The following is a 57,671-nucleotide window of genomic DNA, read 5'->3' as shown; positions in this document are numbered from 1 at the left end:
CCTAATGCTCTTGCTTTATTTTATTCTATGTTAACGCTTACACATCTGCTATATATAGTTTATGAGTTTTTAAATCTTGGTGTGAAAAAAGCTGGCAATCTGATTTCTCGTATCATTTGGACTGCCAGAAAAAGAACTACTTAATAATTAATACGGCACATTTAACTCGTTTGGCGACTTTATGGCTGACACTGCCGAGAACTAATTCTTGAAGACGGTTGCGCCCTCTGCTCCCGATGATAACAATATCAAAGTCATGGTCGTTTGCATGACAGACGATTGACGGACCGGGTTCTCCCCTGAGAAATTCAATTTTGTAATGAATCTTAGCTGCTTTTATTTTTTCTTCCGTTGGCCTGATTTTTTCTTGACGTTTGTCTTGAGCACTAGCTGTATTCCAGTTGCTTAAGACATCAGACTTTGAACTGTCAACAACATTTACTATATGGATAACGGACTCCTTGTTGCAGTTGGCGACTTCGATTGCCTTTTCGCAAGCTCTGAGGGCATGCTCTGAACCATCTGTTGCTAGTAAAATTTTTTTGAACATAGCATAAACCTTCCTTTAATTACTGCTTAATTTATGACGCATTTTCTCGACTAAAAGAGTACTTGCTTCATTTGTGGTTAGGAAAAAATGATCAAATAATCTATAAAAATTACTTGATCAAGTAGTACGGTCACTTTAAACTAAAAAGGATACTTATAAAGATACAATACTATGTGGAAAAGAGGAGTTTGTTTATGGCTTTTGAAAAGGAAGAGAAAATAAATGAAAATGCAGCCGTGCTAAATGAAAAAATCATTTATGATGGCTTGGAAATGAAAGTAATTGCTGTGTATAACAATAGTGTTGCGGCAGAGTTTTTGGAGTTCCCTGTAAAAGGAAGAGAAGCAGATTTTCCTTATTCAAGAACGGCGGTCAACCATAAGAACTATAAAAGAACTCACGAAATCTTAGAAGAAAAGAAATAATAGCTAGAGGAACCTCAAAATTATAACGCTAATTTTGGAGGTTCCTCTTTTTTAACAAATCGACAAAAACAAACGTTCGTATTATTTGCTTTGTAACTGGTAGTCTATGGTATAATATTTCTACTTATGAACAGTTCGTTGGGAGGTAGTCGGTTTGAGTGAAACGTTTGAGTTGGTATCAGCGTATCAACCGGAAGGGGACCAGCCTGAAGCGATTAAAAAGATTGTGGAAGGCCTGAAAAAAGGAGAGAAGCATCAAACATTGCTAGGGGCAACAGGAACGGGGAAGACGTTCACGATGTCGAACGTGATTAAAGAGGTGAACAAGCCTACGTTAATTATGGCTCATAACAAAACTCTTGCCGGTCAGCTCTATAGTGAGTTCAAGGAATTTTTTCCGGGCAATGCCGTTGAATACTTTGTCAGTTATTATGATTACTACCAGCCAGAAGCGTATGTGCCAAGTTCTGATACATTTATTGAAAAGGATGCAAGCATTAATGATGAAATCGATAAGCTTCGTCACTCTGCAACGAGTGCTTTATTTGAACGTAACGATGTCATTATTATTGCCAGTGTCTCTTGTATTTATGGCTTAGGGTCACCAGAAGAATATCGGGAACTCGTTGTTTCACTAAGAGTCGGGATGGAGATGGATCGAAATGAATTGCTTCGTAAGCTAGTTGACATTCAGTATGATCGCAATGATATCAATTTTACGCGAGGAACATTCCGTGTGCGAGGCGATGTCGTTGAGATTTTCCCAGCTTCACGTGATGAGCAGTGTATTCGTGTCGAGTTTTTTGGTGATGAAATTGATCGAATGACAGAAGTTGATGCCCTTACTGGAGAAATAAAAGGGGAGAGAAATCATATTGCGATCTTCCCAGCTTCCCACTTCGTTACACGCGAAGAAAAACTGAAAAAAGCAATTGCGAACATTGAAGTCGAGCTTGAGGAACGGTTGAAAGAACTGCACGAAGAAGGGAAGTTGCTAGAGGCTCAGCGTCTGGAACAACGGACGCGCTATGATATAGAGATGATGGCTGAGATGGGTTTTTGCTCAGGCATTGAGAACTATTCACGTCATTTAACATTACGTGAAGCTGGTGCAACACCATATACGCTCATTGATTTCTTCCCGGAGGATTTCTTGCTTATCATGGATGAGTCACACGTGACGGTTCCACAAGTAAGAGGAATGTACAACGGGGACCGTGCGCGAAAAGAGGTCCTTGTTAATCACGGCTTCCGCTTACCGTCTGCGCTTGATAACCGTCCTCTTCGGTTTGAAGAGTTTGAGAAAAAGGTACATCAAGCTGTGTACGTATCAGCGACACCTGGAGCTTATGAGCTTGAACACACACCTAAAATGGTCGAGCAAATTATTCGTCCTACCGGCTTGCTTGATCCGACGATTGATGTTCGTCCAATTGAAGGACAGATTGATGATTTAATCGGAGAAATTCACGCTCGTGTCGAACGCAATGAACGAGTGCTTGTCACTACATTAACGAAAAAAATGTCCGAGGATTTAACCGATTATCTAAAAGAAATTGGCATTCGTGTGCGCTATTTGCATTCAGAAATTAAAACGTTAGAGAGAATTGAGATTATTCGCCAGCTCCGGATGGGAACATTTGATGTACTCGTTGGGATTAACTTACTGCGAGAAGGTCTCGACATTCCCGAAGTTTCGCTTGTCACCATTTTGGACGCTGATAAAGAAGGCTTCTTGCGTTCTGATCGTTCTCTTATTCAAACGATTGGACGTGCTGCACGTAATGCAAATGGGCACGTCATTATGTATGCTGACAAAATAACAAAGTCAATGAACATAGCGATCGAAGAAACGAAACGTCGTCGTTCCATTCAAGAAGAGCATAATGAAAAGCATGGCATTACACCAAAGACGATTCAAAAGAAAATCCCAGATGTGATTCAAGCAACATTGGTTGCGGAAGACGCTGATAAAGATAGCTACACAGCTGCACCAGCACAGAAGCTGAACAAAAAAGAAAGACAAGCGATGATCGAACGAATGGAAAAGGAAATGAAGGAGGCAGCGCGCGAATTGAACTTCGAGCGTGCAGCTGAACTTCGTGACCTCGTTCTCGAATTAAAAGCGGAAGGGTGAGGAAACGGTGGCATTAGAGAATATTGTAGTAAAAGGAGCGCGCTCCCATAATTTAAAAAACATAGACATAACGATTCCACGCGACAAGCTCGTTGTGTTGACGGGCTTATCGGGTTCTGGGAAATCGTCGCTTGCGTTTGATACGATTTATGCGGAAGGACAGAGACGCTATGTCGAGTCACTTTCTGCTTATGCTCGCCAGTTTCTAGGCCAAATGGATAAACCGGATGTTGATGCCATTGAAGGCTTATCGCCTGCCATTTCTATTGACCAAAAAACGACAAGCCGCAACCCTCGTTCAACGGTTGGTACCGTAACGGAAATTTTTGATTACTTGCGTTTGTTGTATGCTCGAATTGGAAAGCCAGTTTGTCCGAAGCACGGAATCGAAATTAAGTCTCAAACGATTCAGCAAATGGTTGATCGTCTCGTTGATTACCCTGAGCGGACGAAAATGCAAATTCTTGCCCCGCTTGTGTCAGGTCGTAAAGGGACGCATGTAAAAGTGCTAGAAGACATGAAAAAGCAAGGCTATGTTCGCGTTCGTGTTGACGGGGAAATGCGCGAAGTCGCGGAAGAAATTGAGCTTGATAAAAACAAAAAACATAGCATTGAAGTCGTCATTGACCGAATTGTCATTAAAGAAGGAATCGAGACGCGCTTGGCGGACTCTCTTGAGTCTGCACTTGCGTTAGCGGATGGACGTGTGCTCGTTGATGTCATTGGCGAAGAGGAGCTGCTTTTTAGTCAGCACCATGCTTGTCCGGAGTGTGGCTTTTCGATTCCGGAGCTCGAGCCACGAATGTTTTCATTTAACAGTCCGTTTGGAGCTTGTCCCTCATGTGATGGCTTAGGATCAAAGCTTGAAGTTGATATTGACCTACTCGTGCCAGATCGTACGAAGTCACTAAAGGAGCATGCGATTGCAGTATGGGAGCCAACTAGCTCACAGTACTATCCGCAGCTTTTAGAAGCGGTGTGCGAACATTATCAAATTGATATGGATATACCTGTTGAACAAATTTCGGAAGCTCTTTTTGATAAAATTTTATACGGGAGTGGGAAAGAGCGAATCTATTTCCGCTATGAAAATGAGTTCGGCCAAATTCGTGAGAACCTCGTTCTATTTGAAGGTGTCGTCAACAATGTCGCGCGCCGGTACAAAGAAACGAGCTCAGATTATATTCGTGAGCAAATGGAAGCATATATGATGCATAAGCATTGTCCGACTTGTAAAGGGTACCGCCTGAAAAAAGAAGCACTTGCTGTCTTTATCGGCGGTCAGCATTTAGGGCAAATCGCTTCCCTTTCTGTTAAAGATGCGAAAGTGTATTTTGAACAACTTGAGCTGTCAGAAAAGGATATGGCTATCGCTCGATTAATTTTAAAAGAAATCAATGATCGTTTAGGATTTTTAATAAATGTAGGATTGGATTATTTATCATTAAGCCGCTCAGCAGGTACATTATCCGGCGGGGAAGCTCAGCGAATTCGTCTTGCCACGCAAATCGGGTCTTCGTTAATGGGGGTTCTCTACATTTTAGATGAGCCATCGATTGGATTGCATCAGCGCGATAATGACCGCTTAATTGAAACACTTGAACATATGCGTAATATAGGGAATACATTAATTGTCGTCGAGCACGATGAAGATACCATGCTTGCAGCCGACTATATTATTGATATCGGGCCAGGTGCAGGCGTTCATGGCGGACAAATTACCGCACAGGGCACACCAGCAGAAATTATGAATGATAACAATTCATTAACTGGTCATTACTTATCCGGAAAAAAATTCATCCCAGTTCCAAATGAGCGAAGACAGTCAGATGGCCGTTCATTTAGCGTAAAAAAAGCGAACGAAAACAATTTAAAAAATGTTACTGTAACCTTCCCGCTTGGCGTTTTTATGGCGGTAACGGGGGTATCAGGCTCTGGGAAAAGTACACTCATAAATGAAATTGTCTACAAATCGCTAGCTCAAAAGCTTCATCGTGCGAAGGATAAGCCTGGAAAACATAAGGAAATTGTCGGACTGGATCAAATTGATAAAGTGATCGAAATCGATCAATCTCCAATTGGACGGACGCCGCGTTCGAATCCAGCTACATACACAGGGTTATTTGATGATATTCGTGATGTATTTGCCCTTACGAATGAAGCAAAAGTGAGAGGCTACAAAAAAGGACGCTTTAGCTTCAATGTAAAAGGCGGACGCTGTGAGGCATGCCGCGGCGACGGAATTATTAAAATTGAAATGCATTTCTTACCTGATGTGTATGTTCCATGCGAAGTCTGTGAGGGCAAACGCTATAACCGCGAAACGCTTGATATCACGTATAAAGGCAAAACGATCGCTGATGTTTTGGCAATGACGGTCGAAGAAGGCTTAGAGTTTTTCGCAAACATTCCAAAGATCAATAGAAAGATCCAAACTCTCGTTGATGTAGGGCTAGGCTATATCCGCCTCGGCCAACCAGCTACGACGCTATCCGGCGGGGAAGCGCAACGCGTGAAACTAGCTTCTCAACTACATAAACGTGCCACAGGTCGGACGATCTATATTTTAGATGAGCCGACAACCGGCCTTCATGTCGATGACATTGACCGTTTGTTAAAAGTATTACAGCGCCTCGTAGATAATGGCGATACCGTTCTTGTCATTGAGCACAATTTAGATGTGATCAAAACGGTCGACCACATTATAGATCTCGGACCTGAAGGTGGCGACAAAGGCGGACAGCTCGTCGCACAAGGTACACCAGAAGAAGTCGCAGCAGTCGAAGGCTCGTACACAGGAAAATATTTAAAACCGATCTTGGAGCGGGATAAGGAACGGATGGATCAGCTAGTTAGGGAGAAAGAGCTGACAACTTGATTGATTAGGCGTGAGCGAGTGAGGTGCTCACGCCTCTTTGGTTGGTATTTTTGTGGGGAGTGGGTGAAGCTAATGAAGGGAGATAAGGGGCAAGGCTAAAGTCCCAACGTCGGCTCCGCGCATTGCTCAAAACAAAAGAAAAAAAGAAAAGCACTTTTTTATTCGGGGAAGAAAAGGCAATGGCTCCGCACGCCGTACGCCTTTTGAGAAGAGCGCACAAAAGGCTAAAACCCTAACGTCGGCTCCGCGCATTGCTCAAAACAAAAGAAAAAAAGAAAAGCACTTTTTTATTCGGGGAAGAAAAGGCAATGGCTCCGCACGCCGTACGCCTTTTGAGAAGAGCACTCAAAAGGCTAAAACCAAAACGTCGGCTCCGCGCATTGCTCAAAACCACAGAAAAAAGAAAATCACTTTTTTCTGTGGTTTTGAAACATCTTTTCTGTTTGTTGCGTAATACAATAGTGTAGGTATCGTGTTGTTGGAATTATGGCTCATAATATAGATGAGGAGTGAGTTAGTTGGAAGAACGTAAGATGGTTTTGAAGATGATTGAAGATGGAAAGATTACAGCTGAAGAAGGGGTTAAATTGCTAGAGGCAATGGAAAAAAGCGATTCGGGCACGGGCACAAAAAGAGAAGAATCATCAGGAGAGGTTTCGACAAAGGTTGATTGGGATGAGGGGGAGCAATATCGCCAGCGTGCAAGGCAGGCGGCACATTCAACGGCGAACTTGTTTACCTCTTTTATTGAAAGCACAATCCAAAAAATTAAAGATGTCGACTTAGATTTTAATTTTGGGGCATCAGTAGAAGTCGATCATATTTTTCAGCATCGTGATATCGCACCAAAGTCACTAGATGTTTCGCTTGAAAATGGCTCGATTACATTTAAGCCTTGGGATGAATCAGATGTAAGAGTTGAGTGTAAAGCGAAGGTATATCGGGTAAAGGATAGTGATGAGGCACGTCGCATCTTTTTACAAGAGTCATCGTTTCGGGTAGATGAGCGTAAGTTGCTTTTCCATACGAAAACGAAATCCATTAAAGTCCAAACAACGGTGTATGTACCAAAAGAGTCGTTTGATCATATTAAGCTGTATACATTTAATGGACAGATCGAGGGTGCGTCATTTAAAACAGATACACTTGACGTCAATGCGATCAATGGTCCCCTTGCGTTTTCTTCTGTTAAAGCGAAAAAAGCGATGGCTGAAACAGTCAACGGACCGATTGAATACAATCAAGTCGAAATCGATGTTTTCGATGCAAAAACGATTCATGGTGGCATTAGTTTACTAGGGAAAGTGCAGGACTTTGACGCCGAAACGGTCAATGGCTCGATCACGTATCAGCTTGATCAGTTAACGGAATCAGGCTATGCGGATTTGAAGGCGACGACCGGCAGCATTCATTTGTTTATCCCAAAAGCAAACCGTGTTGAAGGGAAGTTGAAAACAAACGTAGGTGGCTTTACGATTGACATGGGTGATTACGAAACGCTAGAAGAGAGGAAAGAGTTTGCTCAAAAATCATTGAGCTTTATTGGGAATCAACACTCGTCACCACGTGTGAAGGTAAATGCATTAACGAATACAGGATCTGTTCTTGTAAAAGATCAAAAGTAAGAACGAAATAAGGAAGACGGAATATGATGTTTTGTCTTCCTTTCTATTTTAAAAGAAGGCTGTTTTCGTAAAGATTGTTGCTATAAAGGTAGTTTTCCTCGAAGTGAAATGGAGCGGAAGTCACTCGACTCCTGCGGGATGTAGAGGTAGGGGCGAGACCCCACAGGCGCAGCCGAGGAGGCTCGACACCTCCCCGCGGAAAGCGAGTGACTGGAGCGTAATGCAACGAACATATGGAGGACGCGTAACTCATAAAAACAACAAAGTATGCGAAAACAGCCTAAAAGAAAGAGGTGAGAATCGATGAAACATTTGTTTCGGACACAATATGATCGTAAAATCGCAGGGATATGTGGTGGACTAGCACAGTATTTTTCAGTTGATCCGACAATTATCCGTTTGCTAGCTGTGATTTTGTTTTTCGTTTCAGGTTTTTTTCCGTTCATCATTGGCTACATCATTGCCATTTTCATTATTCCGAATGAAGAGGATGTGAGGGACTGATGAGGTGGATCATTGGGTTAATCATTAATGCTTTGATTTTGATGGGGATTGCGTATTTATTTGATGGCTTTTATATATCAGGCTTTGTAGCTGCCTTCATCGCCAGTTTGCTCTTATCGATCGTTAACGCTATTGTCCGTCCGATCCTTGTTGTGCTAACATTACCGATCACTATCCTAACACTTGGGCTTTTCTTATTTATTATCAGTGCGATCACACTCATGTTAACGGCTGTTTTAATGGGAAGTGCTTTTGTGATTGATGGTTTCGGAATGGCTATAATAGCAGCTATTTTGATCGCGATCATCCAAACATTTGTCGTAAAGCCAATGCGGAAAAAATAAGGTGTGAGACTTTTCGATTGTAATTGCAAATCAACAAAAGCAGAAAAGCACGGAGAAAACGTCCTTCATGATCCAGATGAAGGACGTTTTGTATGAAAAATGCGTGAGAAAAGTCCGTCATACCTTTGATGAAGGCCGTTTTTCATGAAATGCATCTAAGAAAAAGCCTACATAAAAAGAGGAGGGCACTGAAAAAGTCCTTTCTAGCGGATTCGAGGAAGCAGCAATGGCTCCACACGTTGCGCGCCTGCTATGAGAAACCCACTCATAGCAGGCTTTAAGACAAAGCAACGGTTCCTCATTGCTTAAAGGCCATTGAAAAAGGTCAAAACCGTACCTTTTTCAGTGGCCTCTAAAAAGAGTTGTATCCTTTTATTTTCAAACGAGTATTGCAATGTGAGTACTTCGGAGACTCTACGAATAGTGTGCTGCGATTTCATATGTAATGGTTTCACCGTGATTGTATGTCTATAAAAAAATTGTAGAAGTATGAAATGCTATCCCGTAAAACATGCTAAAATGGAAAAGGTATTCACTCCATTTAGTTAGCATAGAGATGTGAAGGTGGGATTAGCGCAGTGGCAAAAGTTACAGCAAATACTTTATTAGAGCGTTTTAACTTAGAATTAATCGCTGGAGAAGAAGGAATTTATCGCCCGATTACGACAAGTGATCTTTCTAGACCAGGGATTGAAATGGCAGGATATTTTACATATTATCCAGCAAAACGTTTGCAACTTTTAGGTCGAACGGAGCTTTCATTCTTCGAGCATTTAAAGCAACATGAAAGAGAAGAAAGAATGTTAAAGCTATGTACATATGATACACCTGGAATTATCATTTCACGTGATTTGGAAGTACCTCCTGAGTTGATTGATGCGGCAGAAAAGGTCGGGGTGCCATTGTTGAGATCAAGCATGCCAACAACGCGTTTAAGTAGTAGCATTACAACCTTCTTAGATAGTGAACTTGCACCTATGACAGCTGTACATGGAGTGCTTGTCGATATTTACGGGATTGGTGTGTTGATTACAGGAAATAGCGGTGTCGGAAAAAGTGAAACAGCGCTCGATTTAGTTCGCCGTGGACACCGACTTGTAGCGGATGATTCCGTTGAGATTCGTCAAGAGAATGAAGGGACTCTCGTTGGACGTTCCCCTGACTTGATTCAACATTTACTTGAAATCCGTGGATTAGGTATCATTAATGTGATGACATTATTTGGTGCTGGTGCCGTTCGTCCACACAAACGGATTGTTCTATGTATTAATTTAGAGCTTTGGGATCAGAAGAAGGCATATGATCGTCTAGGCTTAGAAGAAGAGAAAATGAAAATAATTGATTCAGAGATCACAAAATTAACTGTGCCTGTAAGACCTGGCCGAAACTTGGCTGTTATTATTGAAGTCGCAGCGATGAATTTCCGATTAAAACGTCTTGGCTTTGATGCGGCTCAAGAGTTCTCTGAACGATTAACAGATGTCATTGAAGAGGGCGATCACGACGAATTTCGTTAAGAGTGTGGTATAATGGCGGCGTGTTCGATTATGAACGCGCCTTGTTTTGATATGTTGAAAGGGAGAGTGGAAACGTGGAAGAAACGATACAACCATATAGCAGAATTTTTCTAGAAATCGGCCCACTAACGATCTATTGGTATGGTGCGTTAATTGGATTAGGTGTGTTTATCGGGTACCTGATCGCAACGAGAGAAGCGGTAAAACGTGGCTATCCAAAAGAAACGTATGCTGATTTGCTTTTATTTGCTTTACCAATTGCCATCTTATCAGCAAGACTTTATTATGTCATATTCCGCTGGGAGCAATTTGCGGATAACCCGATTCGTATGTTCTATATTTGGGAAGGTGGCCTGTCGATTCACGGAGGGGTCATTGGGGGGATGCTGACAGCATATTTCTTCTGTAAAAAACGTGGCTATTCATTCTGGCAAATTGCCGATATTACTGCACCGAGTTTATTATTAGCTCAAGCAATCGGACGCTGGGGTAACTTCATGAACCAAGAAGTTTATGGTGGTCCGGTAACAAGAGAATTTTTAGAAGGCTTAATGCTGCCAGATTTCATTATCAATCAAATGTACATAAACGGTACATATTATCATCCAACCTTTTTATATGAGTCGATCTGGAACTTACTAGGCTTTTTCTTACTGATCTATTTAAGAAGGTTCAACCTAAAACAAGGTGAAATCTTCATGACGTATTTAGTATACTATTCATTTGCACGATTCTTCCTTGAGATGATTCGACTTGATTACTTACTAATTGGCGGCGTCCTTAAAACAGCACAAGTGGCATCGATCATTCTTATTGCCTTTGCTGTCATCTTTACAATCTACCGCCGAAAACAACCAAATACACCAAACTACCATGACCTAGCAAAAACAGCCCAAACGAAACAAACAACAACAAGCAAAATAAAAAAGAAAAAGAAATAGTACAAAAAGGTGCTTTTCCTTTTTGTACTATTTCGAAGCAACGAGCGAAGCCGCCGTAATGTTTGAAGCTTTAAGGAGCGATCTTCTCCTTAAAGCGCACGGCGAGTGAAGCCGTTGCACCGATGTTCGCAGATACAAGAGGAAAAGGTGCTTTGCCTTTTTGTACTATTTCGAAGAAGCTTTCATAAAAAATGGCTGTTTTCGTAAAGATTGTTGCTGTGAAGGAACGTTTTTTCTCGTAGTAAAGTGGAGCGCAATGGAACGAACATGTGGAGAACACATACCCCATAAAAACAGCAAAGTATGCGAGAACAGCCTGAAAAAGAAAAAAACTTACCCACATAAAAATAGAACGGGAGTAAGTGGAGGGAGAGACCATTGGGGATGCTTAAACGCGGGCTTCTTGTCGGCTTACAGACGACATGGACGCTTGGGAAAATCATTTTCCCAATCACTTTAATCGTAACGATTTTAGGCTATACACCTGTTCTTGGCTGGCTGGCGGGTTTATTAGCTCCGGTCATGGGGTGGATAGGATTACCAGGAGAGGCGGCAATTCCGCTTGTTCTTGGGAATGTTTTAAACTTATATGCCGCCATCGGTGCTATATTAACGTTGGAACTAACGGTGAAAGAGGTATTCATTTTAGCAGTGATGCTCTCTTTCTCACATAATTTATTTATTGAATCAGCGGTTGCTACAAAAGTTGGAATTCGAATGTCTGTTGTTCTAGTTGTTCGGATTGGGCTGGCACTTTTCTCGGCCTTCTTAATCAATCTATTTTGGACTGGCGGACAGGAGACAGCTCAGTATGGCTTTGTTTCTAGCACGACTCAGCCAGAAGTATATGGGTGGCCTGCGATTGCTTGGCAAGGAGTCACAAGTGCAACGCTTGGAATTCTCCAGCTTGCGATGATCGTCATCCCGCTCATGATTGTCGTTCAGATTATGAAAGAACGAAACTGGTTAAAACTAGTATCAAAAGCGATGGCTCCATTTACAAAAATGCTAGGAATCAAGGAAAATACGTCGACTACTCTAGCTTCTGGTCTGTTATTTGGTCTCGCATTTGGTGCTGGGGTTATGATTCAAGCTGCAAAAGAAGACGGAGTAGCAAAAAAAGATTTATACTTAGTTTTTATTTTCCTCGTGGCCTGTCACGCAGTCATCGAGGATACACTCATATTTATTCCGCTTGGGATTCCAGTTTGGCCGCTATTAATTATACGACTCGTCACAGCGATTTTGTTGACAATGGCCATTGCTTATATTTGGAATCGAATGGAGAAAAAACAAGAGTTAGAGCGAAAGGAAGCGACTTATGAACATTGATACACTATTGTTTGACTTAGATGGAACCTTAATCAATACAAATGAACTAATTATTGCATCATTTCTTCATACGCTAGAGCAATATAAACCGGGTGAATACACGCGTGAGCATGCAATTGAGTTTATCGGTCCACCGCTTCGAGATAGCTTTGAATCGGTTGATGCAACGCGAGTAGACGAAATGATTCAAACATACCGTACGTTTAACCACGAAAAACATGATGAACTCGTAACCGAATATGAGGGCGTTTATGAAACGGTTGAACGCCTGCATAAAGAAGGCTACAAGCTAGCGATTGTAACGACCAAAATTAGAAAAACAGCCTTAATGGGTTTAAAGCTTACAGGACTTGATCAATTTTTCGATGTTGTTATTGGACTCGATGATGTCGAAAAAGCAAAACCAGACCCAGAGCCTCTTGAAAAGGCCCTGGCAGCACTAGGTTCTTCTAAAGAATCAGCAATGATGATTGGAGACAGCTTATTCGACGTGGAAGCAGGTAAGAATCTAGGTGTTCCAACAGCTGTTGTAGGTTGGTCGATTAAAGGACCAAAAAGAATTAAGACGTTCGAAGCAGATTATACCCTCTCGAATATGCGCGACTTGTTAGCCATTGTCGGAGTGGAAAAGCAATGAACAGAAAAACAGAGCGATACCCAGTAGAAGAGGCCAATTCGCTCTGGCAGATTTACAAGACCGTTCCTTTTTGGAAGGTTGTCAAAAATTTTATTGTCATTCAGATTGCTCGCTACACACCGTGGATTAGCGTAAAAAACTGGTTATACCGGACGTTTCTCGGGATGAAAGTCGGCGATGAGACAGCGGTAGCTTTAATGGTCATGATGGATATCATGTTTCCAGAACGGATTACAATTGGGCGTAACTCGATCATAGGCTACAACACAACGATTTTGGCACACGAGTATTTAATAAAAGAATACCGTCTTGGTGATGTCGTAATTGGGGATGAAGTGATGATCGGTGCAAACACGACGATTTTACCGGGAGTCACCATTGGTGATGGAGCGGTCGTCTCAGCCGGAACGCTTGTATACCGCGATGTGCCAGCCGGAGCCTTTGTCGGTGGCAATCCAATGCAGGTAATTCGGGGGAAGATGGATAACTAAAGGAGAAAGCTGTAGAGTACTAATGTGCTTTGCAGCTTTTTTTAAAGTATTTCCTTCCGTTAGCAAGAGAGCTTTCTAATTATAAAAGTGTTGATAAGTGTCTAAACTTACCTACATATTCTGTAAATATTCCTTTATAGAGTTGTAAATAAACCGTCCGGATGGTATAGTTAGAGCTGAAAATTATTTATAAAGGAGAGTCAGATGAGCAGAACTTCTAGAAAAGTAGAGATTCTACACGCGGCATCTAAAATTGTCAGTGAAAAGGGAATATTTAATTTAACGTTAGAGGCTGTGGCGTTAGAAGCAGGGATTAGTAAAGGTGGTCTGCTCTATCATTTCCCCTCAAAAGAAGAACTTGTTAAAGGAATGGTTGAGCATTTAGCTAATAATTATCGAGAAAAAATTGCTGGAAACGCGGACATGGACCCAATTGAGAAGGGGAAGTGGATTCGTGCCTATGTTGATGTGACCTTTAATCAAGCCTATGCCAATAAGGATATGCATTCTGGCTTGTTAGCAGCAAAAGCGGTCAATTCAGACTTGCTAGATCCGATACGTGAGCTTTATACCGAGTGGCAAGAGTCGATTGAAGATGATGGGATAGATCCTGTTAAGGCAACGATTATTCGTTTAGCTACGGATGGGATCTGGTTAGCTGAGCTTTTTGATATTTACCATATTGGTGACGAAAAGAAAGAGAATGTGTATAAGGCGTTAAAAGAATGGATAAATGAATAATGTGAGGAGGAAAAGTCCTTCATGAACGAGATGAAGGACTAAACCCCCTAAAAAAAGGAGGGCACTGAAAAAGGGAAAACCAGAGGCCATTGAAAAAGGTCAAAACCATACCTTTTTCAGTGGCCTCGAAAACCACCCTTTTTCAGTGCCCTCTAAAAAAAGTAAGGAAAAGTCCATCATGAACCAAATGAAGGATGATCAAACCCATGTAGAGTTAAGTAAAGCCCTTCATAAGACCGAAAAATGCCTAATCCCCCTTAAAAAGAGTTTCAACAAAGAAACTTTTTTACAAGAACTTAAATAATTTCCTACTACTGGCACAAACTATTTTCCAAGAAGTATACGTTTATATCAAATTACTTAGGATGAAAAAACATATGCATGTTCTTACTGCCATAATTAGCATCATAGTCGCTTTTATTTGGGGGGACTGGAGAAATTGGAAAAAGTATCATACTACATTACTATTTTTTGCTCTTGGGAATTTAGTTTATAACTTCTTAACAGCAAATTACTTTTTGTGGCGTATGGATGCAGATTTCATTTCAAATCATACGCTTACTGAAATGCTTTATACATTTATCGTTTTTCCAGCTACAGGTTTGCTTTTCTTAGGGAATTATCCTAAAGGTGTCATGAAACAAATCTTACATACATTACAATGGATTTTGATCTATGGCATTTGGGAATACGTTTTTACTGTGACAGGAAATATTAAGTACCAATATGGATGGACATTGGGATGGTCAATCTTTGCCCTCTTCCTTATGTTCCCGCTATTACGATTGCATTATAAACATCCGTTAGTTGCGTATGTGGTGTTTGGACTTGTTTGTGTATGGTTTCTTTGGTTGTTTGATGTTCCAGTTCATTTGCCTGTTGAAGAGAGGCCAAATTATGGTCAATAGAGTAACAATTTCAAGGATTATGAAGTGTCTATCGGCTAACTAATAGGTGAAAGCAATATATTCAAGATATGAAACAAAGGCTCAGAGGTAATATCGCTCTGAGCCCATTTTAGATTTCAAAAAAATTTATGAACAAAGAAAACCTAATATGGCAGGAGGTAGAGTCGACAAGACAACTCCTATTCCGACACGTGAAAACCCTTACTTTTTAAAAGCACCCTTGCGCACATTACCGTCCGGATGGTATAGTTTTAATTGCGAGTAAATGAACCGTCTGGATGGTTAAGTAATAATATAAATAAATACAATTTATGCAAGGGAAATAAAGAGGAGGAGACATGATGCAAAAGAAAATTTTATTAACAGCTGCAGTGACAGGTGCGGGAGATACAACGAAAAAAAGTCCACATGTCCCTGTAACACCGAAAGAAATAGCTGAAGCTGCGATTGCATCGGCAAAAGCAGGAGCAACCGTTGCTCATGTTCATGCGAGAGATCCTGAAACAGGGGGAGTTAGTCACACCGTTGATCATTACCGTGAGATTGTTGACCGCATTCGCGAGTCGGAAACAGATGTGATTATCAACATTACATCAGGTGGAGGCGGCGATTTCATCCCTAGTTTAGCTACACCAGCTGCTGGAGGAAATGGAACGGATATGCAAACTCCAGAAGAACGTCATAAGCCTGTTGGTGAATTGCTTCCTGAAATGTGTACGCTTGATTGTGGAAGTGTGAACTTTGGTGACATGATTTATTTGAGTCCAACGGATTGGCTTCGCCAACAAGCAAAATTGGTTCAGGAAAGCGGTGTGAAGCCAGAGTTAGAATGCTTTGACACAGGACATATTCGTTTTGCTAAACAACTAATTGATGAAGGCTTAGTAGACGGTGACCCGATGTTCCAATTTTGTCTTGGGATTCCTTGGGGAGCAGATGCAGATGTGGAGACGCTGCTGTATATGAAGAGTCGCCTTCCTGAAAATGCTAACTGGTCCGCTTTTGGAATTGGTCGTATGCAAATGCCGATTATGCTTCAAACAGCGATTTTAGGTGGAAATGTCCGAGTTGGCTTAGAGGATAACTTGTACCTTGATAAAGGTGTATTTGCCAGAAACGATCAATTGGTTGAAAAAGCAGTGAACCTCATTACTAGCAATGGAATTGGCATCATGACACCACAAGAGGCACGTGAACAGTACGGATTAAGAAACCCATACGGAGGCGATAACAAATGACCAACATTCAATATGAGTTCAAAAAACTAGCTGTCATCGGAACAGGAGTCATCGGAAATGGCTGGATTACACGCTTTCTCGCACAAGGATACGATGTCGTTGCCTTTGATCCTGCTGAAGGAGCAGAGGAGAAAACGCGTAAGGCCGTTTCACATGCTTGGCCTTCTTTAGAAAAATTAGGATTGGCACCTGGTGCGTCTAAGGAGCGCTTAGCGTTTGTTCCTACGTTAGAAGAAGCAGTATGTGATGCTGATTTAATTCAAGAAAATGTTCCCGAACGTGAAGAGCTAAAGAAAAACGTATTAGCTAGCATTGATCAATTCGCGAGGCCTGAGGCGATTATCGGGTCAAGTACATCAGGAATTATGCCTTCTGTGTTGCAGGAAGGATTAACGCATCCAGAGCGATTCCTCGTTGCTCATCCATTTAATCCTGTATACATTTTACCGCTTGTTGAGTTAGTCGGTGGTGAGGCAACAACACAAGCCGTTATAAATCAAGCAGCTGAGTTCTATGAATCCATTCAAATGAAGCCACTGATCATTAATAAAGAAATCGAAGGTCACTTAGCGGACAGGCTCATGGAAGCACTTTGGCGTGAAGCGTTGCACCTTGTCAATGATGGTGTCGCGACAACAGAAGAAGTCGATGCGGCAATTATTTATGGTGCAGGACTTCGCTGGGCACAAATGGGGCCGTTCTTAACGTTCCACTTAGCTGGAGGAGAAAAAGGGATGCGTCACATGCTAGAACAATTTGGCCCTGCTCTTAAACTTCCATGGACAAAATTAGAAGCACCTGAATTAACAGATGAGCTGAAAGAAAAAGTCATTCAAGGCTGTGAGAGCCATGCCGGGGATGTGTCGATCTCTGAACTAGAACAGAAGCGAAATGAATTTTTAGTAGAATTGCTAGATCTTGTTGAAAAATATTGGCCAGAATCTAACAATCTCGTAAAAAAATAAGAGGCAGGGAGGGAAATGGATGTTACCGTCATTTAGCTACAAAGATCATGTCCGCAAAGAGTGGGTTGACTATAATGGCCACATGAATGATGCGGAGTATGCAAGAGTATTTAGCTTATCCGTTGATTCATTTATGGATTATATCGGCTTAAATGAAGCAGCTCGCCAATCACTAAACTACACGATTTTCACATTGGAAACACATCTTTGCTATTTAAAAGAAGCACACGAAGGTGAAGAACTAACAGTTGAAATCCAGTTATTAGATGATGATGCGAAACGTCTGCACGTATTTTTTGTTATGAAAAATAGTGAGGGTGCAGAGATTGCTACAAGTGAGCAGATGTTAATGGGGATGGATACAACGGAGGGGAGACCAGCTCCTTTCCCTTCTGAAGTCTTACCAATCATTGAAAAAATACGAAGCGCACATGAACATTTACAATCCCCAAAACAAGTCGGTAGACAGATCGGAATTAAGAAGCGATAGGCTATAACAGAGGAGAATGTTTATGAATAAGATTGAAGTAAATAATTTGACCAAGATCTTTGGTTCCCACCCGAAGCAAGGATTAAAAAGCTTAAAAAACGGAGAACAGAAGGCAGATATCCTTAAAAAAATGGGGATGACCGTTGGGGTTAATCAAGCCTCTTTCTCTGTTAAAGCGGGGGAAATATTCGTCATTATGGGTCTTTCAGGAAGTGGAAAGTCAACATTAATTCGTTTAGTAAATCGTCTCATTGAACCAACGGATGGGGAGATTCTCATCGATGGTGAAGACATCACCAAGATGGATAAAAATGCTCTCATAGAAACGAGACGTCAAAAATTAGCGATGGTATTTCAGCAATTTGGATTGTTACCCCATCGGACAGTATTAACGAATGTTGCCTATGGGTTAGAAATTCAAGGGGTAGACAAAGCCGAACGAGAAGAGAAGGCTTTAAAGTCGATTGAGGATGTTGGACTAAAAGGGTATGAAGAAAGCTTTCCAAGTCAATTAAGTGGTGGAATGCAGCAACGTGTAGGACTTGCTCGCGCATTAGCAAATGATTCAGATATTTTGCTTATGGACGAAGCATTTAGTGCTCTTGACCCTTTAATTCGTAAGGAAATGCAAGATGAGCTCCTTCATCTACAAAATAAACTAGGTAAAACAATCCTCTTTATTACCCATGATCTAGACGAAGCGTTAAAGCTTGGAGATCGAATTGCCATTATGAAAGACGGACAGATTGTTCAAGTGGGGACGGCAGAGGAGATTTTAGAAAATCCAGCTAATGAATATGTCTCCAATTTCGTTAAAGACGTCGATCGCTCCAAAGTATTGGAAGCATCTCATGTCATGAAAAAACCAGAAGTGTTAACAACGTATAAAGACGGTCCAAGAGTTGCTGTAAGGAAAATGGAAGAAGCCGGTGCCTCGAGTATTTTTGTTGTGGATAAAGAGAAAAACTTCCAAGGATTATTGACGATTGATGATGCGATCAAAGCATACAAAGAGAATATCCCAATGGAGGATGTTTTAATTGATTCGGCGGTACATTCTGCGGATCCTACGACACCTTTAAATGACCTGATTGGAATTGCGGTAGAAACGAAATATCCAATCGTAGTCGTTGAAGATGGAAAACTACTAGGAATCATTTCGCGTGTATCGATTCTCTCAGGCTTAGTTCTTGGGAAAGAAAAAGATGAGGTGGTATCAGCATGAATTACTTCTACTTCCCGTTAGAGGAATGGACCAATCGTTTTGTCGATGGTTGGCTGCTTCCTGTTATGAGTGGGTTCTTTAATAGCATAAGTACGGTGCTTCGTGCATTTGTCGATGCCGTAACAAATCTATTAATTACAGTCCCGCCAGAGCTTATTATGATTGTTTTAATTTTGTTGTCTTGGAAAATAGCTGGAAAAGGAATTGCGTTATTCGCATTAATTGGCTGTTTGTATCTTGGTTCCGTTGATTTGTGGGAAGCTGCGATGCAAACGGTATCGATTGTACTCGTATCAACGATTTTATCTGTGTTGGTAGGAGTACCACTCGGAATTTTAAGTGCAACAAATAAGGTAATGGAACAAATCACAAGACCTATTTTAGACTTTATGCAAACATTGCCTAGCTTTGTTTATTTAATCCCTGCGATTCTTTTATTCGGACTAGGTGGGGTGCCGGCAGTCATTGCAACATTTGTCTTTGCTACGCCTCCTGCTGTCCGAATGACGAATTTAGGAATTAGACAAGTACCAAGTGATGTCGTAGAGGCTTCAAAAGCCTTCGGTACGACGTCTCGTCAGTTACTATTTAAAGTACAACTGCCACTAGCCCTGCCAACCATTATGGCTGGGGTGAATCAAACAATGATGCTCGCACTATCCATGGCTGTAATCGCCTCAATGATTGGAGCTCCAGGACTTGGTTCAACCGTATTATCAGGGATCTCAACAGTTAATGTTGGTCTAGGTTTAACAGGTGGCTTAGGAATTGTTGTGTTAGCGATTATTTTAGACCGTATTACACAAGGATTAGCGAAAAAAGCATAAGAAAAAGGAGAGAAAATCTATGAAAAAGCTTTTACTAGGTTCAATGATGGCCGTATTTCTAGCAACAGCTGTTGGCTGTGCATCAGGTGAAACGAGCGGAGAAACAACAGAAGAAAATAGCAATGGGGAAACGATAACGTTTGGGGTAACACCTTGGACAAGTACAGTTCCTCCAACTCAAATTGCTAGTTTAATTATACAAGATATGGGCTATGAAGTTGTAGAGACAAATGCCGATGTAGGAAATGTATTTATGGGGTTGTCTCGTGGTGACCTTGATGTCTTTATGGATGCATGGTTCCCAATGCACCAAGTTCATATGGAGAGATTCGAGGACACGGTTGTTGATACGGCTGTAAGTTATCCAGAAGCAGAAACAGGTTGGGTGGTACCAAACTACATGGAAGATATTAACTCCGTAGAAGACATTGTTGGCAACGAAGATTTATTTAATAACGAAATGTATGGAATTGAAGAAGGAACAAGTGTGCAAGAAGAAACAAACGAAATGATTGAAGCGTTAGGATTAGATATTACACAAGTAAATTCATCTGAAGGTGGAATGTTAGCACAAGCTCAACGTCTGATGCAGCAGGAAGAGCCAGTGATTTTCTTTGGATGGAGACCACACACGATGTTTAACAAATATGACATCAAAGTTATCGGTAACGATGCCGGCTTCTTTGAAACATCATCTGTTCATGTTGTGACAAATCATGAGCTGCAAGAAAAAGCCCCTGATGCTTTTGAATTTTTAAGCAACTGGAACATTTCGATTGATGATGTTGAAGAAATGATCGTACAAATTGAAGATGAAGGTCAAGATCCAGAAGAAGCAGCGAGAGAGTGGATTGACAACAACCAAGATAAAGTTAATGAAATGCTAGGTAACTAGTAAGGGGAGGCCTGAGTCTGTGAGACTCGGGTCTTTTTTAAAGGCGAAACAGTCTATTGAAAAATCAAAGTATTCTCCCCCTTTCCCGTTAATTGTGAGATAATTCTATCAAAATGGTTGACGTTGTTCGGACCTCCATGTAAACTAACAATATACTTTATCTTATTAGCACATTAGCGAACTAAAGTGAAACGAACAATTTCAAGAAATAATAACAGGTATTTTGACAAAAAACGCGAATGATAGGAAAGATAGAAAAAAGATGTCGGAGAGCTGCAAAAAAAAGCAGACAACGGAGAAGAACGAGGAGTGAAATCAATGTCTAAGCCACTTATGTTTGAGAAGCCACTTGGAATGCGCGATACATTGCCAGAAATGTATGAAATGAAAAAGCAGGTACGTCAGCAATTAGAAACGGAAATGTCTGGATGGGGATATCAAATGATTGAAACCCCGACGTTAGAATATTATGAAACGGTTGGTCTTGCGTCAGCGATTTTGGATCAACAGTTGTTTAAATTATTAGATCAACAAGGAAATACATTGGTGCTTCGTCCTGATATGACAGCACCGATTGCAAGACTCGTTGCTTCTAGTATGAAGGGAGAAGCGTATCCGCTTAGACTTTCCTATCAATCAACCGTTTTTAGAGCTCAGCAGCATGAGGCTGGTAAACCGGCAGAATTTGAGCAGCTTGGTGTGGAGTTAATCGGCGATGGGACGGTTAGCGCCGATGGGGAAGTCATTTCTCTTATGGTGTCAGCATTAAAACGTACAGGCTTGGCTCACTTTAAAATTGCGATCGGCCATGTTGGCTATGTGAACGCGCTCTTAGAAGATATTGTCGGAGAGCGTGCGGATGAGCTGCGTCGTTTTTTATATGAAAAAAATTATGTTGGATTCCGTGAGCACGTGAAAAACTTGCCGATTTCCTCCATTGATAAAGGGAGACTTCTTGGTCTCTTAAAGCTACGCGGCGGCAAAGGAACAGTGGAAGAAGCAGCGAAGCTTGTGTCTAACGAAGAAGGCTCAAAAGCGCTAACTGAATTAGCAGAGCTATGGCAAGTATTAGAAAGCTACGGCATTGAACAATACGTAAAATTAGATTTGAATTTAGTCCTTCATATGAGTTATTACACAGGAGCGGTGTTTGAAGGCTATGGAAGCAATTTAGGTGTACCGCTTTGCAGTGGCGGGCGTTATGATGAGCTGCTTGGCAAATTTGAGCGTCCTGGTCAGGCAACCGGATTTGGCGTTCGTTTAGATTTACTTGTTGAAGCGCTCGGCGAAATGAACACAAAGCAGAAAAAAACATGCATCGTCTTTAGTAAAGAAAGACGTGCAGAAGCATTCCAAGAAGCAGCAAGCCTAAGAGGAAAAGGTGAGTCCGTCGTTGTTCAAGACATTGCCGGAGTCGAGGATGTCGACGGAATGTCAGAGCAATTTAGTGACGTGCACTATTTCATTGGTGCGAAGAAAGGAGACGCGTAAGATGGCAGAATGGTTAACGGTTGCGATGCCGAAGGGGAGAATTTTTGAAGAAGCATTAGTATTGCTGCGAAAAGCAGGCTATAATTTACCGGCAGAGTTTGATGATTCTCGTAGGTTAATTATTGATGTGCCAGAGGAAAACATGCGTTTTATCCTTGCGAAACCAATGGATGTACCGACATATGTCGAGCACGGTGTTGCCGATGTCGGAGTGGCTGGAAAAGATACGATGATCGAAGAAGAGCGTGTTGTCTACGAAGTGCTCGACCTACAAATTAGTGAGTGCTACTTGGCGGTTGCCGGTCTTCCGAATTATGAAAAGAAAGACATCAATCCAAAAGTCGCTTCGAAATATCCGAACCTAGCAACACAATATTTTAAAGAGCAAGGCGAGCAAGTGGAGATCATTAAATTAAATGGTTCGATAGAGTTGGCGCCATTAATTGGGCTAGCAGATCGCATCGTTGATATCGTATCAACTGGGAGAACATTAAAGGAAAATGGCTTAGTAGAGCTTGAAACAATCGTGCCTATTACATCCCGTTTGATTGTCAATCCAGTTAGTTACCGTATGAAAGACGAGCGTATTGACGAAATGGTCGAACGTCTTTCTCGAGTGATCGAGGAGGAGGAAGCATGAAAATCGTCAAAGTTGGGGCAGAGGTAAGCATTAAGCGTGATATTGATACAGGTACAGAGAAGCAAAGAGAAGCGGTAGAAGCGATCATTGCTCAAGTAAAAGAACAAGGCGATCAAGCTCTATTTGAATTAACGAAAAAATTTGATGGAGCAGAGCTTACAAGTCTTCGAGTAACGGAGGAAGAACTCAAAGGGGCTTATGCAGAGATTGATGACGAATTGATTTCAGCGTTGCGTGAGGCGATCGTGAACATTAAAGATTTCCACGAGCGTCAGAAGCGTCAATCGTGGATGACGACAAAAGAAGATGGAACGATTCTTGGTCAAAAAGTAACTCCACTTGATTCCGTTGGTGTTTATGTGCCAGGAGGCAAAGCAGCCTACCCATCATCGATTATGATGAATGTCATTCCAGCTCAAGTGGCTGGAGTAAAGCGTATTGTCATGGTTTCACCAGCAGGGGCAGATGGGTTGCTTCCTGCTAGTGTCCTTGTGACAGCGAAGGAGCTAGGGGTGAAGGAGATTTATAAAGTTGGCGGAGCTCAAGCGGTTGCTGCTCTTGCATATGGAACGGAGTCGATTCAAGCCGTTGATAAAATTACCGGTCCTGGCAATATCTATGTGGCGTTAGCCAAGCGCGCTGTATTTGGAACGGTTGATATTGATATGATCGCGGGGCCAAGTGAAATTGTTGTTCTTGCTGATGAAAAGGCGAACCCTCGTTACATCGCAGCTGATCTTTTGTCCCAAGCGGAGCATGATGAGCAAGCGTCAGCTGTGTTAGTGACGGCTTCCCAAGAGCTTGCAGAAGAGGTGGCAAAAGAAGTAGAAGAGCAACTTACGACATTGCCAAAACGTGATATTGCTGGAGCTTCCATTAGGGATTACGGTGTGATTTACGTTGCTTGCGATTTAGTTGAAGCGGTTGATGTTGTCAATCAACTTGCACCCGAGCATTTAGAAATCCTAACAGAAGAACCAATGAATCTAATCGGAAAAATCCGTCATGCTGGAGCGATTTTTGTTGGTCCTTATAGCTCGGAGCCGGTTGGTGACTATTTTGCAGGACCGAACCACGTCCTGCCGACAAATGGAACCGCTCGTTTTTCTAGTCCGCTCAATGTCGATGATTTCACAAAAAAATCAAGCATTATTTCATATAGCAAACAAGCCATGGAAGAAAATGGCCGCAAAATTTCAGCTCTTGCCCGTTTAGAAGGATTGGAAGCACACGCACGAGCAATTGATATTAGGTTGGAGGAAAAGTAGATGACAGAACGTCGCGCACAGATCGAACGAAATACAGGTGAAACACAAATTAAGTTGGACTTTACTGTGGATGGAGAAGGAAGATCAGAATTAGAAACAGGCGTACCTTTTTTAACGCACATGCTTGATCTGTTCACAAAGCACGGTCATTTCAATTTAACCGTTGATGCAAATGGAGATACGGAAGTTGATGATCATCATACGACGGAGGATATCGGCATTTGCTTAGGTCATGTGTTAAAAGAAGCACTTGGAGATAAAAAAGGAATCCGCCGCTATGGAAACGCATTTGTACCAATGGATGAGACGTTAGCTCAAGTCGTTGTTGATTTAAGCAACCGTCCGCATCTTGAGTTCCGCGCTGAGTTCCCAAGTCAGAAAGTGGGGACATTTGATGTTGAGCTCGTTCACGAATTTATGTGGAAACTGGCTCTTGAAGCAAGAATGAACTTGCACATTATCGTCCACTACGGCCACAATACACACCACATGATTGAAGCGGTATTTAAAGCATTAGCACGTGCCTTGGATGAAGCAACGAGTATCGATGAGCGGGTAAAAGGCGTCCCGTCAACGAAGGGAATGTTATAAGATGATCGGCATTGTTGATTATGGGATGGGGAATTTGCACAGTGTGAGTAAAGCACTGGAGCGCCTAGAGCTAGACTATGTAGTAACAGATGATATTGAACAATTGAAAAAAGCTGATGGACTTCTTCTTCCTGGTGTTGGTGCATTTCCAGATGCGATGAAGACGTTGAATGAGATGGGCTTAACGGAATTTTTACGTGAATGGGCGCAATCAGGAAAGCCGCTTTTAGGGATTTGCCTTGGCATGCAGCTTTTATTTGAAGAAAGCGCGGAGCATGGGGAGACAGAAGGGTTAAAACTTTTACCTGGTCGCGTGGAGCGCTTTGTTGGTCATACGGCAAACGGCGAAACATACAAAGTACCTCATATGGGCTGGAACAATCTAACGTTCCATAAGCCTGAACACAAACTTTTACAAGAAGTTGATGAGGGTCACGTGTATTTTGTTCACTCATATGTGGTCAAGCATAAGGACGAGGACGTGTTAATTGCTTCGAGTGAGTATGACGTAACAGTTCCAGCTGTAGTTGGCAGAGACAACGTAATGGGGACGCAATTCCATCCAGAAAAAAGCAGCCACGTAGGCATGGCGATCCTTCGCAATTTTGGAGAGCTCATCACGCAAGGAGGAGAAAGTCGTGAGTAATTTTGTTATTTATCCAGCGATTGATATGAGAGACGGAAAATGTGTACGTCTTGTACAAGGAGATTATGATCAAGAAACCGTGTATGGGGACTCGCCTTTTGACATGGCAAAGTTATTTGCTGATGCCGGGGCACAGTGGATTCATATGGTTGACTTAGATGGGGCGAAAGCGAAAAAACGTGTGAACCATGAGCACGTGCTTCGTGTTGCTAAAGAGCTTGATGCGAAAGTTCAAATTGGCGGTGGTATTCGTACGGCTGAAGATGTCGCCTTTTATCTTGAGCAAGGGGTAGACCGTGTCATATTAGGAAGTGTCGCTGTCAATAATCCTGAGTTCACAAAAGAGATGTTAGCTACATATGGCGGTGAGCGAATTGCAATTGGGTTAGATGCACGTGATGGCTATGTTGCAACAGAGGGCTGGCTTGAGACGTCATCTGTGAAGGCTGAAACGTTGGCGCAGGAGCTTGCTCGTCACGGGGCTGAAGTGTTTATTTTTACCGATATTTCACGTGATGGCATGCTATCTGGTCCAAATACAGAAGCGATTACGAACCTAGCAGAAGCAACAGGCAAGCAAGTCATTGCCTCTGGTGGCGTGAGTTCGTTAGCTGATTTGACGGAACTTCGTGAGCGTAAAAACCGTGGAGTGAGTGGTGCCATTGTAGGTAAGGCACTATACACGAATCAATTCACATTAGAAGAAGCATTGCAAGGGGGCGAATAGGTTGTTAACAAAACGTATCGTTCCTTGTTTGGATGTGAAAGATGGGCGTGTCGTAAAAGGCGTCCAATTCGTTGATTTACGTGATGCTGGTGATCCAGTTGAACTTGCTGCCTTTTATGATGAGCAAGGCGCAGATGAACTCGTATTCTTAGATATATCCGCTTCGCATGAGGGGCGTGAAACGATGGTAGAAGTCGTGGAGCAAGTCGCAGGTACACTTGCGATCCCTTTTACCGTAGGGGGAGGAATTAATTCTCTTGAAGATATGAAACGCGTGCTGCGAGCTGGAGCAGACAAGGTATCGTTGAATACAGCAGCGGTGAAGCGTCCGGAGCTGATTAAAGAAGGAGCAGACTTCTTTGGGTCGCAGTGCATCGTTGTTGCAATCGATGCGAAGCACGATGAAGAGCTTGGTTCATGGCGGATTTATACACATGGTGGACGTGAAGCAACGGAATGGGAAGTGACGGACTGGGCGAGAGAAGCCGTACGTCTTGGCGCTGGCGAGATTTTATTAACAAGCATGGATCAAGACGGGGCGAAGACTGGATTTGACCTCGCGTTGACAAAAGCGGTGAATGCTGCCGTTACGGTACCAGTTATTGCATCAGGTGGTGCAGGAAAGAAGGAAGACTTTGCTGATGTATTTCGGGATGCCAAAGCAGATGCAGCACTAGCGGCATCGATTTTTCATTACAAGGAAACGTCGGTCGCAGAAGTGAAAACATATTTAAACGAAAAGGGTGTGGCCGTACGATGAGCATCGAGAAGATTCAATTTGATCAAAACGGACTTGTGCCAGCGATTGTGCAAGATGCTGCGAGCAAAGAAGTTTTGACACTAGCCTATATGAATAAAGAATCGTTACAGAAGTCGCTTGAAACGAGAGAAACATGGTTTTATTCTCGTTCCCGCCAAGAGCTATGGCACAAAGGAGCAACTTCAGGGAACACGCAGCAAATTGTCGACATGCGCTATGACTGTGATAGTGATGCGATTGTGGTTCTTGTTGTACCTGCTGGGCCGGCGTGTCACAAAGGGGTCTATACGTGCTTTTCTAATACATTGTTTGAAGATCAAGTTGTTCGTACGAACCCTACTCGTTTTGCGATCCTTGACGAGTTAGAACGGGTCATTGCAGAGCGAGAAGCGGAGATGCCAGAAGGGGCTTACACGACGTATTTGTTTGAAAAAGGTGTCGATAAAATCTTGAAAAAGGTTGGCGAAGAAGCAGGAGAAGTGATCATTGCTGCGAAAAATCGTGACCCGGAAGAATTGAAGTGGGAAGTATCTGATTTGTTGTATCATCTTCTCGTACTCCTACGTGAACAAAAGCTGCCGTTAGATGACGTATTAGCTGTTTTAGAGGAAAGACACAAAAAGTAAAGGAGATCATACGGTAAAAATCAACCAGTGATCTTGAATAAGTAGCAATGGCTAAGTACGTTGCAAGTCGTCTATGAGGAACCCACTCATAGACGGTTTTTAATTATAGCAGAGGGCACTGAAAGGAAATCCACCCTTTCAGTGCCCTCTAAAAAAAGGGCTGACCCCTACCCGTGCTGGTGCAGAAAGTGGCAAAGGATATGCCTTTTTCTGTACCTCTTTTTTCGTTCCCACTCTTTATAAAATGATGTTATACTATGTCTTATGATTGAGAAGCTGGAGGTAACAAAACTTCATGGGATTAAAACCAAAAGACGAACAGGAAAAAGGCAAAGTTGTTCCTTTGTTTCAAAGTGGGGATTATTTCTTTCATAGGGGAATTGAAGCGTACAGAAAGAACCACTTACAACGTGCGATTAAGCTGTTAGAGAGAGCGGTTAAGCTAACGAACACTGAGCCTGTCTTTCATGTTCAATTGGCAGCAGTGCTTTCTGAAATTGGAGAATATGAACGGTCAAATGAAATATTAGAAAATGTGTTAGCGGAAAAAGAAGATGTAGCAGAATGCTATTTCTTCATGGCAAATAATTATGCATACCTTGGACTTTTTGAAAAAGCCGAACGAATGACGTTGCGTTATTTAGAGTTAAGTCCAGATGAACGCTTTACAGAAGACGCAAAAGATCTTTTAGAATTGCTTCGTTTTGAACGAGAAGAAGATGAGGAATGGGATGACCTAGAAGAAGACGAAGATGAATTGATCGCTCAGTTTGAACGTGCACGTTATTTAGTAAGACAGGGGAATACTCATGCGGCTATACCCGTTTTGCAAACCATTATCGATGAGCACCCAACATATTGGACAGCACATAACCAATTAGCGGAAGCTCTTTTCCGTCAAGGGGATGAGTCTGCTTTTGAAATATGTCAAACCATCCTTGAAAAAGATCCAGGAAATCTTTTTACACTGTGTAATTTAGCTTTGTTTTACACGAAAAGTGGGGATGCTAAACGTGCAGAGGCCTACATTCGTTCTTTACGTCGCGTCTACCCGATTGATGGGGACCATTATGTCAAAGTAGCTGAAACATTATGTTCTGTTGGAGAGTTTCAAGTTGCTTATGACCGACTTAAGGAATTAAGCAGGTGGGAACTGGAACAACGGTCTGAATTGCTGTTTGGCTATGCAGTAGCAATGTATCATTGTAATGATCGACATAAGGCGATCCAATTATTTAAACGAGCAGAAGAACTTGGTTCAAAGCAAGCCAAATCAGCACTTGTAATTGCGAAAAAGGAGCCAGTTAATCACGATCAGATCCAGTTTGATATGTGGGTTGAATAACTGAGCAGATATATAGACATTCACAAGTCAATTCGCTACGATATTAGTGAAAAGACGTAGATTTAGACAAGTGAAAAAGAGTGTTCTAAAGGAGTGGACCAATAATGAGTGAGGAAAAAATTTATGATGTTGTCATAGCTGGGGCAGGTCCTGCAGGTATGACGGCGGCTGTTTACACATCTCGTGCAGGTCTTTCAACGATCATGGTTGAACGCGGAATTCCAGGTGGACAAATGGCGAATACAGAAGACGTGGAAAACTATCCTGGGTTTGATCATATTCTTGGACCTGAACTTTCAACAAAAATGTTCGAGCATGCAAAGAAGTTTGGTGCTGAATATGGATATGGTGATGTGAAAGAGATTGCCTGCGAAGGTGACCTTAAAATTGTCAAAGCCGGTAGCAAGGAATTTAAGGCTCGTGCGGTTATTGTGGCAACAGGGGCAGAATACAAGAAGATTGGTGTTCCTGGTGAAAAAGAATTAAGTGGACGCGGAGTTTCTTATTGTGCTGTATGTGATGGTGCCTTTTTCAAAGGAAAAGAGCTAGTTGTTGTCGGTGGCGGAGACTCCGCTGTTGAAGAAGCGGTGTATTTAACGCGCTTTGCAACAAAAGTAACCGTTGTACACCGCCGTGATGAGTTACGTGCCCAAAAAATCTTGCAACAGCGTGCATTTGATAATGACAAGATCGATTTCATCTGGAACCATACGGTAAAAGAAATCAATGATGAAAATGGTAAAGTCGGAAGTGTCACACTCGTTAGTACCGAAAATGGCGAGGAAAAAGAATTTAAAACAGATGGCGTGTTTATTTATATTGGCATGTTGCCTTTAAATGAAAGTGTGAAAAACTTAGGAATCACCAATGCAGAGGGCTATGTTGAAACAAACGAAGAAATGGAGACGAAAGTTCCTGGAATATTTGCAGCTGGTGATATTCGTGAAAAGTCACTTCGTCAAATTGTAACAGCAACAGGTGACGGAAGCTTGGCTGCTCAAAATGTACAGCATTATTTAGAGACGCTTGGAGAGAAGTCGAAAGCGTAAAGTAACTGATCAAGTGTAAAGCCAAATTGGATTTGCGCTTGATTTTTTATTGCACTGATTCCTGAGAGGTAAAGGAAAAGGAAAAATAATCCTTTTTGATATCAAACGTTAATCCTGTTGTAACACGAGTGAAATATAAAAGGGGTATTATATAAATAAGTAATTGACCCCCTTTTTTTATATACATTTGCACGGACGATTAGGTCCGTGCCCTTTTTTTTATCCTCAAAAGACCTCCGTTCAAAAAAGTTCCCTGATTCTAGCAATTGTTAGACCCTTCAATTAATTGTATAATAAAGTAATAGAACGTGAGGTGAAGCTGTTGCAACGGATTACTAACTGCGTATTAACGAATGGAGAGCATGCATTATTATTACAAAAACCAAGCCGAGGCTGGTGGGTTGCACCTGGTGGCAAAATGGAACTTGGTGAAACGATAAAAGAGTCAGCTGAGCGTGAGTTTCGGGAAGAAACAGGTCTTCAGGTAGAAGGCGCGAAGCTACGTGCTGTTTTTACCATCGTAATACTAGAAAATGATCAGCCGGTGAATGAATGGATGATGTTCACGTTCCATGCAACGAGTTTTAAAGGTGACATGTTTGAACAATCTCCAGAAGGCAAGCTTGAATGGAAAAGCATAAAGGATGTACAGGGACTGCCAATGGCAGCCGGTGATAAGTATATGTTTGAACATGTGTTACATGATCAAGGAGTCCTGCACGGAACGTTTTATTACACAAAAGATTTTGATCTAGTGTCATACCGGTTAATTTCAGAATAGATATAAAGGGGTGATGAGGGTGAGTATCGAGCACGAAGAAATACAGATTGTGATAATTACAGGAATGTCTGGGGCAGGGAAGACAGTGGCCGTTCAAAGTTTTGAGGATCTTGGCTATTTTTGCGTCGATAATTTACCCCCAGCTCTCATTCCAAAATTTATTGAGCTGATTGAAGGTTCAAATGGAAAAATGAATAAAGTAGCGCTTGTCATCGATTTACGTGGACGGAAGTTTTTTGATCACCTATTTGAAGCAATCGATACGATAAGTCACGCTCCACATTTGCAATTTAAGCTGCAGATTATCTTCTTAGATGCAAAAGATGCAAAGCTTGTGCAGCGCTACAAAGAGACGAGACGTGCTCATCCATTAGCACCAAATGGTCTGCCGCTTGAAGGTATTCAACTAGAACGCGAGATGCTTGAGGATATGAAGGGCAGAGCGCAGCAAATTATTGATACAACGGATATGAAGCCGATCCAGTTGCGTGAAAAAATTATCCAAAGATTTTCTGGAACAGAAAAGCATCCTTTTACGGTTAACATGATGTCGTTTGGCTTTAAGTATGGCATGCCAATCGATGCGGATCTCGTCTTTGATGTGCGTTTTCTTCCAAATCCTCATTATATTGACCACATGAGACCGAAAACAGGGCTAGATGATGAAGTTTCATCATATGTATTGAAATGGACAGAAACTCAACAATTCATTGAGAAATTAACTGACTTGTTGAAATTTATGTTGCCTCAATATAAGCGTGAAGGAAAGAGTCAAGTCGTCATTGGTATTGGTTGCACAGGTGGAAAGCATCGCTCTGTGACGCTTGCTGAACACTTTGGAGAAGCTTTTGCTGATGAATATGTATTGCATGTTAGCCATCGAGACATTGATAAAGATAAAGGAAAAGGTACTCATAAGTGAAAAAGAAAAATGTTGTTGTGATTGGAGGAGGAACCGGCTTATCAGTGTTGCTTCGAGGATTAAAAACGTTCCCAGTTGAGATTTCTGCTATTGTAACAGTTGCTGATGATGGCGGCAGTTCCGGTCGACTCCGAAAAGAACTAGACATCCCTCCTCCGGGAGACGTGAGAAACGTTTTAATTGCTTTATCTGAGGTCGAACCTTTGGTGGAAGAGCTCTTTCAGCACCGTTTTTCAAACGGCAATGGCTTGTCGGGGCACTCGTTAGGAAATTTACTGCTTGCGGGAATGACTTCCATTACAGGCGATTTTTCAAGAGGCATTACTGAATTAAGCAAAGTGTTAAATGTTCGTGGAAACGTTTATCCAGCGGCTAATTGCAGCATTGTGCTGCATGCAGAAATGGAGGATGGAACGATTGTGACAGGGGAATCCCTCATTCCACTAGAACAAAAAAAGATAAAGCGTGTTTTTTTAACCCCTGAAGATATCTCACCATTGCAGTCGGCTATTCGAGCGATTGAGGAAGCCGATATCATTGTGTTAGGACCAGGAAGCCTTTACACTAGTGTTATACCAAACCTTCTTGTTCCGGGAGTGGCTCGAGCAATCGAACAGTCTGAAGCAAGGAAAGTATATATTTGCAATGTGATGACACAAAGTGGAGAAACGGAAGGCTATACAGCAGGAGACCATATTCAAGCCATTTTTGATCACTGTGGCAGTACATTGGTCGATGAAATTGTTGTTCATGGAGCGCCGGTATCTGCTGAAGTTCGAGCGCGTTATGCAAGTGAAGGGGCTGTGCCTGTTGTTGTTGATGTAAATCGGATAAACTCAATGGGAGTATCCGTTGTACTTGATCACTTTGTAATCGAACGAGAAAATATGTTGCGTCATGATGCTTTAAAAGTGTCAAAGGCTATTTTACACATGAAAGAATGACTACTGTTCGTGTAGGGAAAGGGTATTAGAGAGCTACACGGCTGAAAGGAGTGAGGACTTTGTCCTTTGCAGCCAAAACGAAAAAAGAATTAACCCAATTTGAACAAGAAGACTGCTGTGCTACAGCAGAGCTTGCTGCACTTATCCGGATGAACGGATCCCTTTCGTTTAGTCAAATGAAGCTTGGTTTAGATGTAACGACAGAGAATGCGGCGATTGCAAGGAGAATTTATACACTTATTAAGCGAGTCTATCCTTCCATGTTTGTGGAGTTGCTTGTTCGAAAAAAAATGAGACTGAAAAAGAACAATGTCTACCTCGTTCGTATGCAGCACGAGGCAAAAGAATTGTTAGAGCTGCTTGGTATCTTAGGAGAAGGTTTTGTTTTTCTTCGAACAATCTCAAAACAATTAACAAAATCTAATTGTTGTAAGCGTGCCTACTTACGAGGAGCTTTCTTGGCGGGGGGGTCTATTAACCACCCCGAGACCTCGTCTTATCATTTAGAGATTTTCTCAATCTATGAGGAACATAATGATTCTTTATGTGAATTAATGAACGAATATGAATTAAATGCAAAAACATTGGAACGTAAAAAGGGTTTCATCACGTATATGAAAGAGAGCGAGAAAATCACTGAGTTTCTTAATATCATTGGCGCACATCAGGCATTGCTGTACTTTGAAGATGTTCGAATTATGAAGGACATGCGCAACTCGGTTAATCGTCTTGTTAATTGTGAAACAGCTAATTTAAACAAGACCGTTGGGGCAGCATTAAGACAAGTAGAAAATATTCGCCTTGTTGATCGAATAATTGGTTTAAATCAGCTTCCAACGAAATTGCGTGAAATTGCCGAGTTACGTGTATTGCATCAGGACGTTACTCTAAAGGAACTTGGTGAGATGGTTGATGGGGGGACCGTTAGTAAATCTGGTGTGAACCATCGCTTACGAAAAATTGATCAGATTGCAGATAAATTACGAAATGGTCAAGAGATTCAAACAGAAAAATTATAAACGATTGAGGAGGAGAAAAAAATGTTAAAAAAAGAAGTAACAGTTCAAAGAAAAACTGGATTACAAGCAAGACCTGCAGCATTATTTGTTCAAGAGGCGAGCCGTTTCTCGGCAGAGGTGTTTATTGAAAAAGGTGATAAAAAGGTAAATGCAAAAAGCATCATGGGTCTTATGAGCTTAGCCATGGGTCAGGGAACAACATTTACGCTCATTACGGATGGAAATGACGAAGCTGAAGCACTAGAAACATTAAGTAATTTTATCGAATCTGAATAAAAGAGAAGACACCGATCTGCCACAAGCAAGCGGTGTCTTTTTTTGGGTGTTAAAAAAGGGGTGTCTCAAAAGGTCTGTTTTTGACCTTTGAGACACCCCCATAATCATATTAAACTTTCGTCGCAGGAATAACCTTGTCAATTAAGCCATACTCTTGTGCTTTTGCAGCAATCATGAAGTTATCACGATCCGTATCACGCTCAATCACTTCTAAAGGTTGCCCAGTGCGTTCTGCTAAAATTTTGTTTAAGCTTTCACGCATTTCAATGATACGTTTCGCATGAATTTGAATATCAGAAGCTTGACCTTGTGTACCGCCAAGTGGTTGGTGAATCATTACTTCACTGTTTGGAAGGGCAAAGCGCTTGCCTTTTTCACCAGCTGCTAGTAAGAAAGCACCCATGGAAGCAGCCATACCAATACAAATTGTAGATACTTTTGGCTTTATGTAATTCATCGTATCATAAATTGCCATACCAGCTGTAATGGATCCACCAGGACTATTAATGTAGATGGAGATATCTTTTTCAGGGTCTTCTGCTTGTAAGAATAAAAGCTGTGCCACAATTGAGTTAGCTACGTTGTCATCGATCGCACTTCCTAACATAATAATACGATCTTTTAATAAACGAGAATAGATGTCATATGCACGCTCGCCTCGGTTTGTTTGCTCAATAACTGTAGGGATTAAATTCATCGAAAAATTCCTCCTCTTAGGTATTAGTGAACCTTGTTGTTCTACTATGTTATGTACATCATACCCAAATGGTCAAAAAAGGTCAAATGAAAACACTTCTTCAACGAGTTGGGCTAAAGCTGGTGTTCAGGTATTGTTGCAGTAACAATACCTTTTAACCTCTTACTACATACTATTCAATATCAAACTTATTAAACCCTCTTTTCATAATATCCGTTTTTAAATAATCTAAACGAGATTACCTGTCATTAACATAGTTTTGATTTTATAATTCCTATATAATTAAAGATAGGAATGAATTAAACTATAATAGGCATAAGAATTAGAAAGCGCTTACGAGTCTAACGGACTCTTGATTAGATGTGTAGAGTAGCAAAATTTTGATTGTTCTTAGCTAAGTGAAAGGAGGGGTAGTAACGTGCAATTTGGATTGTTTCAACAACAGACTCAGAGTTTGGTCATGACGCAGGAACTACGTCAAGCCATTCATCTCTTACAGTATTCAGCAACTGAACTGTCAACCTTTATTCAGGACCAAGCACTTGAAAACCCGTTAATGGAAGTGAAGGAATCACAAAAGCTAGAGGAGACATCATTTTCATCCTTTAGAAACGTTTCTGAAGACCAAACCTCTCCGATTGATTATGCGCAAATTGATCGAACAAGTTTGAGTGACTTTTTACTCAATCAATTACAGGACCTTCAAGTTTCAAAAAAAGATAGAAAAAATTTAACGTATTTCATTTATAGTTTGAGAGAGGATGGGTACTTATCTAGACCGTTTGAAGAGATTTGTGACGAACTGCAAATCTCCCGAGAAGAGGGAGAAAATCTACTTGAAACACTGCAGCATTTTGATCCGGCTGGAGTAGGTGCTAGGAATTTGCAGGAGTGCTTGTTGTTACAATTGCAGCGCATGGATGACCCACATTATATTGCTGAACAGATCGTTATGTATCATATGGAGGCATTCGCCACACGCAAGTGGAAGGAGATATCTCAGCAATTAAACATTACATTAGCAGAAGTGCAGGAAGTAAATGATTTAATAAAAAAGCTAGATCCACGGCCAGGAACGCAATATATGTCTGAGCCAGTTCAATTTGTCCGACCTGAAATTAGAATTGTACCGTATGAAGGAGATTTGCTTGTTCATATAGAAGATGATTTAATTCCAAGTGTTGGACTCAATCATCATTATGAGGAGTTACTTCGCAACGCAGAAGATGATGAAGCAAGTCAATACGCCAAACAAAAAATTCAGCAAGTTCAATGGCTAATGAGAAGTATTCAGCAGAGAAAACAAACAATTGTGAAAGTAGGAGAAGCTATTGCAAGACACCAAAAGGATTATTTCTTAAAGAAAAATGGTGTGTTAAAGCCTCTTACATTAAAAGAGATTGCTGATGAGATAGAGGTTCATGAATCAACCGTAAGCCGTGCTACAACAAATAAGTATGCGGATACACCAAGAGGCATCATTGAACTGAAATCTCTGTTTTCATCAGCTGTTCAAAATGGCTTAGGAGAATCAACATCAAGTCGTTCGATTAAAGAATGGATGAAAGAGCTCATTGCAGCAGAAAATAAACAAAAGCCTCTTTCAGATGCAAAAATTGTCAGTTGGTTACAATCAGAAAAAGGAACGACTGTATCAAGAAGAGCAATTGCAAAATACCGAGATGAGTTAGGAATTCCATCCTCGTCAAAAAGGAAAAGATACTGATACTGACCCAAAAGGGCGGTTTTCCCTTTTGGGTCAGTATCGAAGCAAGGAGCGGAGCCGCTGCAATGTTTTAAAGCCTTAAGGAGTGGTCTTCTCCTTAAGGCGCGCAGCGAGAGAAGCCCTTGCACATCAATGAATAAGCCAGAGATAATCACAAAAAGAGCGATTTTCCCTTTTTGATCAGTATCGAAGCAAGGAGCGAAGCCGCTGCGTCGGTGTGAGGGGGGTGTCTCACACCTGCAGCGAGAGAAGCCCTTGCACGCCTTCATTGAAAAATTTTTCATACATACCTGAATAAAAGTGAGTGATAAACAAATGATAGAAGTAACTGTTATGTCAAAAATTGATTGCCCGCTTTGTGACAAGGCGATCGACCTGATCCAACCATTATCTGAAGAAATACCGTTCGTAATGACAATTACAGATATTTACAAAGATGATACATTGCTTGAAAAATATCAGATTATGATTCCGGTTATTTTGATTAATGGAGAAGAGGTTGATTTTGGTCAAATTTCAAAAGATAAGGTAAGAAAGCGTTTACTTGAAATAAATAGGCAAATATAACTTGTGAAAGGACTCTATCCTTGGTAATATGTACTTGTGGATGAGGATTTTGGTCTTTTTTTTGGAAATAACGGGACTGAAAATGTCTATGCGGGACATAACGAGTCCAGTTCTGACTTGAAGGAGTTTGGCTCGATGAATTCATTATTAGACATACAGAAAAAATTATTACCTGATTTACTTGACGTTATGGTCAAGCGGTACCGAATCCTTCACTACATTAAATTAATGCAACCGATTGGTCGAAGGAATTTATCAGCAAACTTACAGCTTTCAGAACGAGTGTTACGAGGAGAGGTTACTTTTTTAAAGGAGCAAGGCCTTGTACATTTCGCTACTTCAGGTATGAGTATCACTGAAGAAGGCGAAAAATTGTTTGAAAAGTTAGAAGAAATGATGAAGGAGCTTCTTGGACTCCGGGAATTAGAAGCAAAGCTAGAAAAGGAACTCGGTGTAGGGCAAGTCATAGTCGTTGCTGGAAATAGCGACACGGATGAATGGGTCAAAAGAGAAATGGGTCGAGCTTGTATTAGTGAGCTTAAGGCAATCATTAAACCGAAAGATGTGGTTGCTGTCATGGGTGGTACAACCCTTGCTGCTGTTGCAGAAATGATGAAGCCAGATGCGAAAACTAGGGAAGTTGTTTTTGTTCCGGCACGTGGCGGGCTTGGCGAGCAGGTGGAGAACCAAGCGAATACGATTAGTGCAGAACTTGCGAGTCGAGCAGGAGCACAATATCGCTTGTTACATGTCCCAGACCAAATAAGTGAAGAAGCTTACTCATCTCTTGTATTAGAACCATCTGTTAAGGACATCCTAAGGCTGATTAAATCAGCTTGTACGGTTATTCATGGAATTGGAGATGCAAGAACAATGGCACTCCGTCGTGATTCGGTGAATTCGTTTATTGACAAGCTTAATCGGGAAGAGGCTGTAGCAGAGGCTTTTGGATATTATTTCAATCGTCGCGGCGAACCAATCCACAAGCAAAGAACGATTGGATTACAGCTTGATGACCTCGAGGAACATAAGTATGTAATTTCTGTTGCTGGAGGAGCTTCAAAGGGAGAAGCGATAGCTGCCTATATGAAGTATCAGCCAAGTGATGTGTTAATTACAGATGAAGCTGCCGCAGAAGCTTTATTACAATTACGTAGATAAAAGGGCATTGCTCTTTTTGATAAATTCTTTTTAAATTACTAGGAGGAGATTGAACATGGCAACAAAGATTGGTATTAACGGTTTTGGACGTATTGGACGTAACGTATTTCGTGCAGCATTAAACAACCCAGCAGTAGAGGTAGTAGCAATCAACGATTTAACTGATGCTAACATGCTTGCACACTTACTTAAATATGACACAGTACACGGCAACCTAGATGCTGAAATTTCAGTAAATGGTAACTCGCTTGTAGTTAACGGACAAGAAATCAACATCTCTGCTGAGCGTGATCCATCTAAGCTTGAGTGGGATAACCGTGGCGTAGAAGTAGTAGTTGAATCAACTGGTTTCTTCACTAAGCGTGAAGATGCAGCTAAACATATCGAAGCTGGTGCGAAGAAAGTAATCATCTCTGCTCCTGCATCAGATGAAGATATTACAATCGTAATGGGTGTTAACGAAGACAAGTACGATGCTGGTAGCCACCACGTTATTTCAAACGCATCTTGTACGACAAACTGCCTTGCACCATTTGCAAAAGTACTTAACGACAAATTCGGAATCAAGCGCGGTATGATGACAACTGTTCACTCATACACAAATGACCAACAAATCCTTGATCTTCCACACAAGGACTACCGTCGTGCGCGTGCAGCTGCTGAAAACATTATCCCAACATCTACAGGTGCTGCAAAAGCGGTTGCTCTTGTTCTTCCTGAACTTAAAGGTAAATTAAATGGTGGAGCAATGCGTGTACCAACTCCTAACGTTTCTTTAGTTGACTTAGTAGCTGAGTTAAACCAAGACGTTACAGCTGAAGATGTAAACAATGCACTTCGCGATGCTGCTGAAGGTCCATTAAAAGGAATCCTTAACTACAGCGAAGAGCCACTAGTATCTAGTGATTACAATGGTAACCCACATTCTTCATCAATCGATGCTCTTTCAACAATGGTAATGGAAGGCAGCATGGTTAAAGTAATTTCTTGGTATGATAACGAGTCTGGTTACTCTCACCGTGTTGTAGATCTTGTTGATTACATCGCTAAACAAGGACTATAATAGGAAAGAGTTGGTGGAGGAGGAAGATGGTAGCAGTCTCCTCCTCTTTCCTCTGTTTTTGACTAAGGCATTTAATAAACAATCAGGAGGTCTAACCAAATGAACAAACAAACGATTCGTGATATCGACCTTAAAGGGAAAAAGGTATTTTGTCGTGTTGATTTCAACGTGCCAATGAAGGATGGACAAGTAACGGATGAAACTCGTATCCGTGCAGCGATCCCAACAATCCAAGCATTAGTAGAACAAGGTGCAAAAGTTATTCTTGCCTCTCACCTTGGTCGTCCAAAAGGTGAAGTAGTAGAAGAATTACGTCTTACTCCAGTTGCAGCTCGTTTAAGTGAGTTACTTGGTAAAGATGTGAAGAAGGTTGATGAAGCATATGGGCCACAAGCAGAAGAAGCTGCAAATGCTCTTTCTGAAGGGGATGTACTGTTACTTGAAAACGTTCGCTTCTACCCTGGTGAAGAGAAGAATGATCCTGAACTTGCAAAAGCGTTCGCTGCTTTAGCAGATGTTTATGTAAACGATGCTTTTGGTGCGGCTCACCGTGCTCATGCGTCAACTGAAGGAATTGCACACCACTTGCCAGCCGTTGCAGGTCTATTAATGGAAAAAGAGCTAGATGTTCTTGGAAAAGCATTATCTAACCCTGAGCGTCCTTTTACAGCAATTATCGGTGGGGCGAAAGTAAAAGATAAAATTGGTGTAATCGAAAATCTTTTAGAAAAAGTAGACAACTTAATTATTGGTGGAGGACTTGCTTACACATTTGTTAAAGCACAAGGCCATGAAATTGGGAAGTCATTACTTGAAGAAGATAAGATTGATCTTGCTAAGTCGTTCATGGAAAAAGCAAAAACGAACAACGTAAATCTCTTATTACCGGTAGATGCTACAGTGGCTGATGATTTTTCCAATGATGCCAATACTAAAGTGGTCGATATTGAATCCATTCCTTCTGATTGGGAAGCACTTGATATTGGACCAAAAACGATTGATACATATCGTAAAGTGATTAGTGAATCAAAGCTTGTTATTTGGAATGGACCGATGGGTGTATTTGAATTAGAAGCATTCTCTAAAGGTACAAGAGGCGTAGGTGAAGCTCTTGCTGATAGCGCCGATACTTACTCTGTAATCGGTGGAGGAGACTCTGCTGCTGCGGTTGAGAAGTTTGGCATTGCTGATAAAATGAGCCATATTTCAACAGGTGGCGGTGCATCACTTGAATTCATGGAAGGCAAAGAACTTCCAGGACTAGTTGCGTTAAACGAAAAATAAGGGGTCAGACCCCGCTTTAATCTAATAAAGAGGTGAAGTACTATGCGTAAGCCAATTATTGCAGGTAACTGGAAAATGAATAAAACGCTTGGTGAAGCGAAGCAATTCGTTGAAGCGGTAAAAACGAGTGTTCCAGCTAACAGTGAAGTGGATGCAGTTGTTTGTTCACCAGCGTTATTTTTAGAAAGCTTAGTGAGTCAAACAGAAGGAACAGACCTTAAAGTTGGTGCACAAAACGTTCACTTTGAAGAAAATGGTGCGTTTACAGGTGAAATCAGCCCTGTTGCTCTAGCTGACTTGAAAGTTGAGTATGTCATCATTGGTCACTCTGAGCGTCGTGAAATGTTTGCTGAGACAGATGAAACAGTAAACAAAAAAGTTCACGCGGCGTTTAAGCACAACTTAGTACCAATCATGTGCTGCGGTGAAACAGATGAAGAGCGTGAAGCTGGCAAAACAAATGATGTTGTAAAAGTACAAGTTGAAGCTGGACTAGCTGGCTTGTCAAATGATCAAGTGAAAAACACTGTTATTGCTTATGAGCCAATCTGGGCTATCGGAACAGGGAAATCTTCTTCTGCAACAGATGCAAATGAAGTTTGCTCATACATCCGTAAAGTGGTAGCTGAAGCCTTTTCACCAGATGCTGCTGAGGCTGTTCGTATTCAATACGGTGGCAGCGTAAAGCCTGCTAACATTAAAGAATACATGGCCGAGTCTGATATTGACGGAGCACTTGTTGGTGGAGCGAGTTTAGAAGCTGATTCATTCCTTGCACTTTTGGAGGAAGGTAAATGAGTAAGAAACCGGTAGCTCTCATCATCCTTGATGGATTTGCGATGAGAGATGAAGTAAAAGGTAATGCGGTAGCGCAAGCAAAGAAGCCAAACTTTGATCGTTACTGGAACCAATACCCGCATGCAACTCTTGAAGCACAAGGGGAAGCGGTTGGTTTACCAGAAGGCCAAATGGGGAATTCGGAAGTAGGACATTTGAACATTGGTGCTGGACGTATTGTCTATCAAAGCTTAACACGCGTGAATTTATCGATTCGCGAAGGTGAATTTTTTGAAAATGAAACGTTCCATGCCGCGATGAACCATGTGAAAGAAAAGAACAGTGCCTTACATGTCTATGGTCTTCTATCAGATGGAGGTATTCATAGCCATATTGAGCATTTGTTTGCACTACTTGAACTGGCTAAGCGTGAAAATGTGGAAAAGGTTTATGTTCACGGATTCCTTGATGGACGTGACGTAGGCCCGACTTCAGCTGAAGTGTACATTCGTGCCTTACAAAGTAAGCTTGAAGATTTAGGTGTAGGGGAAATTGCATCAATTCACGGACGTTACTATGCGATGGATCGCGACCGTCGCTGGGAGCGTGTTGAGAAGTCATACCGTGCGATGGTATATGGCGAAGGCCCTGCTTACACAAATCCGATTGATGTCGTTACAGATAGCTATAAGAATGAAATCCATGATGAATTTGTCATTCCTTCTGTTATTACAAAGGAAGACGGAACTCCAGTAGGGACTGTTGGAGACGATGATGCAGTTATCTTCTTTAACTTCCGTCCGGACCGAGCAATTCAAATGTCTCAAGTGTTCACGAACGAAGACTTCCGTGGATTTGAACGTGGCGACATGCATCCAAGAAATCTTCATTATGTGTGCTTAACGAAATTTAGTGAGACGGTTGATGGATTTGTCGCGTTCAAACCGACAAACCTAGATAACACACTCGGTGAAGTGTTATCACAACAAAATTTCAAACAACTTCGCATTGCGGAAACGGAAAAGTATCCACACGTGACGTTCTTCTTTAGCGGTGGACGTGAGGAGCCATTCCCAGGTGAAGAGCGAATCCTAATCGATTCACCAAAAGTAGCAACATATGACTTACAGCCTGAAATGAGTGCATATGAAGTAACGGACGCGTTACTTGCAGACATTGAAGCTGATAAGCATGATGCGATTATTTTAAACTTTGCTAACCCTGATATGGTTGGACACTCGGGTATGCTTGAGCCGACGATTAAAGCAGTAGAAGTGGTTGATGAGTGTTTAGGAAAAGTTGTTGATGCGATTGTCGCTAAGGGTGGCGCTGCTGTCATTACCGCTGATCACGGAAATGCAGATGAAGTGCTAACACATGAAGATAAGCCAATGACAGCTCATACAACAAATCGTGTGCCGGTCATTGTTACCCAAAACGGAATTGAATTGCAACAGGACGGGAAGCTCGCTGATTTAGCTCCGACTGTTTTAGCATTATTAGATGGAAAACAGCCAGAAGAAATGACAGGTGTTTCATTAATTAAGAAATAATTTATTTCTAGCAGGAATTTTCTTTTTTTAGTTGAACCATAATATGGTTGGCTGAATGAAAAAACCATTTTTGACCGAAAATAATTTGATAAATTCTAAGGAGTGACTTTACAATGACAATGATTACAGATGTTTATGCTCGCGAAGTATTAGATTCTCGTGGTAATCCAACAGTTGAAGTAGAAGTATACCTTGAATCAGGTGCAATGGGACGCGCGTTAGTACCAAGTGGTGCTTCTACTGGTGAATACGAAGCAGTTGAATTACGTGACGGTGGAGAGCGTTATATGGGTAAAGGAGTACTTCAAGCGGTTGATAACGTTAACGAAGTAATTGCTCCTGAGCTTATCGGTTTCGACGCTTTAGACCAATTAGGTATCGACCAATTAATGATCGATCTTGACGGAACAGACAACAAAGGCAAATTAGGTGCAAACGCAATTCTTGGTGTTTCTATGGCTGTTGCTCACGCTGCTGCTGACGCTCTTGGTGTACCTTTATACGTATACCTTGGTGGATTCAACGCGAAGCAGCTTCCAGTACCAATGATGAACATCATCAACGGTGGAGAGCACGCGGATAACAACGTAGACATTCAAGAATTCATGGTTATGCCTGTTGGAGCTGAAAACTTCCACGAAGCACTTCGCATGGGTGCGGAAATTTTCCATAACTTAAAGTCAGTTCTTAAAGCAAAAGGCTACAACACAGCTGTAGGTGATGAAGGTGGATTTGCTCCAAACCTTTCTTCAAACGAAGAAGCTCTATCTACAATCATCGAAGCAATCGAAAAAGCTGGTTTCAAACCAGGCGAAGAAGTTCAACTTGCAATGGACGTTGCTGCTTCTGAAATTTACAACAAAGAAGATGGCAAGTACCACTTAGCTGGTGAAGGCAAGAGCCTTACATCTGAAGAAATGGTTACTTTCTACGAAGATCTTTGTTCGAAATACCCAATCATCTCAATTGAAGATGGCTTAGACGAAAACGATTGGGAAGGTTTCAAACTTTTAACTGATAAACTTGGTGGCAAGGTTCAACTTGTTGGTGATGACTTGTTCGTTACAAATACAACAAAGCTTGCTGAGGGTATCGAAAGAGGAATTGGTAACTCAATCCTTATCAAAGTTAACCAAATCGGTACATTAACTGAAACGTTTGAAGCAATCGAAATGGCGAAGCGTGCTGGTTACACTGCAGTTATCTCTCACCGTTCTGGTGAAACTGAAGATGCAACAATCGCTGATATCGCTGTTGCAACAAACGCTGGTCAAATCAAAACAGGTGCTCCATCTCGTACTGACCGTGTGGCGAAGTATAACCAACTTCTTCGCATCGAAGACGAGCTTGCTAACGTGGCTACTTACGGTGGTTTATCTGCATTCTATAACTTAAAGAAATAATTTTTACTGGTAAAAGACGTGCCTTCATTAGAGGGCGCGTCTTTTTGTGCGCGTGGAAATCGATTCGGACAGAAAGTGGCGCGGTTTTCACGTCCAGTGTTGAAATGAGCGCAAACCTTACAAACATCAACCGAAAGTTTGTAAGATTTAATTACTGATTTTACCAAAAGTTAACTGGATTCGATTATTCTTAAAATAGAAAAGATTCGATAACAAAATTCATTCACTTTTGTGCAAGGGAGAGATCAACACCAATGACGAAACTCATTGACTTGTCTCAGGAAATTTATCAAGGGATGCCAGTTCGACCAGTTCAACAACAAACTGTCATTTTCCCCAATATATCTCATGAAGATACGAAGCAGAAATTAGGGTTTGAATTTGCTACAAATAGCTTAATTATTAATGAGCACGTACCTACCCATAGCGATGCCATTTATGAATATGACCCAGAAGGACCGACGATAGACGAAATGGATTTAGATTCATTTTACGGTCCTGCTATTTGTTTAGATGTATCTCATATTTCTCCTGAACAGTTTATTATGAAACGTGATATAAAAGACGCGTTGAAAAGGTCTGAACAGTCGATTGATGAGGGCGATATTGTCCTTCTTTATACAGGGCATTACGAACGCGCATATGGAAAGGAGGATTGGTTTACGCGCCATACTGGCTTGCATTATCAAGCGGCGAGATGGCTAGCTGAATTAGGTGTAAAAAATATTGGAGTCGATGCACCTTCTATTGACCAGTCAAATGACAAAAAATTTTCTGGACATCTTGCATGCAAAGAATACCAAATAACTAATACTGAAAATCTATGCAATTTAGGGGAAATTGTTAATAAAAGGTTTCTATATATAGGGCTGCCATTAAAAATTCGTCATGGTACAGGTTCACCGATTCGAGCGATTGCTTTGTTAACGGAAGAATAAAAGAAACCGGCTCAAGAGCCGGTTTTTGTTATGCTAAAATTTCGTTTTTTTAATCTACTAATATCCTTTCTTTAATGACTTATTTATTATTTTTCATCCGCATAGGGGCTCTAAAATAAAAAATGGGTTAGCTCTGCGTTAAATTAGAAATTTAGTTATCGTGAATGGGAAATTTTATAACAAATTGGAGTTGAAAAGTTTTCTGTACTTGTTTCATTAGCCAATGGTTACAAAAAGACGATGTTTCGAAACTCTAAGTAAATACCTGCCAGCAAAAAACATTGCGAGGTTATCTTACGGTTTACAACAAAATTCCAATTATTTAAATTACTCTTACCATATATTCGAATTATCTAAAAAACGCACTTGTTTTTGTGGATTGTAACTGAGACTACGTAAACGCGAAAGGAGGTTGGTTCATTTTCCTGTCTATATGAGCAGACGTGTAAATAACTGAAATACAAAGGAGGAGTATGAATGAAGACGAGCAATATTAACGAGATATTCATCAATATCCGGAACAGCTCAAGTATTCCTAACACAAATAAAGGTGGTGCATCACATGTCTAGAGAAGCTGTTAATAGACCTGGTCAAGTTGTTGTAAATAATTCAACAGTAGACGCAGTGAATAAGAAAAGTAGTGAATTGCTTAAGAAAGTTCTACCTCCTGTTGTGGCCCTCATTTCTTTTATTGTCTTCTGGCAAGTAGTGGTGACGTTAATTGGTACGCCGCACTATATTTTACCAAAGCCAACAGATATTTTTGATGCTGCTGTGAAAAATTGGAGCAATCTATCAGCAGCATTAATGACAACGATTGTTAGTGCCGTTTCAGGCTTTCTTTTAAGTGTGATAGGTGGGATTGGGGTGGCTGTTTTAATGGCAAGTTCCAAACTTGTTGAAAGAAGTTTTTACCCATATGCCATTATTTTACAAACGATTCCAGTTGTAGCGATCGCACCGATTATTGTCATTTGGTTTGGCTCTGGAATGAACGCGATTGTCATCATTGCTTTTACGATTGGATTTTTCCCAATGTTATCAAATACGTTAATTGGTCTAAATGCAACAGACCATAATATGAAAAATTTGTTCTACCTTTACAATGCTACTAAGTGGCAAGTGATGTGGAAGTTGCGTTTCCCAGCAGCACTTCCATACATTATTGCAGGAGCTAAGATTTCATGTACGTTAGCTGTTGTAGGGGCGATTGTTGGTGAATATATTGCTGGTGTCGGTGGTGGAGCTGGTGGACTAGGTTATGCCATTACCGTTGCTGCATCTAGATTACAAACACCTTATCTCTTTGCATTAGGTCTATCTGCTGCGGTACTAGGGATTGCTTTCTTCTTACTTGTTAGTTACATCTCAAGAATGTTCTTAGCGTCTTGGCACGAATCGGAAATGGAACAAGAGTAGGAATATATGCGGAGTTTATTTGAGAGGGGTTTGGTAACATGGAATCAACAACTTTGGAGATGAAAGAGAAAACGATAGAACAAGGCTCTATGCTTCGAATCAACAATGTTAGTAAAATTTATAACGAATCTATTATAGCTTTAAGTGAAGTGAATTTAGATATCCCTGAGGGGGAATTTGTCTCGTTCGTTGGACCATCAGGGTGTGGGAAATCAACGATATTCAAAATTATAGCAGGCTTAAGTGAGCCAACATCAGGAAAAATCGAGATGGTCTCTTCATCTCACCAAGAAACAAAGATGGATCGAAATGAAGTAGGTTTTGTGTTTCAGCATGCTACTTTATTACCATGGAATTCAGTGCTGGAAAATGTAGCTCTGCCATTAGAGTTAAAAGGTGTATCAAAAAAAGAACGCCAAGAGAGAGGAAAGGAAGTTCTTGAGATGGTTGGATTAGCGGGATATGAAAAGGCGCTGCCAAGACAATTATCAGGTGGTATGCAGATGAGGGTCTCCATTGCTCGCTCGCTCATTGCCAAACCGAAGCTTCTTTTAATGGATGAGCCTTTTGGGGCACTTGATGAAATGACAAGACAAAATTTACATTACGAGCTCCTTAAAATTTGGGAGAAGACAGGGATGACCGTTTTATTTATTACTCATAACGTCTTTGAATCCGTCTTCCTTTCAACTAAGATTGCTGTTATGAGTGCTAGGCCTGGACGGATTACTAATGTGCATGAGGTCCCTCCATATGAACGAGATGAATCATTTCGTAGTACCGCTGAATTTAGTCATATCGTTGGAGAAATTTCAAAAGGCTTGCAACACTGATCGATACAGCTGCCAAAGGGAACCCCCCTTTGGCATTATATGTGCGAACATGTTTGCGATGGCTGCGCTCGCCGTGCGTCTAAAGGAGAACCCCCCCTTTGGTAGCTGCATCTTTCTATTGTTCTTTAGCGTATTTTTGTGGTACATTAGTATAAGCGCAAACTGTGCTTGGAGGTGTAGATATCGTGCAAATGTTAGCAACAATTTTACTCGTTATCGTATCAATTAGCTTGATTGCAGTTGTTTTATTACAATCTGGAAGAAGTGCAGGTCTTTCAGGAGCGATTTCTGGTGGAGCGGAACAGCTTGTTGGAAAGCAAAAAGCTCGTGGGATTGATGCGGTATTAATTAAAGCAACTGTCGTTTTATCTGTGTTATTCTTTGTCCTAACCGTTACGGTTGCATATTTCTTGTAATGTTCAAGCAGTAGGTGCGATGCCTGCTGCTTCTTTGTTATTTTTCGTAACGTAAAAAGGGTTGCTTTAAGGATTAATGAGGTTAGGAATACATAGAATAAGGGTATAGGATAAGTACGGAGAATAGCTTCTACTGGATATATGTCAACAGAAAGCGTCGAATTCTTGATCAGCAATGATAAGAAGGGTGTGAGAGAATATGATTGGCTGTCTATGTTTACATGGCTTCACTGGAGAACCGTGGGAAGTAGAGCCGGTTTCAACATATTTTCTAGAGAACAAGCGTTGGCTTGTCTATACACCAACGTTGCCAGGGCACGGTCCAAAAGGGAATTTACGTGAGGTTACGTACCAACAGTGGGTGTTTACTGCGGAGGTTGCCGCATGCGAATTGTTAAGTCGTTGTGAAAAAGTGTACGTTATTGGATTTTCGATGGGCGGGATGTTGGCATGTTATATTGCGGCTAAGTACGAAGTGTCAAAACTTGTTTTATTAAGTGCAGCAGCGTACTACGGAAATCCGCAGCAACTTTTGCAAGAACTAAAGGACAAAGTGCGTCTTCGAGTACTTGGTGAGCTTGACCAAGATGAGCATTATTTATTATATAGGAAAAAAATTATGGATACTCCGATGACGGCTGTCTTTCAATTTATGCAAGTTGTCAAAAAGATTAAGCCATATATTAACAAAGTATCGATCCCTACGCTGATATTGCAAGGGGAACAAGATGGAATAGTCCCGCGGAAAAGTGCGACCTACCTTTATGAAACAATTGGTTCTGAACAAAAAGAGCTAAAGTTTTTACCTGAGTCTAAGCATTTGATTTGTCATGGCTTTGAAAAAGAGTTACTAATTAATAAGATTGAGGAATTTTTGTGTAGAGAGGAAGATGAAGATGAAAGTGGTTGTACCTAAGCCATTTACGTTTGAGGGAGGAGACCGGGCTGTTTTGCTGCTGCATGGTTTTACAGGCACTACAGCTGATGTCAGAATGATTGGCAGGCATTTACAAAAGCTCGGATATACATGTCATGCACCATTATATAAAGGACATGGCGTACCTCCTGAAGAATTAGTACATACAGGTCCAGAGGATTGGTGGAAGGATGTAGTGGAAGGATATGAGTTCCTAAAGAGCAAGGGCCATGAAGAAATTGCTGTTTGTGGGTTGTCACTCGGAGGGGTATTCTCATTAAAAATAGGGTACACTCTACCTATAAAGGGCATAGTGCCAATGTGTGCACCAATGAAGCCGAAAACAGAAGATGCCATTTATAAGGGTGTTCTCGCTTATGCAAAACAATACAAGCAGTTAGAGAAGAAACCGCCAGAGCAAATTGAAGAGGAAATGGTAGCATTCGCCGATTCACCAATGGGAACCTTAAACGGCTTGCAAGGATTAATAAATGATGTGAAAGAACATCTTGATTATATTTATTCTCCTATTTTTGTTGTCCAAGCAAGGCATGATCAAATGATTGATATTGAGAGTGCCAACATTATTCACGACCATGTTGAGTCAGATCAGAAATCATTGAAATGGTACGAAGATTCAACTCATGTTATTACATTAGATAAAGAAAAGGAACAGCTTCATGATGATGTGTATCAATTTTTGGAGTCACTTGATTGGACCGTCTAGACAAATATAGAAAGAAGCTGTTAACGAAAGGAGAAGAAAACATTGAATGAAGAATTGATTCAACAACTGTTGTCGCACTTTCGCGAATCAGCGGAGAAACCTCTTTCTATAAAAGAAATTGAAGAATCGTTTAACATCGAAAGCAGTGATGAATTTAAAGAGTTAGTAAAAGCATTAAATGAATTGGAGCATAGGGGGCTCGTTGTTCGAACAAGAACGGACCGCTACGGGATTCCAGAAAAAATGAACTTAGTCCGAGGACGTGTTCAAGGCCATGCAAAAGGCTTTGCTTTTATTATTCCTGAAGAATCAGGAATGGACGACGTATATGTGACAAGCGGAGATTTAAATAGCGCCATGAACGGAGATACTGTCCTCGTTCGGTTAAACCAAAAGTCATCAGGGTCAAGACCTGAAGGCCAAGTCGTTCGTATTGTCGAGCGCGGGACAACGGATGTAGTCGGTACGTACCAAGATCAAGGCTCCTATGGCTTTGTTATTGCTGATGATAAGCGTGTAGCTAATGACATCTTTATTCCGCAAGAACAAGCAGCAGGCGCTGTGGATGGACATAAAGTTGTCGTTAAAATAACAAAGTATCCTGAAGGACGAATGAGTGCAGAAGGGAAAGTCATTAAAGTGCTTGGGCATAAAAATGACCCGGGTATGGACATCCTTTCGATTATTTACAAGCATGGGATCCCAATTGAGTTTCCTGATGAAGTCCTTGAGCATGCTAATTCCGTGCCAGACAGCATTGATCCGAATGATTTGAAGGACCGCCGTGACCTTCGAGATGAAACAATTGTAACGATTGACGGAGCTGATGCGAAGGACTTAGATGATGCTGTTCATGTGAAACGGTTGGAAAATGGTAATTACTTATTAGGTGTTTCGATTGCTGATGTAACTCATTATGTGAGGGAAGGATCGCCGATTGACCAAGAAGCGGCTGAGCGAGCGACGAGTGTCTACTTAACAGATCGAGTCATTCCGATGATCCCGCATAGACTTTCCAATGGCATATGTAGTTTAAATCCAAAAGTCGATCGATTAACGCTTACGTGTGAAATGGAAATTGATGCAAGTGGGCAAGTGGTCAAGCATGAGATTTTCCAAAGTGTCATCAAAACGACAGAACGTATGACGTATTATGATGTGAATAAAATTTTAGTTGATAAAGATGAAGAAACGCGTAAGAACTATGAGTCGCTGGTTCCGTTTTTTGAGGAAATGGAAGAGTTAGCAGCGATTTTACGTAAGAAACGTTTTGAGCGTGGGGCGATTGATTTTGACTTTAAAGAAGCAAAAGTGCTTGTGGATGAAGAAGGAAAGCCGACAGATGTTGTTATTAGAACTAGATCTGTAGCAGAGAAACTTATAGAAGAATTTATGTTAGCAGCTAACGAAACGGTTGCTGAGCATTTTCATTGGTTGAAGCTTCCTTTCGTTTACCGAATTCACGAGGATCCGGATGCTGAAAAGCTTGGCAAGTTCCTAGAATTTATTACGAATTTTGGTTATGTTGTGCGCGGGAGTGCGAATACCGTTCATCCGCGCGCGCTTCAAAAATTATTGGAGGAAATTAAAGGCGAGCCAGAAGAAACGGTTATTAGTACAGTTATGCTGCGTTCGATGCAGCAGGCGAAGTACGACACGAACAGTTTAGGGCACTTCGGGTTATCAACAGAGTTTTACACCCATTTTACGTCGCCGATTAGACGTTACCCGGATCTGCTTGTGCACCGTTTGATTCGTACGTACTTGATCAAAGGAAATGTAGATGAAGCAACGCAAGAGCATATGAATTCGGTTTTACCTGAGTTAACTCGTCACTCCTCTGAGATGGAAAGACGTGCAGTTGAAGCAGAGCGTGATACAGACAGCATCAAAAAAGCTCAATATATGGAAGATAAAATTGGGGAAACGTTCACTGGGATGATTAGTGGAGTAACGAATTTCGGGATGTTCGTGGAACTTGAAAATACAATTGAAGGTCTCGTTCACGTTAGTTATTTAACGGATGACTACTATCATTATGATCAAAAGCAATATGCGATGATCGGTGAACGAACAGGGAAGACGTTCCGAATTGGTGATGAAATAGAAGTGAAGGTAACGAATGTTAATGTCGATGAAGCATCAATCGACTTTGAAGTCGTTGGTATGAAACCGCGCGAACGCCGTGAAGTACGAGATCGCCCGAAAGTCATTGTCGGCGGCAAGCGTGAAGGGCGTGGTGGCAGTCGAAACGGTGGTGGAAAAGGCCGTGGTGGTCGCGGAGGCCCAGGTGATGATCGTAACGGTAGCAAAGAGGGAGCTAAGAAGGACGATAAAGCTGGTGGGAAACGTAAGAAGAAAAAATTTTACGAAAATGCACCTAGTGTGAAGAGGAAAAAAGGGAAGAAGCGCCGGAAGTAGGTAAGTGCAAGTCGCCTAGAGAGGAGAACCCCACTCCTCTCTAGGCTTTATAGGGTTCTTTAGCGGTTCAATGATGAACTTTTGTCTTAATATGCGAACATGCAGATTGCACGGAAAAAGGAACCCCGCTTTTTTCAGGTTGAAGAGGCAATGGCTCCACGCGATGCGCGCCTAAAGGAGAAGAAACGCTCCTTTAGGCTTAAAACCTTGGCATCGGCTCCGCTCATTGCTAGAGAGAACAGAAAAAGGAACCCCACCTTTTTCTGTTCTCTCTTTGACTTTCGTCTATTTCTTTTGCTATCATAGAAATAAATGTCGCATGAATAAAAGGGTGTAGGAGATGGCTGTAAAAGACAAAGATCGTAATGTAATTGCTCAAAACAAACGAGCCAGTCATGATTATTTTATTGAAGAAACCTATGAAGCAGGAATTGTCTTAAAGGGAACAGAAATTAAATCAATGCGAGCAGGTCGGATGAATTTGAAAGATTCATTTGCGCGTATTTCAAATGGAGAAATGTATCTTCATAATGCGCATATTAGTGAGTACGAACAAGGGAATCGTTACAACCACGAGCCAACCCGTGCGCGTAAGCTGCTCCTTCATAAGAAGCAAATCAATACGTTGATTGGACTAACGCAGCAAAAAGGCTATGCGCTTGTACCGCTAAAAGTGTATATTAAAAATGGCTTTGCCAAAGTTTTAATCGGTCTTGCAAAGGGTAAAAAGAATTATGATAAGCGTGAGACATTGAAACGTAAGGATGCTAAGCGTGAAGTTGAGCGTGCATTAAAGGATCGAATAAAAGGCTAAAGGCTCAATTGGTTATGTTGGTAGTTAATTACCAGTTGCAACGATTAGTCAGTATGCTATAATAATAAGTGTCCAGAGCGAGAGTAATACTTTTTGTTCTGGACGATTGATTTTATAACACTTAGTTTGCGAGTGAAAAACTCACAACTAATTTTAACTTGGGGACGTTTTGGATTCGACAGGGATAGGTCGTGCTTACGTGGCGAGTCGAGGGGGTCGGCCTCGTTAAAACGCCAAAGCCAATTAACTGGCAAAGAAAACAATAACTTCGCACTAGCAGCTTAATAGCGCTTTGCGGTTCCACCCTCCATCGCCCATGTGGTAGGATCTGGGACTCACTCTAAGTGGGCTACGCCGGTTACCCTCCGTCTGAGGGTGAAGGAAGAGAACAATCAGACTAGCCTCATGGAAGCCTGTCATTGGGCCGAAGTGTTGGCGAAATGCTAATACAGTGACTACGCTCGTAGAAGCGTAAGTGTCGTTATTCTTGGACGTGGGTTCGATTATGGAAATAGTCGCCTCGTGTGGTGACACATGAGTGATAACTTGGCTTTATCGATGAAGTCTACGTCATCTTTTGATGATAAGGTAATATCGAGCGGTATGTGGAGTAATCCAACAGCCGTGTATCGACTTATAGGCTGCCTATTTAAGTTAGGTAGTACTAGGATGGAGCATTTGGTCAGGAATCTGGCAAATATATATGCTTCATAATACGCCAAGGGACTTGATGGTGATCAAGTTCAAGATATAGTCAGTGCCAATGCGAAAGCTTGGAAAAACATGTCCCACCGTCTCCACCAAAACCATACCGTGAACCGCATGACTGCATAGGTCATGCGGTTCTTTTCATTTTATAGATAAAAATTCTTTTTCGAATTTTTGTTTTAAGAGTAGTTTTTCTGCAGTGTATTTACCGTTTCGGGGAGTCAGATCATCATATTTTTGCAAAATTAGAGTTGCTCTTTTTTTCTTTTTGGTAATTATGAGGTAAGGAGTAATATAATTAAGAGTTTTAAAAATATCTTTTTTGTTTTTTATAGTTAATGATTAGTACATATAAGTAAATACTGCGGAGGTGCCTATGAAATCAAACTCAAACTCTGTCTATTTAATGGCTTTCTTGTTTTTCTGTTTTTCTTCTGCCACGATATTAGGTACCTATTTACCTGTTTATTTGCGGGACAATGGGATGAATAGTATGGAGATCGGATGGATTCTTGGAATTACTTCACTGGCATCAATTATTGCCCAACCATTTTGGGGCTATATGAGTGATAAAATTGGATCGATTAAACGAATCGTAGTTGTTTGTTTATTGTTATCTGTCGGTTTTAGTGTGATCGTTTTCCAGGTGCAATCATTTAAGACAATTGCTTTTATGATTTTTATCCTCTTTTGCTTTTTCTCGGCGATTAATCCGTTAGGGGAGAGTCTTGCGCAAAAGACAGCAAGTAAAGAAAAGATTTCGTTCGGTAAAATTAGAGTATGGGGGTCACTTGGTTTTGCTATTACAGCTTTGGTGTCTGGATACATACTAGACTTTATTGGTATAGAGAACTTGTTATATCCCTTTCTTATTATGACGGTATGTACACTAATCTTGGCAATGAGACTAATAGATTTTAACACATCGAATAAGAAAGCTTCTCTACTTGATGCGATAAAGATAGGAATGGAGCCTAAATTATTTTGGTTTTTAGCTATAGCGTTGCTTGTTACTGTTACTCATCGAGCAAACGATCATTTTATAGGACTTTATATTGTTGATCTAGGGGGAAATGAATCCTTAATTGGTTGGTCCATATTTATTGGGGTTATGTCAGAATCGCTAGTTTTTATGTTAGGGTGGCTATGGTTTCGCCGCTTTAGTGAACTGACCTTTGTGATTGTAGGTGCCTTCCTTTATAGTATCAGATGGTTCTTGATGGCTTTTGCTATTTCTCCAGAAAGTGTTATTATTTTGCAAGTCTTACATGGTGCAAGTTTTGGTGTTTTTTATTTGAGTGCATTTCCATTCGTCACGAAAATTTTACCGAAAAATTTACTTGCAACAGGTCACGTTTTCTTTTTGACCGTTGTTTTCGGAGTTGGAGGAATGATTGGATCTTTAGCTGGTGGCATTATAATTGAATACAATGGGATCCCTAATCTATATTTATGGATGGGGATGCTGTCGGCATTAGGAACAGTTGGATTTTGTTTTTATAGAATGATTGTTGTAAAAAGTGGATTTATCCAACATGAAATAGATATAAAAAACTAGATAGTAATAAATTACACCAAGTAAAACTTTTACTTGGTGTTTTTACTTATTTTATTATTGGGGTCATATGTGTCTTTCTAATAAATCGCTAGTTTTCCGCATGTAACAATGTAAATTCAGTAAAGAATAACAAAAAACTAGTAAAAAAAGTATTGTTAAACCGCTTTCATTCTGATAAACTGAAAAAAACGGTAAAACCAAACAAAAATTTTACCAGTAAAAAGTGGTGATGTGATGGCTACAATTAAAGAAATAGCTGAAAAAGCCAATGTTTCGATATCAACGGTTTCTAGAGTGTTAAATAACGATCAAACGATTACTGTGATGGAAGAAACTAGAAATAAGATTGTAGAAATAGCAAAAGAATTGAAATATAGTTCCAGAAAGAAAAATGGAATGCAAACACAGCGTAAAAAAGAAAGCGTAAACATAGGTCTTTTAATGGGATGTAACCAAGAAGATGAATTTGACGATCCATATTTTGTATCAATTCGAAAAGGGATAGAAGAGCAGTGTATCCGCAAAAATATGAAAATATCGAAATTTATTCGCTTGAAAAATCGGACAGATGATCAGTCGCTTGAAGAATTAGATGGGTTAATCGTTGTCGGCTATCGAAACACTGATAAAATCGAGGCACTATATAATCATAGCAAAAATATTGTTTTTGTGGATAGTGAATCACCAGGTTATGACTCTGTAATAAGCGACCTGAAAGAAGCGTCAGATAAGGTCATGAATCATTTGTTTCAACTAGGTCATAAAAAGATTGGCTATATTGGTGGTCCAGTCAACGACCCGGAAATGCAGCCTAATAAAGATAGTGATGTTGATGAATGGAATGTTAGAAAACAGGTGTATGAAGCATTTATGAAAGAAAAAGGCTTATTTAATCTGGATTATCTTTACATCGACCAATGGGGAACCTCTAGAGGGTATCAAGTCATGAAAGAAATTATCGCAAAAGGGGACATCCCGACAGCCTTTTTTATTGGTAGTGACCCAATGGCCATTGGTGCCATGAGAGCGTTAAATGAGGCAGGAAAAAGGATTCCTGAAGATGTAGCCATTATTAGTGTTGATGGGATTGAGATGTCTAATTTTGTGACCCCGCCGCTTTCGACTGTGAAAATTTTTACAGAACAGATGGGGATAACGGCCGTCAATTTACTTCAAGAGCGTATGGAGGGAAGGAAGATTCCTCTTAAAGTAGTTGTTCCAACCGATTTAATTGTAAGGGAATCATGTGGAGGAAAATCATAAACATGCCATTTTAGGGAGGTGATTAGTGAAAGCGCTCGCTTGAAGATTACCTTATACCTGAGTAGATATATGTAATTACTTTGAATAAATGTAGGGGGAATAGAAATGAAAAAATTATTAGGTACAGTTTTATCAGGAGTGTTAGCAGTAGGGTTATTAGCTGGTTGTGGTAGTGGGGGAGGAAGTGGCGCTGCAGACGGCACTGTCACTTTAGAGTTCTTCCAATTTAAATCAGAAGCTGTTGGTACGTATGACAAGTTAATTGAGAAATTTGAAGAAGAAAACCCAGGAATTAAAATCGAACAAAACCATGTTCCAGAATCAGACACAGTTATTTTATCTCGTTTATCACAAGGGGACGTTCCTGAAATTGTAGCTACAAATGGAAACAGTGTGTATGGTGAGTTAGCGCGTGGAGGAGCGTTTGTTGACTTCACTGATGATGAACATGTTGACCGTATCATTCCAGCTTATATTGATATGATTAACCAACTATCAGATAACGGACAAACTAATGCGCTGCCACATTCTGCAAACGCAAACACAGTCCTTTACAACAAAACAAAGTTTGAAGAATTAGGCTTAGAGATTCCTACAACATGGGATGAGTACATGGAAGTTGTGGAAACAATTGAAGCAGCTGGCGAAACACCATTCTATTCAGCGTATGGAGAAGCGTGGACGGCATTACCACCGTTTAATGCACTAGCGTCAAACTTACACGGCGATGACTTTTTCGAAAAACGACACGCGGAAGAGACAACTTTTGCAGAGCGTTATCCAGAGGTAGCAGAGAAAATGCTTACAATGATGGAGTATACAGATAACGATGTATTTGGAACAAACTACAATCAAGCGAACACAGCCTTTGCTAATGGTGAATCAGTGATGTACATGATGGGTGTTTGGGCAATTAGTCAAATTGAAAATGCGAACCCTGATATTGAAATCGGTGCCTTTGCGCTTCCTGCAACAAACAACGCTGAAGAAAACCGTCTCGTTTCAGGTGTTGATACACTGCTTACGATTTCATCAGACGCTAAGCATCCTGAAGAAGCAATGAAGTTTGTGAGTTTCTTATTAGAAGAAGAGAATGTTCAATTCTACATTGATGAGCAAAAGTTATTCTCAGCTGTAGAAAATGTGTTCCAAGAAGACCCTACGGTTGTTGACTTACAAGTACACTTTGAAGAAGGTACGATCACAAGCTTTGCTGATCATTACTACTTCCCAGGAATGCAAGTAGAGAACTTAATCCAAGAGTTCTTAATCAACAAAGATGTTGATCACTTCTTACAAACAATGGACAATGAGTGGGATAAAGTACAAGCGAGACAATAATGAAAAAAAGGGGCAGCAAGAGCCCCTTTCCTCATAAAAGGAGAGGATAACAATGAAGAAAAAAATGAATCCTTATCTACTAATGATTCTTCCTGCTTTTATTATATTCTTTGCTTTTCATACGTTTCCGGTCATCCAAGGGGTGTTCTATAGTTTTACGAACTATCGAGGTTATGGGGATTGGAACTTTGTTGGGTTAAGAAACTATATCAATGTATTTCAGGACTCAAGAGCCATGGATGCTTACATATTTACCTTTAAGTTTGCTATTGTCTCAACCGTTCTCGTAAATATTATTAGTTTAGTGATTGCACTTGGGTTAAATGCGAA

The 57,671-nt window shown here is 41.1% G+C and carries 56 protein-coding genes and 1 other RNA gene; 55 read left to right on the top strand and 2 right to left on the bottom strand.

Going from position 1 to position 57,671, the window contains the following annotated elements:
* Positions 1–136 precede the first annotated feature (136 nt).
* Complete coding sequence (locus tag AC1FXP_RS16095; protein ID WP_480063036.1) at positions 137–550, bottom strand: universal stress protein; 414 nt, start codon at positions 548–550, stop codon at positions 137–139.
* A gap of 194 nt (positions 551–744) precedes the next feature.
* On the opposite strand from AC1FXP_RS16095, the gene AC1FXP_RS16090 reads away from it, so the two are divergent.
* The 34 genes from AC1FXP_RS16090 (at position 745) to AC1FXP_RS15925 (ending at position 33,755) form a co-directional block, all read left to right on the top strand.
* Positions 745–975 (top strand): DUF2187 family protein, encoded by a 231-nt coding sequence (locus AC1FXP_RS16090; protein WP_480063035.1) that lies wholly within the window; start codon positions 745–747, stop codon positions 973–975.
* A 154-nt stretch (positions 976–1,129) separates the two neighbouring features.
* Complete coding sequence (uvrB, locus tag AC1FXP_RS16085) at positions 1,130–3,112, top strand: excinuclease ABC subunit UvrB (protein ID WP_480063034.1); 1,983 nt, start codon at positions 1,130–1,132, stop codon at positions 3,110–3,112.
* Between the two features lie 7 nt (positions 3,113–3,119).
* Complete coding sequence (gene uvrA / locus AC1FXP_RS16080; RefSeq protein WP_480063033.1) at positions 3,120–5,990, top strand: excinuclease ABC subunit UvrA; 2,871 nt, start codon at positions 3,120–3,122, stop codon at positions 5,988–5,990.
* A gap of 518 nt (positions 5,991–6,508) precedes the next feature.
* On the top strand, positions 6,509–7,615 hold the full coding sequence (locus tag AC1FXP_RS16075) for a DUF4097 family beta strand repeat-containing protein (protein ID WP_480063032.1): 1,107 nt from the start codon (positions 6,509–6,511) through the stop codon (positions 7,613–7,615).
* A gap of 303 nt (positions 7,616–7,918) precedes the next feature.
* The gene (locus AC1FXP_RS16070) at positions 7,919–8,119 is read left to right on the top strand and encodes a PspC domain-containing protein (protein ID WP_480063031.1); all 201 of its coding nucleotides are present in this window, start codon (positions 7,919–7,921) and stop codon (positions 8,117–8,119) included.
* On the top strand, positions 8,119–8,463 hold the full coding sequence (locus AC1FXP_RS16065) for a phage holin family protein (protein ID WP_480063030.1): 345 nt from the start codon (positions 8,119–8,121) through the stop codon (positions 8,461–8,463). The genes AC1FXP_RS16070 and AC1FXP_RS16065 overlap by 1 nt, the downstream gene beginning before the upstream one ends.
* Positions 8,464–9,041: 578 nt before the next feature.
* The gene (gene hprK, locus AC1FXP_RS16060; protein WP_480063029.1) at positions 9,042–9,980 is read left to right on the top strand and encodes an HPr(Ser) kinase/phosphatase; all 939 of its coding nucleotides are present in this window, start codon (positions 9,042–9,044) and stop codon (positions 9,978–9,980) included.
* Positions 9,981–10,054: 74 nt separating this feature from the next.
* Positions 10,055–10,921: a prolipoprotein diacylglyceryl transferase gene (lgt, locus tag AC1FXP_RS16055; protein ID WP_480063028.1), complete on the top strand. Its 867-nt coding sequence runs from the start codon at positions 10,055–10,057 to the stop codon at positions 10,919–10,921.
* 378 nt (positions 10,922–11,299) lie between these two features.
* A complete protein-coding gene (locus AC1FXP_RS16050; RefSeq protein WP_480063027.1) occupies positions 11,300–12,253 on the top strand; it encodes a nucleoside recognition domain-containing protein in 954 nt (317 codons plus the stop codon).
* Positions 12,243–12,890 (top strand): pyrophosphatase PpaX, encoded by a 648-nt coding sequence (gene ppaX, locus AC1FXP_RS16045; protein ID WP_480063026.1) that lies wholly within the window; start codon positions 12,243–12,245, stop codon positions 12,888–12,890. The genes AC1FXP_RS16050 and ppaX overlap by 11 nt, the downstream gene beginning before the upstream one ends.
* A complete protein-coding gene (locus AC1FXP_RS16040; RefSeq protein WP_480063025.1) occupies positions 12,887–13,381 on the top strand; it encodes an acyltransferase in 495 nt (164 codons plus the stop codon). Before ppaX ends, AC1FXP_RS16040 begins: the two co-directional genes overlap by 4 nt.
* A gap of 204 nt (positions 13,382–13,585) precedes the next feature.
* Entirely contained in the window at positions 13,586–14,122 is a 537-nt protein-coding gene (locus AC1FXP_RS16035; RefSeq protein ID WP_480063024.1) for a TetR/AcrR family transcriptional regulator, read from the top strand.
* 377 nt (positions 14,123–14,499) lie between these two features.
* Entirely contained in the window at positions 14,500–15,030 is a 531-nt protein-coding gene (locus AC1FXP_RS16030) for a CBO0543 family protein (RefSeq protein ID WP_480063023.1), read from the top strand.
* Between the two features lie 341 nt (positions 15,031–15,371).
* Positions 15,372–16,268, top strand: a complete 897-nt coding sequence (locus tag AC1FXP_RS16025; RefSeq protein WP_480063182.1) for a beta-keto acid cleavage family enzyme — start codon at positions 15,372–15,374, stop codon at positions 16,266–16,268.
* Positions 16,265–17,233: an L-carnitine dehydrogenase gene (locus tag AC1FXP_RS16020; protein WP_480063022.1), complete on the top strand. Its 969-nt coding sequence runs from the start codon at positions 16,265–16,267 to the stop codon at positions 17,231–17,233. Before AC1FXP_RS16025 ends, AC1FXP_RS16020 begins: the two co-directional genes overlap by 4 nt.
* A gap of 19 nt (positions 17,234–17,252) precedes the next feature.
* Positions 17,253–17,723: a thioesterase family protein gene (locus AC1FXP_RS16015; protein ID WP_480063021.1), complete on the top strand. Its 471-nt coding sequence runs from the start codon at positions 17,253–17,255 to the stop codon at positions 17,721–17,723.
* Positions 17,724–17,745: 22 nt separating this feature from the next.
* The gene (locus AC1FXP_RS16010) at positions 17,746–18,948 is read left to right on the top strand and encodes a quaternary amine ABC transporter ATP-binding protein (RefSeq protein ID WP_480063020.1); all 1,203 of its coding nucleotides are present in this window, start codon (positions 17,746–17,748) and stop codon (positions 18,946–18,948) included.
* A complete protein-coding gene (locus AC1FXP_RS16005) occupies positions 18,945–19,775 on the top strand; it encodes an ABC transporter permease (protein WP_480063019.1) in 831 nt (276 codons plus the stop codon). The genes AC1FXP_RS16010 and AC1FXP_RS16005 overlap by 4 nt, the downstream gene beginning before the upstream one ends.
* A gap of 19 nt (positions 19,776–19,794) precedes the next feature.
* Positions 19,795–20,670 carry a glycine betaine ABC transporter substrate-binding protein gene (locus AC1FXP_RS16000; protein ID WP_480063018.1) on the top strand — a complete coding sequence of 292 codons (876 nt, stop codon included), beginning with the start codon at positions 19,795–19,797 and terminating at the stop codon, positions 20,668–20,670.
* 318 nt (positions 20,671–20,988) lie between these two features.
* Positions 20,989–22,161 (top strand): ATP phosphoribosyltransferase regulatory subunit, encoded by a 1,173-nt coding sequence (locus AC1FXP_RS15995; RefSeq protein ID WP_480063017.1) that lies wholly within the window; start codon positions 20,989–20,991, stop codon positions 22,159–22,161.
* Position 22,162: 1 nt separating this feature from the next.
* Positions 22,163–22,801, top strand: coding sequence for an ATP phosphoribosyltransferase (gene hisG / locus AC1FXP_RS15990; protein ID WP_480063016.1), 639 nt, complete (start codon positions 22,163–22,165; stop codon positions 22,799–22,801).
* Complete coding sequence (gene hisD, locus AC1FXP_RS15985) at positions 22,798–24,069, top strand: histidinol dehydrogenase (RefSeq protein ID WP_480063015.1); 1,272 nt, start codon at positions 22,798–22,800, stop codon at positions 24,067–24,069. Before hisG ends, hisD begins: the two co-directional genes overlap by 4 nt.
* Entirely contained in the window at positions 24,070–24,660 is a 591-nt protein-coding gene (hisB, locus tag AC1FXP_RS15980) for an imidazoleglycerol-phosphate dehydratase HisB (protein ID WP_250097877.1), read from the top strand. It begins immediately after the preceding gene.
* Position 24,661: 1 nt separating this feature from the next.
* On the top strand, positions 24,662–25,306 hold the full coding sequence (gene hisH / locus AC1FXP_RS15975) for an imidazole glycerol phosphate synthase subunit HisH (RefSeq protein ID WP_480063014.1): 645 nt from the start codon (positions 24,662–24,664) through the stop codon (positions 25,304–25,306).
* Complete coding sequence (hisA, locus tag AC1FXP_RS15970) at positions 25,299–26,033, top strand: 1-(5-phosphoribosyl)-5-[(5-phosphoribosylamino)methylideneamino]imidazole-4-carboxamide isomerase (protein WP_250097879.1); 735 nt, start codon at positions 25,299–25,301, stop codon at positions 26,031–26,033. Before hisH ends, hisA begins: the two co-directional genes overlap by 8 nt.
* A gap of 1 nt (position 26,034) precedes the next feature.
* Entirely contained in the window at positions 26,035–26,793 is a 759-nt protein-coding gene (gene hisF, locus AC1FXP_RS15965; protein WP_480063013.1) for an imidazole glycerol phosphate synthase subunit HisF, read from the top strand.
* Positions 26,790–27,419 carry a bifunctional phosphoribosyl-AMP cyclohydrolase/phosphoribosyl-ATP diphosphatase HisIE gene (gene hisIE, locus AC1FXP_RS15960; protein WP_480063012.1) on the top strand — a complete coding sequence of 210 codons (630 nt, stop codon included), beginning with the start codon at positions 26,790–26,792 and terminating at the stop codon, positions 27,417–27,419. Before hisF ends, hisIE begins: the two co-directional genes overlap by 4 nt.
* Before the next feature lie 295 nt (positions 27,420–27,714).
* On the top strand, positions 27,715–28,764 hold the full coding sequence (locus AC1FXP_RS15955; protein WP_480063011.1) for a tetratricopeptide repeat protein: 1,050 nt from the start codon (positions 27,715–27,717) through the stop codon (positions 28,762–28,764).
* A gap of 104 nt (positions 28,765–28,868) precedes the next feature.
* The gene (trxB, locus tag AC1FXP_RS15950) at positions 28,869–29,813 is read left to right on the top strand and encodes a thioredoxin-disulfide reductase (RefSeq protein WP_480063010.1); all 945 of its coding nucleotides are present in this window, start codon (positions 28,869–28,871) and stop codon (positions 29,811–29,813) included.
* A 322-nt stretch (positions 29,814–30,135) separates the two neighbouring features.
* Positions 30,136–30,594 (top strand): NUDIX hydrolase, encoded by a 459-nt coding sequence (locus tag AC1FXP_RS15945; RefSeq protein ID WP_480063009.1) that lies wholly within the window; start codon positions 30,136–30,138, stop codon positions 30,592–30,594.
* A 19-nt stretch (positions 30,595–30,613) separates the two neighbouring features.
* On the top strand, positions 30,614–31,516 hold the full coding sequence (gene rapZ, locus AC1FXP_RS15940) for an RNase adapter RapZ (RefSeq protein ID WP_480063008.1): 903 nt from the start codon (positions 30,614–30,616) through the stop codon (positions 31,514–31,516).
* The gene (locus AC1FXP_RS15935; RefSeq protein ID WP_480063007.1) at positions 31,513–32,460 is read left to right on the top strand and encodes a gluconeogenesis factor YvcK family protein; all 948 of its coding nucleotides are present in this window, start codon (positions 31,513–31,515) and stop codon (positions 32,458–32,460) included. The genes rapZ and AC1FXP_RS15935 overlap by 4 nt, the downstream gene beginning before the upstream one ends.
* Before the next feature lie 59 nt (positions 32,461–32,519).
* The gene (gene whiA / locus AC1FXP_RS15930; RefSeq protein ID WP_480063006.1) at positions 32,520–33,479 is read left to right on the top strand and encodes a DNA-binding protein WhiA; all 960 of its coding nucleotides are present in this window, start codon (positions 32,520–32,522) and stop codon (positions 33,477–33,479) included.
* A 21-nt stretch (positions 33,480–33,500) separates the two neighbouring features.
* Positions 33,501–33,755, top strand: a complete 255-nt coding sequence (locus AC1FXP_RS15925; protein ID WP_480063005.1) for an HPr family phosphocarrier protein — start codon at positions 33,501–33,503, stop codon at positions 33,753–33,755.
* Between the two features lie 109 nt (positions 33,756–33,864).
* On the opposite strand, the gene clpP is transcribed toward AC1FXP_RS15925, so the two are convergent.
* Positions 33,865–34,452, bottom strand: coding sequence for an ATP-dependent Clp endopeptidase proteolytic subunit ClpP (gene clpP / locus AC1FXP_RS15920; RefSeq protein WP_480063004.1), 588 nt, complete (start codon positions 34,450–34,452; stop codon positions 33,865–33,867).
* A gap of 418 nt (positions 34,453–34,870) precedes the next feature.
* Here clpP and rpoN point away from each other — a divergent pair, with 418 nt between their 5' ends.
* The 21 genes from rpoN to AC1FXP_RS15815 form a co-directional block, all read left to right on the top strand.
* Positions 34,871–36,178, top strand: a complete 1,308-nt coding sequence (gene rpoN / locus AC1FXP_RS15915) for an RNA polymerase factor sigma-54 (RefSeq protein WP_480063003.1) — start codon at positions 34,871–34,873, stop codon at positions 36,176–36,178.
* 333 nt (positions 36,179–36,511) lie between these two features.
* The gene (locus AC1FXP_RS15910) at positions 36,512–36,745 is read left to right on the top strand and encodes a glutaredoxin family protein (RefSeq protein ID WP_480063002.1); all 234 of its coding nucleotides are present in this window, start codon (positions 36,512–36,514) and stop codon (positions 36,743–36,745) included.
* A gap of 135 nt (positions 36,746–36,880) precedes the next feature.
* Positions 36,881–37,906, top strand: a complete 1,026-nt coding sequence (locus AC1FXP_RS15905; protein WP_480063001.1) for a sugar-binding transcriptional regulator — start codon at positions 36,881–36,883, stop codon at positions 37,904–37,906.
* Positions 37,907–37,961: 55 nt separating this feature from the next.
* Complete coding sequence (gene gap / locus AC1FXP_RS15900) at positions 37,962–38,969, top strand: type I glyceraldehyde-3-phosphate dehydrogenase (RefSeq protein WP_480063000.1); 1,008 nt, start codon at positions 37,962–37,964, stop codon at positions 38,967–38,969.
* Positions 38,970–39,068: 99 nt separating this feature from the next.
* Entirely contained in the window at positions 39,069–40,253 is a 1,185-nt protein-coding gene (locus AC1FXP_RS15895; protein ID WP_480062999.1) for a phosphoglycerate kinase, read from the top strand.
* 42 nt (positions 40,254–40,295) lie between these two features.
* Positions 40,296–41,051 (top strand): triose-phosphate isomerase, encoded by a 756-nt coding sequence (gene tpiA / locus AC1FXP_RS15890; protein ID WP_480062998.1) that lies wholly within the window; start codon positions 40,296–40,298, stop codon positions 41,049–41,051.
* The gene (gene gpmI, locus AC1FXP_RS15885; RefSeq protein WP_480062997.1) at positions 41,048–42,583 is read left to right on the top strand and encodes a 2,3-bisphosphoglycerate-independent phosphoglycerate mutase; all 1,536 of its coding nucleotides are present in this window, start codon (positions 41,048–41,050) and stop codon (positions 42,581–42,583) included. Before tpiA ends, gpmI begins: the two co-directional genes overlap by 4 nt.
* Positions 42,584–42,696: 113 nt before the next feature.
* Positions 42,697–43,986 carry a phosphopyruvate hydratase gene (gene eno, locus AC1FXP_RS15880; RefSeq protein WP_480062996.1) on the top strand — a complete coding sequence of 430 codons (1,290 nt, stop codon included), beginning with the start codon at positions 42,697–42,699 and terminating at the stop codon, positions 43,984–43,986.
* Between the two features lie 254 nt (positions 43,987–44,240).
* Positions 44,241–44,924, top strand: coding sequence for a cyclase family protein (locus AC1FXP_RS15875; protein WP_480062995.1), 684 nt, complete (start codon positions 44,241–44,243; stop codon positions 44,922–44,924).
* Positions 44,925–45,486: 562 nt separating this feature from the next.
* Complete coding sequence (locus tag AC1FXP_RS15870) at positions 45,487–46,344, top strand: ABC transporter permease (RefSeq protein WP_480062994.1); 858 nt, start codon at positions 45,487–45,489, stop codon at positions 46,342–46,344.
* A 38-nt stretch (positions 46,345–46,382) separates the two neighbouring features.
* The gene (locus AC1FXP_RS15865; protein ID WP_480062993.1) at positions 46,383–47,177 is read left to right on the top strand and encodes an ABC transporter ATP-binding protein; all 795 of its coding nucleotides are present in this window, start codon (positions 46,383–46,385) and stop codon (positions 47,175–47,177) included.
* A 191-nt stretch (positions 47,178–47,368) separates the two neighbouring features.
* Positions 47,369–47,593, top strand: coding sequence for a preprotein translocase subunit SecG (secG, locus tag AC1FXP_RS15860; RefSeq protein WP_480063181.1), 225 nt, complete (start codon positions 47,369–47,371; stop codon positions 47,591–47,593).
* Between the two features lie 199 nt (positions 47,594–47,792).
* Positions 47,793–48,509 (top strand): alpha/beta hydrolase, encoded by a 717-nt coding sequence (locus AC1FXP_RS15855; protein ID WP_480062992.1) that lies wholly within the window; start codon positions 47,793–47,795, stop codon positions 48,507–48,509.
* Complete coding sequence (locus AC1FXP_RS15850) at positions 48,490–49,236, top strand: alpha/beta hydrolase (RefSeq protein ID WP_480062991.1); 747 nt, start codon at positions 48,490–48,492, stop codon at positions 49,234–49,236. The genes AC1FXP_RS15855 and AC1FXP_RS15850 overlap by 20 nt, the downstream gene beginning before the upstream one ends.
* A 42-nt stretch (positions 49,237–49,278) precedes the next feature.
* Positions 49,279–51,657, top strand: coding sequence for a ribonuclease R (rnr, locus tag AC1FXP_RS15845; RefSeq protein ID WP_480062990.1), 2,379 nt, complete (start codon positions 49,279–49,281; stop codon positions 51,655–51,657).
* 340 nt (positions 51,658–51,997) lie between these two features.
* A complete protein-coding gene (smpB, locus tag AC1FXP_RS15840; protein WP_480062989.1) occupies positions 51,998–52,471 on the top strand; it encodes an SsrA-binding protein SmpB in 474 nt (157 codons plus the stop codon).
* 168 nt (positions 52,472–52,639) lie between these two features.
* Positions 52,640–52,977, top strand: a transfer-messenger RNA (tmRNA) gene (gene ssrA, locus AC1FXP_RS15835).
* 578 nt (positions 52,978–53,555) lie between these two features.
* Entirely contained in the window at positions 53,556–54,737 is a 1,182-nt protein-coding gene (locus tag AC1FXP_RS15830) for an MFS transporter (RefSeq protein ID WP_480062988.1), read from the top strand.
* Between the two features lie 234 nt (positions 54,738–54,971).
* Entirely contained in the window at positions 54,972–56,000 is a 1,029-nt protein-coding gene (locus tag AC1FXP_RS15825; protein WP_480062987.1) for a LacI family DNA-binding transcriptional regulator, read from the top strand.
* Positions 56,001–56,105: 105 nt separating this feature from the next.
* The gene (locus tag AC1FXP_RS15820) at positions 56,106–57,341 is read left to right on the top strand and encodes an ABC transporter substrate-binding protein (RefSeq protein WP_480062986.1); all 1,236 of its coding nucleotides are present in this window, start codon (positions 56,106–56,108) and stop codon (positions 57,339–57,341) included.
* A gap of 52 nt (positions 57,342–57,393) precedes the next feature.
* A partial coding sequence (locus AC1FXP_RS15815; RefSeq protein ID WP_480062985.1) for a carbohydrate ABC transporter permease occupies positions 57,394–57,671 on the top strand: 278 nt, incomplete at its 3' end.

This window comes from Halalkalibacter sp. HAAS-P013 (genome assembly GCF_056619925.1).
This window is presented reverse-complemented; position numbering and strand designations above follow the sequence as displayed.

Excerpts from the sequence above, each read along its gene's own strand:
- AC1FXP_RS16095 (WP_480063036.1), bottom strand. The coding sequence starts at position 550 with ATGTTCAAAAAAATTTTACTAGCAACAGATGGTTCAGAGCATGCCCTC.
- AC1FXP_RS16090 (WP_480063035.1), top strand. The coding sequence starts at position 745 with ATGGCTTTTGAAAAGGAAGAGAAAATAAATGAAAATGCAGCCGTGCTA.
- AC1FXP_RS16070 (WP_480063031.1), top strand. The coding sequence starts at position 7,919 with ATGAAACATTTGTTTCGGACACAATATGATCGTAAAATCGCAGGGATA.
- AC1FXP_RS16065 (WP_480063030.1), top strand. The coding sequence starts at position 8,119 with ATGAGGTGGATCATTGGGTTAATCATTAATGCTTTGATTTTGATGGGG.
- ppaX (WP_480063026.1), top strand. The coding sequence starts at position 12,243 with ATGAACATTGATACACTATTGTTTGACTTAGATGGAACCTTAATCAAT.
- AC1FXP_RS16040 (WP_480063025.1), top strand. The coding sequence starts at position 12,887 with ATGAACAGAAAAACAGAGCGATACCCAGTAGAAGAGGCCAATTCGCTC.
- AC1FXP_RS16035 (WP_480063024.1), top strand. The coding sequence starts at position 13,586 with ATGAGCAGAACTTCTAGAAAAGTAGAGATTCTACACGCGGCATCTAAA.
- AC1FXP_RS16030 (WP_480063023.1), top strand. The coding sequence starts at position 14,500 with ATGCATGTTCTTACTGCCATAATTAGCATCATAGTCGCTTTTATTTGG.
- AC1FXP_RS16025 (WP_480063182.1), top strand. The coding sequence starts at position 15,372 with ATGCAAAAGAAAATTTTATTAACAGCTGCAGTGACAGGTGCGGGAGAT.
- AC1FXP_RS16020 (WP_480063022.1), top strand. The coding sequence starts at position 16,265 with ATGACCAACATTCAATATGAGTTCAAAAAACTAGCTGTCATCGGAACA.
- AC1FXP_RS16015 (WP_480063021.1), top strand. The coding sequence starts at position 17,253 with ATGTTACCGTCATTTAGCTACAAAGATCATGTCCGCAAAGAGTGGGTT.
- AC1FXP_RS16010 (WP_480063020.1), top strand. The coding sequence starts at position 17,746 with ATGAATAAGATTGAAGTAAATAATTTGACCAAGATCTTTGGTTCCCAC.
- AC1FXP_RS16005 (WP_480063019.1), top strand. The coding sequence starts at position 18,945 with ATGAATTACTTCTACTTCCCGTTAGAGGAATGGACCAATCGTTTTGTC.
- AC1FXP_RS16000 (WP_480063018.1), top strand. The coding sequence starts at position 19,795 with ATGAAAAAGCTTTTACTAGGTTCAATGATGGCCGTATTTCTAGCAACA.
- AC1FXP_RS15995 (WP_480063017.1), top strand. The coding sequence starts at position 20,989 with ATGTCTAAGCCACTTATGTTTGAGAAGCCACTTGGAATGCGCGATACA.
- hisG (WP_480063016.1), top strand. The coding sequence starts at position 22,163 with ATGGCAGAATGGTTAACGGTTGCGATGCCGAAGGGGAGAATTTTTGAA.
- hisD (WP_480063015.1), top strand. The coding sequence starts at position 22,798 with ATGAAAATCGTCAAAGTTGGGGCAGAGGTAAGCATTAAGCGTGATATT.
- hisB (WP_250097877.1), top strand. The coding sequence starts at position 24,070 with ATGACAGAACGTCGCGCACAGATCGAACGAAATACAGGTGAAACACAA.
- hisH (WP_480063014.1), top strand. The coding sequence starts at position 24,662 with ATGATCGGCATTGTTGATTATGGGATGGGGAATTTGCACAGTGTGAGT.
- hisIE (WP_480063012.1), top strand. The coding sequence starts at position 26,790 with ATGAGCATCGAGAAGATTCAATTTGATCAAAACGGACTTGTGCCAGCG.
- AC1FXP_RS15955 (WP_480063011.1), top strand. The coding sequence starts at position 27,715 with ATGGGATTAAAACCAAAAGACGAACAGGAAAAAGGCAAAGTTGTTCCT.
- trxB (WP_480063010.1), top strand. The coding sequence starts at position 28,869 with ATGAGTGAGGAAAAAATTTATGATGTTGTCATAGCTGGGGCAGGTCCT.
- AC1FXP_RS15925 (WP_480063005.1), top strand. The coding sequence starts at position 33,501 with ATGTTAAAAAAAGAAGTAACAGTTCAAAGAAAAACTGGATTACAAGCA.
- clpP (WP_480063004.1), bottom strand. The coding sequence starts at position 34,452 with ATGAATTTAATCCCTACAGTTATTGAGCAAACAAACCGAGGCGAGCGT.
- AC1FXP_RS15910 (WP_480063002.1), top strand. The coding sequence starts at position 36,512 with ATGTCAAAAATTGATTGCCCGCTTTGTGACAAGGCGATCGACCTGATC.
- AC1FXP_RS15905 (WP_480063001.1), top strand. The coding sequence starts at position 36,881 with ATGAATTCATTATTAGACATACAGAAAAAATTATTACCTGATTTACTT.
- gap (WP_480063000.1), top strand. The coding sequence starts at position 37,962 with ATGGCAACAAAGATTGGTATTAACGGTTTTGGACGTATTGGACGTAAC.
- AC1FXP_RS15895 (WP_480062999.1), top strand. The coding sequence starts at position 39,069 with ATGAACAAACAAACGATTCGTGATATCGACCTTAAAGGGAAAAAGGTA.
- tpiA (WP_480062998.1), top strand. The coding sequence starts at position 40,296 with ATGCGTAAGCCAATTATTGCAGGTAACTGGAAAATGAATAAAACGCTT.
- gpmI (WP_480062997.1), top strand. The coding sequence starts at position 41,048 with ATGAGTAAGAAACCGGTAGCTCTCATCATCCTTGATGGATTTGCGATG.
- eno (WP_480062996.1), top strand. The coding sequence starts at position 42,697 with ATGACAATGATTACAGATGTTTATGCTCGCGAAGTATTAGATTCTCGT.
- AC1FXP_RS15875 (WP_480062995.1), top strand. The coding sequence starts at position 44,241 with ATGACGAAACTCATTGACTTGTCTCAGGAAATTTATCAAGGGATGCCA.
- AC1FXP_RS15870 (WP_480062994.1), top strand. The coding sequence starts at position 45,487 with ATGTCTAGAGAAGCTGTTAATAGACCTGGTCAAGTTGTTGTAAATAAT.
- AC1FXP_RS15865 (WP_480062993.1), top strand. The coding sequence starts at position 46,383 with ATGGAATCAACAACTTTGGAGATGAAAGAGAAAACGATAGAACAAGGC.
- secG (WP_480063181.1), top strand. The coding sequence starts at position 47,369 with ATGTTAGCAACAATTTTACTCGTTATCGTATCAATTAGCTTGATTGCA.
- AC1FXP_RS15855 (WP_480062992.1), top strand. The coding sequence starts at position 47,793 with ATGATTGGCTGTCTATGTTTACATGGCTTCACTGGAGAACCGTGGGAA.
- AC1FXP_RS15850 (WP_480062991.1), top strand. The coding sequence starts at position 48,490 with ATGAAAGTGGTTGTACCTAAGCCATTTACGTTTGAGGGAGGAGACCGG.
- smpB (WP_480062989.1), top strand. The coding sequence starts at position 51,998 with ATGGCTGTAAAAGACAAAGATCGTAATGTAATTGCTCAAAACAAACGA.
- AC1FXP_RS15830 (WP_480062988.1), top strand. The coding sequence starts at position 53,556 with ATGAAATCAAACTCAAACTCTGTCTATTTAATGGCTTTCTTGTTTTTC.
- AC1FXP_RS15825 (WP_480062987.1), top strand. The coding sequence starts at position 54,972 with ATGGCTACAATTAAAGAAATAGCTGAAAAAGCCAATGTTTCGATATCA.
- AC1FXP_RS15820 (WP_480062986.1), top strand. The coding sequence starts at position 56,106 with ATGAAAAAATTATTAGGTACAGTTTTATCAGGAGTGTTAGCAGTAGGG.